Below are 57,671 nucleotides of genomic sequence, written 5' to 3'. Positions count from 1 at the left end.
ATCATTTGCAATGCGTGCTCTAAACTTTTTGCCGTTGTCAAATTGTATTTAGGAAGATACGCTCTCATCTTTTTTCTCCTCTATACTTTTTTTTACCGCATCAATTATTTTTGTGTATCCCGTGCAACGGCAGAAATTGCCAGCCAATCCTTCGCGAATTTCATTGTCACTCGCTTGAGGATGAGAACGCAAGATATTTATGGTGGCCATGATCATTCCTGGCGTGCAAATACCACATTGAGCCCCACCGGTTTCGATAAAAGCTTGTTGTACTGTATGGAGCTCGTTGTCTTGCGCAATGTTTTCGATAGTTTCGACTTTGCAATCTTGCACCTGGGAAGTGGGGACCAGGCAACTGTTTACCAAAATACCGTCTATAAAAACACTACAAGCACCGCATTCACCTTCTCCGCAACCCTCTTTTGTACCTGTTAACTCCAATTCGTTACGTAAAACATCGAGCAAACGTGAAAAAGGATGAACCTCGACATTAACAGATTTACCGTTTACTTCAAATGAGATTTTCTGCATTTTAGGTCTCTTTTCTATACAGCATCATCAGATCTTCAGGACGTAGTGGAACATGACAAACATGTTTCCCTGTTGCATTTTCTACAGCGGAAATCACTGCAGGGGCTGTACCATCCATTGGTAGTTCTCCTATACCTTTGCGCACCCCTCCCGGTTGAAAAGGTTCCGAAAAGAACACTCGTATGTCGGGGGCATCGAGAGATGTGGGAATAATGTAGTTGGTCATTTGATTGTTTGCCATCTGTCCGTTGCGCCAAACAACATCTTCATATAGGGCATACCCTATACCTTGGGCAACGCCACCTTCTATCTGTCCTTGTGCTAGAATAGGATGTACAACCTCACCGACTTCTTGCACTGCAACAAAGTCATCGACCTGCATTTCATATGTGTATTTGTCTACACTTACTTCGGCAACATACACAGCCCAAGCATAAGCGCTGTATGCAGAACCGCGATAGTTTTTTTCATCCCAATGTATTCCCGCAGGAGGTTTGTATTTCACGAAAATTTTGAGCTCGCCGAAGTCTTCTAGGTATTTTTTACTTGCGGTGATAAATTGTTGCGAGGTGTATTCGGAGGTAAGTAAATTACTTTTCAATAGTGTGTCGCGGATTCCACAAACAGCAGATTCTACGAGTTTACCTACGATCATACAGGTTCGCGACGCGACTGTAGGGCCACTGTTGGGAACCTTGGATGTGTCTGGGGTTTCAATTTCTACCATGTCATAGTCAATTCCCAGTGCATCGGCGGCTATTTGTGAGAAGATGGTATTTGTTCCTTGACCAATTTCCGTACTGGCGGCAAGAACCTTCACTTTACCGTCCGCAGTTAGACGTGCTCCGACGATAGAGGCAAGATATACTTCTCCTGAACCGGTAAATCCTGCTCCATGATAAAAACTAGCTAGGCCAACGCCTTTGTATGTTTTGACGTTTTTTTGCGAATTGTGAACAGCGAATTGCTTTTTCTTCGCAAAGTATTGCGACTTTTCAAGCGCCAAATCTAGGACTTTATCGAGGCGAACCTCTTCTTCGATTTTTTGCCCTGTGGCGTTGAGAGAACCTTGTTGTAAAAAGTTTTGTTTACGGAACTCTACTGGGCACATGTTGAGCTGTTTGGCGACTAAATCAAGGTGTCTTTCGAAAGCAAAAATGCTTTGTGGGGCACCAAAACCACGAAAGGCGCCTTGTGGAGGGGTGTTGGTTGCTACAGCCCGTGCGCGTATGCGTATGTTCTCGCAAGCATACGGACCTGCGGCATGAATGGCGCCGCGTGAGAGTACAACCGCAGAGAGAGTTGTGTATGCGCCTCCATCTAGAACAAAATCAATGTCGATGGCCAAAAGTTTTCCGTTTTCATCTACCGCAATTTTTTGTCGCGTGTGCGATGGGTGGCGTTTTGTCGTGGCGACCATGTCTTCGGCGCGGTCGTACATTAGCTTTACGGGTTTTTGCGCTTTGCGTGCTAGAAGTGCGGCATGACCGGCTATTATAGACGGATATTCTTCTTTGCCACCAAAGCCTCCACCTGTTGCGGTTTGGATAATGCGAATTTTTTCTGCTGGTAGATCGAAAAGAGGCATAAGAGCTTTATGAATGTAGTAAGGGCACTGCATGGAGCCCCATACCGTTACTTCTTCGTCATTGGCAATGGCGATCATGCCATTATTTTCTATATATAGTTGTTCTTGGGCACCTGTATGGTATTCTTCACTAACAATTTTGTAAGCGCTGTCCCAAACATCATCGGTGTTTCCTTTGGTAATAAGATACTCTTTGATGATATTATCGTCGCTGTAAATAATTTGCTTTTTGTTTAAAGACTCTTCAATATTGAATATCGCAGGCAACTCGTCAACTTCTATGCGAATGCTACGCCGTGCTTCTTCTAGCAAACTTTTATCTGGATGAGCGAGTAAAAGAATTGGCTCTTGTTGGTGACGAATTTCTTTGTCGGCCAAAAAAGGTTGGTCGCTCTCTATCAAAGTAACCACATTTTCGCCGGGGATATCTTCTATGGTAACGATGGTGAACTCATCCCAGTTAATGTTGTCCGCAAAATGAATTTTACGTATTGTACCACGGGGAACGTCACTACGTACTGTTATACCATATATCATATCCGGGAAAGTGAGGTCGTCAATGTATTTGCTTTTTCCAGTTACTTTTTCTATACCCTCTTTTCGCGGTACGTTTGTCCCCACCCATTTTTTGTTCATGTTTTTTCCTGTCTTACTAGTAAGATTCATCTATTATTCTCTGAGTATTGGATCTCACGAGACTATCTATTAAAACGCTTTTTTGTTCAGCGGTCATATTACGTGATATACTAGTTAGTAGTTGCTTCGCTGTGCGCAACGCCTCATCGTTTCCCAAAGATATTTCTATAATTTCTCCCTCGTTACGAAACTTAAGTAACACTTCGGCTTTGGTCTCTTCTATTGACATCAAATCCATTGTTTATTCCTTGTCTAAAATGAAAACCACATGCTTGTGAATAAAACGATTTGCCCAAAATACCTTATGTATATTTAGTTGGTAACTTTTGAACAGTACCTCCCACTCAGCTACCGTTTTAAAATGTAGTTGTTCTTTTCCCATTTTACCATAGCTACGTACAAAATTTGCTGAACGGTCAAAAAACTGCAATAATTTCAAATCAAACGTGTTTTCAAATGTCGATTCCAAAATAATAATGCGTTTTCTTGTTACACGGACTACTTCACTCAATACTTGTTGTGGGTCTTCACAATGGTGTAGCATAAGAGCACAAATGGTTGTATCGATCGAACTATCCGCGAGTGGTATTTTTTTCCCGTCGTATATTGTATAAGGTAAATAGCTTTTATTCAACGGTAACACATCTAAATTGTGAACTTTTATGTGAAGTTTTTCGTGTATGTACTCTCCTAAATAACCTTCGGCGCTGCCATTATCTAGAACTTTATTTCCTACAATAAATTCTTTACAAATATTATATTTACGGTGTGCTAAAGCACGCATTGTATTTTCTAACATCCAAAATACGACGCTGAATACCACAAGTGGATATTCAAAAAATACATAGATATTACGCCACAAAAGATTTTCAGAAAGATAAAATAAGTAGGTGGGGATAATGAGAATGGACCATGTCATAAGAACACGTGGGGTTTTTTCGCATAGAATGGCCATGACGAGTAAAGGTGTGATGTACCATGGATGTACAATGGGACTACACAATGAGTACAACAATAAGATAAGGAAAACAATGTTCGCGAATGTCCTTTGATGAAAATGAACATTTTTCCAGCGAACATATATCACAAAAATACATGCATACAACGCGAGGAAAGTGCCCCAGCATGCCTTTAGCGCCCATGTGTAGTTGTCATCTACACCTAAAAAGTAAAAGCTCTTCTCCCAGAAAACTAAGGATAAAGAATTAAAAGAAAATTTTTGCGTGTAAAGTTGTAGAGATTCTCTGATATTCAGGAACATCCCCTCGCTGTAAAACCACAAACACAATAATACACATGTTAAAGGTGGAATCCATAGATATTTGAGGTATTTTTTACGCAGAATAACAAAAGGAAATAATAGAACGGGATACAGTTTGGTTAGGGCGGCAAATGATAAGCACAACATTGACAAACCACGGTGCGATTCTAAAAAGTATAGGCAAGCAATTAATGCGGTTACCATAAATATTTCGGTGTGTCCTTGCCCAACAAGTTCTACGAGTAAAGCAGGGTTGCAGCCTATAAACAACAAGTTACAGAGATGTTTATCCGGTGGTAGCATTTGTTTAAGTAAAAAAATTGTTGTCGCAAAACAAATAAAGCACAGTATTTTGTAAAGATAAAAGCGCAGATGTACAGTGGGCATTGTCGCAGAAATTTGAAACAATAATTGCGAAAATGGTGGGTACACAGAATAGTATTGTTGTGAATTTAGATGTGGATAAATTTGTGGGTTTATAACATGGTCTTGCGGTTTTTGCTGGTAAGGAGATGCACCACTCATGGAAACTTCGCCATCCCACATGTAACGGTAAATGTCGTCTGATAAGGTAGGCGGCATGAAAATATACAAGAAACAACATATGCCACACAATAGTCGCGCTTGGTATATTGTTATTCCACGAGCGTAACATTTATACAGTCCGAAAAAGACAATAGTGCTACTAGCCACATGCCACCATAAGTTGGATGCATGTGTTTGTGTGACAAATAAACCATCTGTAGTACATAACAATGCGTTGAGCACAATGGCAATATGCCCAAAAACGATAATCGTAATAAATGGCAAAGTAAAGTACCTATCTTAAGGACTGGAGATATTCATAGCAAGTTTTGGGAAGAAAGAAAGTGGCATAGTAGTAAGCACCAATAACAATTGATGCGCCATCATCAACTGTTTGTGACTCATTTTCTTCCAAAAAATCTCCGTTGATGAAGGTTCCATTTTCTGAACCCATGTCAACGAGATTCCATAATTCTTTGTTGCGTTGCAAAAAGAAACCGGTAAAGGTACTTTTATTTTTGAAGTAAGCATGCGCTTTGGACACGGAATCGTCGCGTAGTGTAATGTCATTGTTGTTCGTACGTCCAATGGTTATGGTCTTCTTGTTGTCAAAACAATACACAAGTGCTTTGTATTGCGGAGGTGATCCTAAACGAAAACCTTGAAAACGCAAGAGCGAACCTGCCGTAGAAATAGTTTGGGTACGCATTAAATTTACATTTTTTTCATGTTGTATTTTTGGTCGTTTTTCAATAATCAAAATGGGTTTGGGAAATTTTTTGACAAACTGACTCAGAGATAAAGAACGAACATGTTGACGAAAATTTTCAAAATCATACATGACTATTTTTAACCTTTAAACAGAATCTTTGGAGAAGATGCAGGAGAAGGAATTCTCCCACATCTCGTATTTACTATTTATATTTTTGTTGGTATTTGCGCCACAAACGCTTGTGACGATCATCTAGGTCTACTTTGCGCCCTTGAATAAAGGCGTGTTCAATGTGACTGTTGCGTATATCTAGAACATCGCCACGAGAAATAATAATGGTCGCGTCTTTGCCAATTTCAATCGAGCCTACGCGCTCATCAATACCGAGAATTTCCGCTGCTGAGAGTGTAATGGCTCGCAAAGCAGTATTTTTATTTAGTCCGTAGCCGATTGCGGTACCTGCCTGAAAAGGCAAGTTACGTATATTCCAATAATTGTCACCGTCGGTACCTCCTGAGAGACAGAATTTTACATTGGCTTTTTCGAGTATTTGCGGTAGACGAAACGCTAAATCATAGTCTTCCTCGCCGCGGCGCGGTAACGAATTTATGGCTTGTAGTATAACCGGAATGTCATTTTCACTTAACAAGTGCGTTAATTTCCACGAATCAGCACCACCAACGATGACGATACGCACATCGTGTGATTTCGCAAAGGCCACTGCCGCTTCTATTTGCTTGTACTCCGAAGCATTGATAAACAATGGAACTTTTTTTTGCAACATGGGTAACAGAGCTTCCCACCTAATGTCTCTTTTTATATGAGGATTTGCTTCTAAGGCTTTTTGATATTTCCGCGCATCTTGCATAATATCGTTTATTTTTTGAATATTCTTTTGGATATTCTTACGTTGTTCGCTTGCCGAAGTTTTGATCCACCAATTTTCATAGACCGTCATGGATGGCCACGATAAATAAATCCCTGCACTTCTTTTTAGTGAAGCATCTTCGACGGTCCAACCATCTAGCATCATAATCGATGATGTTCCGCAAAATAGTCTTCCTTGGGGTAGAATGTGAGCAATCAGGATACCGTTCGAACGTACGGTGGGAATAATCTCGGAATCCATATTATAAGCAGTGTACGCGTGGGCGTTGGGGTTTATAGGCCCTACTTCTCTTGTATCTTTTGAAGCGCGAACAGCGCCAATTTCAACAAGTCCAAGTGTCGAGTAGGGAACAATAAGACCAGGATAAACATGTTTGCCTTTGGCATCAATGACTTCACTGGTTTTGGGAATTTGAATTTGTTCGCCAATAGCGGTAATGACACCTTTATCAAAAAGAACAGTTCCATTGGTGATGACGTCACCACTCACTGTGTGTATTGTTGCGTTGGTGATGGCGATTGGTTTTTCTTGCGGAGCACCAGGTACTATGTCTGAAGCGTACAACAAACCCAAAGTTAGCATAAATAAAATGAATTTCACTTTAGTCTCTCCCTCTAACAGCATCTTCGATATCGTCACAGTGGTAATGTCTTTTCTTTTTGACCGCAGAGGTTTCCTCTACTTTTTCGCCTTTGGCTTTTTTATTTAGTGCCAATTGTATAAGGGCGGCTTTTTGGCGGCGAATTTCACTACGCATTTTACGATCTTCTTCTACATCAAAATATTTGCGGCCGTCAATCCACGTTTGTAGAACGCGCGAATAACAGGACAGTGGATGATGATTCCATACGACAAAATCGGCATCTTTACCCGTCTCAAGGCTACCCACTTTTTTATCTATGTATAGCTGCTTGGCAGCATTTATGGTGACCAGCTTGAGCGCATCTTCTTCGCTAAGACCACCGTATTTGATTGCTTTCGCGGCTTCTTGATTTAAGCGGCGCGCCATTTCGGCATCATCGGAGTTGATGGAGACGACAACGCCCTGGCGATGCATAACCGCAGCATTGTAGGGGATGGCATCGTAAACTTCAAATTTATATGCCCACCAATCGGAAAAGCACGAGGCCATGGCCCCAGTTTCTTTTAGTTCGCGCGCTACTTTATAGCCTTCTAATACGTGAGTGAATGTCCCTACGGAAAAGCCAAATTTATTGGCGAGACGTGCTAGTGATAGTATTTCGCTTTGTACATACGAGTGGCAGTGAATGAACATTTTTTTGTGCAGAATATCGTTGATCGCTTCTAGTTCTAAATCTCTGCGCGGAGGAATTACTTTGCGTTTTTCTGTCTCGCTAAGTTGTCGATAGTTTTGCCACTCTTTTTCATATTCTCGTGCTGTTTGGAATACATCGTAAAAAATTTCGCGGACACCCATTCTTGTCTGTGGGTAGCGTGTTGTGTAGTTGTCTCCCCAGTTACTTTGTTTGACATTTTCCCCAAGGGCGAATTTGATGCCTTTGTGGATGTCTTGGTACTTCATTTCCTCCGGTAGGTTTCCCCAGCGTAATTTGATTACCTGTGCTTGACCACCAATCGGATTTGCCGAACCATGCAACAATTGAGAGCTGGTAACTCCTCCGGCCAATTGACGATAGATATTTATGTCGTCGCTGTTCACAACGTCACCTATGCGCACTTCGGCCGTGACTGCCTGGGTTGCTTCATTAACTCCACGAGTTATGGCAATGTGAGAATGCTCATCGATGAGGCCTGGAGTGATATGTATGCCTTCTCCTTCAATGACAATTGCCTCAGGAGGAGGTGATAAATCTTTTCCTATTTGGATGATTTTTCCTTCGCGAACAATCATATCTGCTATTTCGATCTTACCTTGTTGTGCGCAAGTCCAAATCGTGGCATTGCTGACAAACACCGTGTAGGCTTGCTGAGGAATCGTTTTTCGGCCAAAGGCTTTGTTGGGATATACGATTTCAAATAGCATTTTATCCGCTTGTTGTTGTGTGTTCTCTTGTTCGTCTTGTTTTTGTTGTTTGGTTTCGTCGTTCAATTTGCGCTGTGCTTGCCAAGTACTGCGTTCATTTTGCGGTGAAAGAACAATACCCGAAAGTTTTTCTTGCCACATACGACCTGAAAAACGTGAGACTCCTTGTGTGGCTACGACTTGGAAGTGAAGTTGGTTATTGTTCGTAGCGAAGTCCTCGATGTGTGCACCTTCTAGATTGTGGATGGTCGCTTTACTGTTGTTTTCGATGTGAATTTCAAATGTATGTTTGTTGTCGGATACTTGCCATTTTCCATTAAAATTGAATTTTTGACGTTCCTTCAACACAAACTTTTCTCCACGAACCCAAACGGAATATATTTGAGATTTCTTGGCAAAAATATCGTCATCGCTTATGACAAAGTTTGCTTGCTTACCTCTCTCGATTGTTCCGGCGATTTGCGAAATGCCACAAATTCTTGCAGGTACAGTTGTTAAAGCCTCTAATGCTTTTTGTGTGGATAGTCCTCTGGCAACGGCTTCGCGTACATTTGTCAAAAATTGTGTACTGTTCTTTAGACCGTTTGTGGTAAACGCAAAAGCGATTTCTGCTCTTTCGAGTAGGGCCGGATTTTCCTTTGCGGCATTCCAGTGTTTTAGCTTGCCTAAAGAAACATCAAATTGACGCTCAGGGGTTGTGATGTCGGGGACATGAGGGAAATTGACCGGGACGATGAGGATAGACTGTAGTTTGGCAATCGCTTCTAAGCGGCGGTATTCGTAACCACTACCTTTATAAATAAACGTAAGACCAAATTCTTGAGCAATTTTTGCGGCACGTAACAACGATAGTTCATTGCTTGTACTAAATACAATGGATTGTTGACCAGATAAAACGTTTTGTAGGGCTTCTAAACTGTAATTTAGCTCTGGCTTTTTTTGACTTGTATCGCGTGCGTATGCTGTATAAGCTTTTTGATACCAACTACTATCCATAAGAACTTGACGGATGAGAGCAATACTTCCCATTAAGGAACCTGGGTAACTGCTTTTCGAACTTCCTTTGCGGAAGGAAGCAAATTGTGCGTGATTATGCTTTAGTACAGCGTTATTTGTCGGGTCACTACCTAGAGAAACAACTGCACTTTGTCCACGGAAAATACCGTCGAGTGACGAGGTTTGCGCAATGGTAAACCCTTGTGAACGAAGTTCTTTTGCTTTATTGTTGTTGGCCGAAAATGCTTTGGCTGCTCTTTTTTCTGCATGAACGGCATCGTTCCAGTGCCTACCACCTGCCGGAGTTCCTTTTTTGTTTGTAGAAGGAAGCCAACTGTTGTTTGCATTGTTGCCTGAATTTTGAGGTAAACCATAGTCGCTAAACGTTTCGATAAAACCTGGGTAAACGGTGGACGAATGTACATCCCAGATTTGCGCTTCTGGAGGAATGGTAATGTTTTGCCCAACGCTTTCGATGAAACCGTTACGTATAACAATGGTTGCATTTTCTATTTTTTGTGATGGATTAATAAAAACATTGGCGTTGGTAATGGCAATGATTTGCGGTGTTTTATTGCGAAGACCTTGTGTGGGTTCTGTTTGTGACCAACACAGGGTAATTGTGGCAATGAACACACACAATAAACGTATCTTAAACATATCTGACCTTCTATAAAGAACTTTGTTGCAAGTGAGGCATTTACCCTCACAAGTTAATTTGCTTTTCCCGTGTCCTATGTGGTTATTTTTTACGAGATAGTAGTTAAGGTATATATCATGCATCTTGGTGTTTGTAACAGCATACCAAAAAAAATACAAAAACCGAACATTTTTATCGCGAATTTAGCTCAGGGACTTGTTTATAACAAACCGTGTCCTTGCCGGAGTTTTTCTTTGACATTATTCGTAAATAAACTTACAATAAAACACATGCACTTCGCTCCAAAGTATTTGTAAAATTTGCGTAGGAGTGCATTCTCAACCTACCACGTTATATATCTAAATTTAATTTCCCTATCCTACCAAACAATTATGTCCGAAAAATTATTGAAAAATTTCTATAAAAAAGTCCTGCAAGTACTAAGAGAAGATAATCAGGATAAAGAAGCTGCGTATCGGCTAAGACAATTACTATCATCGCAAACCCCCAACAAGGACTTTGCCAAAGTTTTAGCGAAGCTAGGATTGCGTGATGTGAAATTGCTTGTTGACATTTTGCGCAAAGACCGCTCTTACGAGAGTCCGTCTATCGATTGTTCGCAGGTTTTATCAAGCTATATGGAAGAATGCTTGCCCGTTTTCCAAAATTATGTCGCTCATGTGAAGAACTCCGGAAATGCGTCGCAAAACAATCTAGAGACCATACACAATCAATTGGAAATCATGCAGATTATTCACTCAGGAGTCGCTAATGATGATATTTTACGCATCATTTACGGTTTAGTAAAGAGTTACCAAATACAACCACAAGCATTTAAAAATGTGACGATTGCCATGTTAAATGAAATTGGGAATCCGGTAATTTTAGCTCTGGTTTTTTTGTTGGAGAACGATGAAGATTTACCCGATTTGTTTGCGCATCTGGGAAGCATTGCTATGCCAGCACTCTTTATCGCGTTGTACTATCCCGATGCGGAAGTGCGCTATAATGCTGTTGAAGTGATAAAAAAAATAAACTCTTCCGAAGGTTTACGCGCTCTTGCCGGGGCGAGAAACGATCCGTGCTCGCGCGTGCGACAAAAGGTAATCGAGGCTTTAGGAGACATGCAGGATCATCGAAGTACTCAGATTTTAATCGAAGCACTTCGTGATGAAGATGCCGGGGTACGCTTGACAAGCGTGAAGGCCTTGGGAAAAATACGTAGTCTCAAAGCTTTGAATGCACTACTTAGCATGTTAGAAGATAAGGATTGGGAAGTTCGCCGTGAAGCTGTAGAGTCTATGGCCTTGTATGGTGAAAAAGCATCTGGATATCTTGCCAAAGCTTTAGAGAACGATAGTTTGGTGGTCAAAAAAATAGCATCGCGCATTCTCTCCCATGTAGGTAACCAGGAGGCAGTGCCGGCTTTGATGAAGGCGATATACGATACGGATATTAGCGTTCGCGAAAGAGCGGTGATTGCTCTCGGACGTATACAGGGAGAAAATTCTATTGTTACTTTGATGTTTGCTTTTGAAGATGAAGCACCATTGGTACGTTTTGCGGCCATTCAGGTTTTGATTGAAATCGGATCACGTTCAACAAACCATTTACTCAATAAAGCACTAAAAGATCCTGAACCTTTGATTCGCGAGAGAGCGAATATCGCTATCCAAGAGATATTAAGTCGCGAGGAAGTCTAGGGAAGTAGAATCATATTTTAAAAGATAACTCCTAATAGTGAAAGTTTGATAGATAGGATAATTGTCTATGCTTTCGTGAGTTACAACACAAGACAGGCAGTTTGTGAATTAGACTGTAAAAAAAGTTTCTATAGGAATCAGCATGGGTACAGATAAAAATAAGCAAAAAAAGTACGTTTCCGTGCGCAAAGCACTACGAGAATTGCGAGTGGACGAAGGTGAATTGAAAAAAATTATCGAAAAAGGCGCTATCAAAGCCTATCCCGATAAGGACAATGTGAAATTTGATGCCGATGAAATTGAAAAGTATCGTACTTCTCGCATACAAAACAACGAAGAAAACCCTAAAATAGCGGACGAGAGTTTGTATGAGTCTGCCGATGTTTCTTTTGATAGTCTTTTTGTGAGCCAGGCTCAGGGACGTTCTGCAGCATCATTGACCGAAGAAATTCCACAAGAACCAGATATATTGTTTGGGCCATCAACTCCCAAACAAAACATCAAAGATTTTTTAAATAAGAAAAAACCTGACCCTGTTTCTCCTGTAAAAGCTATTCAAAGTGTACGCAGTCGAGATAAAGGCACAACTGGTATTGTTTCTTTTAGTTTATTCATTGTCATCATCATGCTTATCTCGATAAACAGCTTTTTGTTATTGCAAATAGGTGGTGCGCCTACACTACCCAAAATTAACGAGTCAAAAGCAATTAACGATGAGTTAGTGCCGCAGATTTCGATTGTAGGGAAAGTTGTGCCTGCACAAACGCATGTCATTGTAGCTCCTGCTTCTGGTAAGATAAAACAACTGGTTACTACAAAACTTAACAAAGATAAAGTGATTGCTGTTATTGACAATGCGAACAGCTTGCAGCGCGAACAGCTACGAATGGAGTTGCAACAAGCACTTCTCACCTGGGAATTACAAAAGAATAAAGTGAGTGGACTTTCGGCAAAAGCGCAAAAAGAAATTGCGCAAATTTCGGAAATGTACCGTAAGAAAGGTACCGTCAATAGTTCTAACCTTTCCTCCTGGAAAAAAGGTGTACAGAGCTTTGCGAAAAGTATTAAACCAAGTGCTCTCGATGTATGGCTACAATTGCAAAAGGCACGACAGAATTATGAACTTGCCGAGAAAAAATGGCTACAAAACGCACAGAACAACACAATTAAAGCGTCATTTGCTGGTCAATTACTCAGTTCGTATTCTAAAGTAGGCAATAACGTACAAGCGGGGGATATTCTTGGAGAGTATCATTCTTCTACCCATCAACTACAAGTTGTTATGAGCAAAAGTGAGTTTCGTTTGCTGGAAATGCAAAACCAAGTGACGGTGACCTTACCGAACGATGAACAACAAAAAGGTAAAATACACAGTGCTGTGGCTGAAGACCATTTGGTAAAGGTGAATATTAGTATTAAGATGCCTGTTAACTTGGGAATGCAACTCAAAGTGACATTTTCGCTTAAAAAAATACCTGAGTGTGTTTTAGTTGATCGCCGTGCAGTATTTTTCCAGAAAGATATACGTGGAGAGAGTCAGGCCATGGTATGTAAAGTATTGCGCAAGAAAGGAAAGCGTTATGCTTACCCTGTTTCCGTTGTTGTCGGTCTCTACGATGAAGATTATATTCAAATACTTTCGGGGGTTGACCCAGGAGATGTGATTGCAATGGCGACTTCAACACCACTTGCAAATTTTACATCAGGACAACAATTACAAGACTAACAACCTAGGAATTTACACTTATGAGTAAAAAAATTCATGATATGTTTGCACAAATTGCGGGGACATACGACAGAACAAACAGCGTTTTGTCTTTAGGGATTCACCATCTATGGCGCAATAGACTCATCAAAATGAGTGAAACAAAGCCTGGTGATGCCATTTTAGATTGTGCAACGGGTACCGGTGATGTTGCGATTACGTTTTACAAAAAAAATAAAGGCCAAGGGCGTATTGTCGGAACCGATTTTTGCGCGCCGATGTTGGAATTGGCAGAAAAAAAGTCTAAGTCGAATTATCCGGAAATCGAATGGAAAATAGAAGATGCACAAGATCTTTCTTTCCCCGACAATACTTTTGATATTGCCACAATTTCTTTTGGAATACGCAATGTAGATAATACCGAAGACTGCTTAAAAAGTATGGCGCGTGTGGTGAAACCCGGAGGGAAAGTTTTAATCTTAGAATTTGGTCAGCCACATTGGCCAATAAAACCGTTCTTCAATTTATACAGCGGTTATATACTTCCGTTTGTTGGCGGAATTATAAGCGGAGATCGAAAAGCGTACAAGTATTTAAATACATCGTCAGCGCAATTTCCTACGGGAAAAAAATTTATTGAGCTTATGGAAAAAACGCAAGCGTTTTCCGAGGTTTATTTTAAATCGCTGACCTCAGGCGTTTGCTATATCTATGTAGGAAAAGTTGCCGGATAATTTTTTTGGGATCGAAGCACATGGACGATTTAGTAAAAAAATTTGCAGAAATGCCGCACGACACACAGATGTTTGAAAAGCTTGTGCACAAGTACACAAGAGAAGAAGACTGGAATGCACTCATTCATTTGCACATAGATCATGCTCAGGCAATTAAAGACGAGACTAAGGGAGAAGCGTATCGTTATTTTTTACAAGCGGCGCGTTTGCAAAAAATACATCGTGCGTTTTCTTCCGAAACGATCGATTTGCTACAAACATGTATGAATTTGCTTCCTGAGCGCGATGATGCATTTCTCGAAATGGAAATACACTATCAAAATGAAAAAAAATGGGAAGAACTCATTGGCATTTACAAGCAGAAAATCGAACATTCGTCCGTTGTGGCCCAAGAAGAATTAGCGACAAACATTGCAAATATTTATTTTTTTGAGTTGAAAGATTTGACCAATGCCGCTTGTTTTTACGAAAAAGCGGCAACCGTAAATCCGCAAAGTAAGACCATTCAATTTCACCTGCTAGACATATACGAAAAACAACAGCAATATGAAAAATATTACCATGTTTTAGAGATACTTATCAATCTCAGTGACACAGTCGAAGAAAAAGAACGCTATTACTTCCAATTGGCAGAGTTACAGTTTGAGCAAAATAAATGGGAAAAAGCCGCACAAAGTTATCAAAAAATCACTGGGACACCTTATCGTGAAAGAATCATATCGCGTTTAGAGGAAATATACAAAGACGATCCCGATCATCTGATTACTGTACTCAATCAAAAGTTAGATTTTTTAAAAGCGAAAGAAGAAAAAGCCAAGACTTATTTGCAGCTTGCCCGTTTAAAAGATGAGCATTTTTCCGAGTTGGATAACGCAATTGTTTTTTACGAAAAAGCTTTACTATTAAAGTCAGACATCAACATTATTGAAAGTATTTGCGATGTTTTGTGGCGCAAAGAAAATATCCACGAATGGTATTTGTACAAAAAACAAAAGGTGGCGATGCTGGCGAGCAAACAAGAAAAGGCATATACGCTTCATAGTTGTGCGGTAGATTTAAAGGCCAGTAAACAAAATGAAGAGAATATTGATCGCCTTGTGGAAATATACGAAAACATCTTGCAATTATCTCCGGGAGATGAGATTGCAATAGAGTATTTAACTCAAACATACCAAGCATTGCACCGCTATGAGCAACTTGTTAAAGTTTTGGTACACAAATCGAAATATAGTTCTTTAGCCGAGAGAGTTTCTATTTATTACAATATCGCAAAATTACTACCGGAGTCTTTAAGCCAACAGCAAGGTAGTTATTACCAGAAAGTTATTGCGATCCAAGGTGACCATAACGAAGCATTGTTGCAGTTACGCAATAAGTACACCGAAAGTAAAAACTATCGCGAACTTATCAAAGTAATTGAAGACGAAATTCGTTTAACAGCGATAGATCCTGAGATTCGTTACCACGAGATCGGGACAATATATGATGAACATCTTGAAGATGAAGATAATGCCATTGCGTATTTCGAAAAAGCGTTGGCGTCTAACTCTCTATTTCTCCCGTCTTATGTCTCCTTGCGAAGGCTACATAAAAAACGTGGAGAGATTGAGAAGTATATTGAGGTTGGTGAAAAAGAACTCACCGTAAACGAAAACAAGCAAGAAAGTATAGACCTACATTTTTCTTTGGCCGAAATGTATGTCGATCGTGATCGGGAAAAGCAAGAGAGGCATCTACGTAAAATCTTGCACTATGAACCGGATGAAACCAAAGCAAATGACATTTTGCTGAGAAACTATGAAGAGAAAGGCGATTGGCAAAAATATGTGGGCATATTATTGAATAAGGCCGCTTTTCAACCGTATTCAGAAGATGTTGCCGCATTGTATCAACAAATCGCGACGGTGTATGAGGAACAATTGAAAGATATTCCCACCGCCAAACTATACTACGTTAAAGCGCACTATTTGCAGCCTACACAACTTGATATCATGTGTAAGTTAAGTAAAATTTGTGCCGATTTGCAACAAGTAACGGAACAAATTGTCTACTTGAAAAAAGAGATGGCTTTGACCAAAGATTGCAAAGAAGTCGCGGCGATACAACGAAAAATAGCCGATATTTACGTGCAAGAAAATGACATAGACGCGGCGCTTACATACTACAAGAAAGCCACTGCAAATGTTCCTGATGATTTAGAGATTCTCAAAACTTTGGAAAAGCTTTACAGCGACCACAATCGTACATCACTGCTTATTGCGAATTTAAATGAACAGACTTTTCTGGTTGATGATGCCTCTAAAATAGACCTATACAAACGACTGGCCGATTTAAGCGACAACACAGATGACAAAATTTTGTATTTGCAAAAATTGCAACAACTAGATTTCTCAAGTGCATACGTATCTTTGGAAGAGTGCTATCGCATTAAAGAAATGTGGACAGAATTGAGTGCGTTGTATGCTAAAAAGTTAGAAGAAAAAGAGCAATTAGAAATTTTGCAAAAGGCGGCAAATGTTTACGAAGAACATATTGAGGATAACTACAAACTTCAACGTCTTTATATAAAAATACTCGCCAAGACCTCTGACGATACTATTTTCGAAAAACTTGAGAGAATAAGTTACAAAATAGAAGATTGGGAAAAAGTAGTGGAAATTTGCCAGGCCAAATTGAAGAAAACGAACGATTCAGAGCAAATTTTCCTACAAATGGGAGAAATATACACCAAGCATATTCCCGATGTAGACGCTGCTATTAGCCATTACTACAAAGCTTTAGACCTGAATTTACAAACCACGACACTACAAAAATTAAAATCACTACACTTGGTAAAATTAGAGTACCACAAAGCAATTGAAATTATAGATAAATTGATCGATGTCACCGGAGGAGAACACGATCTATATATCGAACTGGGGAATATTTTTTACCAACATCTACGCGAAGAAGACAAAGCAATCATCCATTATCAAAAAGCTTTAGAAGTTGACGATGAATCGTTACACGCAATAGAGTGCTTAGAGAAAGTGTGTTTGTGTAACAAAAATTACCAATTGTTGATAGAAATACTTGATAAAAAGCAACAACTGAAAGATGACCCAGAAATTGGTTTGCAGATAGCAAATATTTGGCAGAATTTTTTAAATGAAATAAACAAGGCGGTTGTGATTCTCGAAGAACTGTCTCAAAAATACCCCGAAAATATCCGAATAAAAGAAAAGTTGAGTTCCATATATCGGGAGCAAGAGGATTGGCAAAAATTGATTGCAGTTTATGATGAACGCAGGAAATTAGCAAAGAGCGATGCTGTACAAGCGCAATTTTTGTTCTTGCAGGGAAAAATTTACGAAGAAGAGCTTCACGATCAAAAAACCGCCGCAGAAATTTATGTTAAGATACTGACGATTATACCTGGTCACCTACCGACGATAAAATCGCTACAACGTGTATATCAAAAAGAGAGAAATATTGCGGCCTTAACTGAATCGTATCTCGCAGAGCTAGCTATTGCCGATATTTCGCGTAAGAGAAAAGAGGCACTGCATATATTCTGCGCAGAGCTTTTTGAAAAAAATCTCAATGAAAAAGATTGGGCAATTACACACTATTTACAGGTTTTGAAAATAGATGCAAATAATTTGGTGGCGATACGTGGTTTACAAAATTTATACCGCGAAAGAAAGCAATACGAAAAATTAGTGCATGTTCTCATTGCAGAACTCTCCATCGAAAAAAATGCGCGCCGTTTATTTCTTGTCGAAAAGGAACTGGGCGAAATTTCGTTGTTGCAATTTGAAAACTACAACGATGCTATTGTGTATTACATGAAAGCCCACGAAACACTTCCAGAAAAACATGAGGTGCTGGCGCGATTACAAAAGTTGTTGCGCAACGAAGAACGTTGGGAGGAGTATACGCGATATGTGGAAGAAGAGTTACAATACCTTTCTCCTAAAGAGAAAAAGAAAACAACTCTAGAATTAGTCGATGTATATGATAAAGAGCTTTCGAACAAAGAAAAAGCCATTGTGCATCTCGAAAGTATGCTCGATGAATTTGGAGCAGATACAGTTATCTTACAGCATTTACAACAATTGTACGGTGATAATTATGAGGTTGACAAACTCATTGATGTACTAGAGAAAAAACTGTCTTTTACATCGGATAACGACGCGCAAGTGAACCTACATTTTAAAATAGGTAGTTTGCTACTTAAGAAATTAAAAGAAGTTGACAAAGCAGCCGTGCATTTTCAAAAAGCATTAGAACTGAACCCCGAAAGTAAAAAAATATTTAACGTCTTAGCGAAATTATATACAAAAGAACGTAATTGGCTAAAACTAATTGAGTTGTATTCTTTGCGTGTGCGCTATGTAAAAGGAGTTGAAAAAGAACGTGAGTTTTTTTACAAGATGGGTACCATATTCGAAAAGAAACTACAGCGTATTGACGAAGCAATTAAATACTACGAACTGGCATTGACGGTCCAATCACAAGATGGTGGTTTTGCACCTGCTTTACGGAGTATTCGTAAACTTTGTGAAGCGAAAAAAGATTGGACAAGAGTCATTGAGTATTTACTTGCGGAAGTGCAGCATGTGAAAACGGCAAAAGAGCGTGCCGCGTTGTATTTTAAAATAGCGCGTATATGGGAGCAAAAATTGGGGCATCCTCACCAAGGAGTGAAGTACTACTTAAAAGTGATTGATAATCACTATCACGAGCCTACGGCAAAACACGCCATAGGCCTTTTAAAGGGCATTAAAAACTACACAGCTCTTTGTGCATTGCTAGAGCAAATGATCGAGCGCTGTGCCAATGAACAAAAGATTTATTTGTTAGGGGAATTGGGAAATATTCTCTTTGCTGAAGAGCATAAAATTACCGAGGCGATTGCTATTTATCGTGAAATACTATTGTTGGACAGTAACAATTTACAAGCGTTAAATGCATTAGAAACCATATATGAAAAACAACGTGATTGGCTGGAAGTTACAGAAATAAAGAGAAAAAAATTAGAATTTACTAAGCAAAAAAATGCGATTTGCCATTTACACATAGACTTAGGTCGTATTTACGAACACTATCTTTTTGAAGAAAAACAGGCGATTCATCACTACGAACAAGCTCTTAAAATTCAATCTCAAGATGTAAATTTGTTGCATACACTGCAAAACTTATATAAAAACTGGGGATACTTTCAAGAGTATCTAGATCTATGTCATAAAGAGATTTTTATTATCAATGATAATCCACGAAAAATATATCTATGGAGTGAAATGGCGATTATATGGGAGAATCGTTTATTTGAGAATAACGCAGCCATCATTTGCTACAAGGAAATTCTCAAGATTGATTCTGGAAACAACAACGCCATTGTGGCACTAATTCGCCTTTACAATTACATTGAAGATTATGAAAACTTAGTCGACATATACAAGCTACAAATTTCATTGGCACTAAAGGCAAATATTACTGGTGAAATTTTGCCTTTGCAATTGACCACTGCGAACATCCTTTACCATCGCTTACATCGACTCGACGAGGCCGAAGAGATGTATAACAAGGTTTTGGAAATATCTCCGGAAAATGAAAAGGCCCTTGAGGCATTGCGCGACTTATATAAGCGAAAAGATGACATTGAAGGACAGGGACAAATACTTGAGAAAGCGATACTCCTTGAAAAAAATCGTACAAAATTAGCGGAGTTATATCAGCAATTAGGTAAAGTTTATGAAGGGGACAATCGTTTTGAGGTTAAAGCGGCAGAGGCCTACGAAAAAGCTTTTGAAATAGAGAACGATGCTGCGATCTTAAGGATTTTGCAAAAACTTTACCGCGATTTGCACAACGATGAATTGTTAATAGGAACAAATCGTAGACTTTTACAAACAGAACTTAGCAACAAAGAACAAGCTGATTTGCATTTTGAAATGGGTTGCATACTACACAAAAAATCGCTGGAGAAAGCGGTGGAGGAGTTTCAAAAAGTTGTGGAAATTCTTCCTTCTCATAAAAAAAATCTCGAAACTCTTTGCCAGTGTTGGCGCGAAACGCAAAATTGGTCTGAATTTATTGCTGTTATGGAACAACGCATTTCACAGGAAAGCAACCGTGGCGTTATCAGCCTTTTATATTTTGAAATAGGGCAAGTTTATGCGCAACAATTGGAAAATGTTGATGAAGCCAAAAATTGTTACGAAAAATCCATTGATTACGATCGGCAGAATGTTCAGGCCATCTACCATCTAGCCGATATTTTTTACGAATTTCAGCACTGGGTTGCTGCGCAAAGTTTGTACCAAAGGTTAACTCACTATCCGCAAAAAGAGGTCGCGCTAGAAGACATTTATTACATCTTGGGTAAGATCTCCGAAAAACTAAGCGATACGGATACGGCGATTTTACGCTATCAAAAATCGGTAGAGTACAAGGCCGATTTTGCTTTGTCTCTCGATCACTTGGCAAATTTGTATTATGACAATGCACAGTGGGATGAAGCACTGTTGTATTACATGAAATTGGAAAATACTCCGTCGCGTCATGCCGAAATTGATATGATGAATATTTCTTTACGTTTGGCTATTATTAAAGATAAAATGGGAATGACCGAAGGGGCTATTGATGGTTATCTCCAGCATTTAAAGGAAAATAGAGATCAAAAACAAGTTCTGGAGGGTTTGGCGAGACTTCATATGGAAAAGGGCGAATGGGATACATCCATCGAATACTATGAAAAACTTTTGCAAATAGAAGATAGTCACCAAACATTACTAAAGATAGCCGAGGTACATGAAAAAAATGAAAATTGGCGTGAATGTCAGCTGATATACGATAAATTATGTACGGAATTCCCCAACAATAACGATTTCTTTGAAAAATATATCACTTTGAGTTGCAAGATGCAAGATTGGGAAAATGCACAGTCTTATGTCGAAAAGCAGATGGAGTTGTGCGAAAATAATTTTCAAAAAGTTTCGTGTATAATGTCCTTGGCGAAGATACATTGGGAAGGTAGCCAAGATGCCGAGAAGGCGATCCTTTCTTATGAAAAGACGCTCGAAATTATACCGCAAAATTTTAGAGCGATGCAAAAAATTATCGATATTTACACTTGTGAAAAAAAATACGATCAGGTTATCGTTGTTTGCGAAGAATATTTGCAAAAATTTGTAGAAGACGACGAAGAGTACAAAGCAATACTGAGCTCACAGGCGTTTTGTTATCTAAACCACTTAGATGCGGCGGAAAAAGCGGCCGACATTTATCAACGACTGTGCGAAATAGATCCGAACCATACCGAAGCTCATGCTGCGCTCGCCGACATATGGGCGACAGACAAAAAACAAGTAGAGAATGCGATTACCGAGCACTTTTATTTGATTCTACAGAATCCTTTTCGTCGCGACTCATACAATAAATTGTTTAACCTATACCAAAAAGAAAATTTGTATGATAGAATGTACTTGTGTTGCCAAGGGGCTTTAATGTTGGGAAAACTATTACCCAAAGAAAAAATTTTCCTAGAGCGTATTACGCCGCGTGTCCCTTCTGGTTGGTTAGACACAACTACTCAAGAGAAGTTTATCCCCGAAAATATGCGTGGAACTTTGCATGAGGTGATGGCTTCTGTGGATGCATACACCGATAAAGCATATCCACCACTGTGGGAAAATTATCCTTCGTTAGAAAAGCAGGAAAGTTTTCACGAAAACAGCGAAATGCAGGATTGCATTTATCGGATACTGAAATTTTTATCCATAGATCAAGTAACCGTTTACACGTACGATGGCGATGGAATTTACTTGGAAAATACCAATCCTGTCAGTATTGTAATTGGATGGAAACTATGGCAAAAGTTGACAAAGAACGCCCAAAAATTTGTCGTAACAAGAACTCTATTTTATGCGGCGCGCAAGCAGGTTATGGCATATAAGCTAAACAACGAAGAATATGTTGACTGTGTGTCTGTTCTTGTCGAGTCTTTTGCTGAGACGGGTAAACCAATATCTGAAAAACGCGAAGCAATTATTCGCAAATTACGTAATTCCCTACCACGAAAAATAAAGAAGCAATTAGAAGAGCGTATGGACGTACTAACGGAAGTATTCCAGGCCGATACCAATGCCTATCGTCTTCATCTGGAAAAAGCAGCAAATAACTGTGCGCTACTGATGTCCGATTCTTTGAAGGCTTCCATTGAGGGATATTGTGCGGTGAAAAATATTGACTTTGCAAATTTTAGAGATACAAAATACGAAGAAATGATCAAGGCTTTGTTTTGTTTTAATATATCCGAAGAACATAGCGTACTTCGCCGGGAACTAGGGCTCGAAATTAAGTGGCTAAAGTAGGAGAATCATAATGAGTGAATTAGAAATACTCCCCGTTGTACTAAAACAGATTCACGAAACTTCGCAATCTGGGACATTGATGGTCGAAACTGATGAAGAAGAGATATTTATTTACTTAAAAGACGGTATGATCCGTTCGTTGGCTTTTGCTCATGGGAAATCTATTTTAGCGGAAAGTTTGCGCAATTTTGACAAAATAAACAAAGAAACGCTGCGTTCTATTTTCTTCAAACAACGCGAAATGATTACTTCGCTATTAGATGCATTGCGCAACTGTGAAAGTGTTCCCGACGAGTTTAAAGATGTGGGATTTCTCGCAGATATATGTCGTAAACAAATTGAAGAAGAGTTATATGAAGTTCTCAACTGGGAGAACATCAAGTGTGAATTTATGCAGAATGAACTCAGCGAAGAAATTTTTGATTTAGATTTGGTAAATTTACCCATCAATATTAAATTTGAAGCCATTCTGATGGAAGCAGCGCGTCGCGCCGATGAATGGGAATTGATTCAAGAAATCATACCTTCAACCAAAGATATTCCTGCAAAAATTACCGATTCAATTGATAATGACGACGGCGATAGCAAAAGAATTTTTGAAAAAGTGGATGGTAAGCAAAACATCGATGAAATTTTAATATCGGTGCGTCTGACAAACTTTCAAGGCATGAAAATTATGTCAGACTTGATTAAGAATGAGCAAATTCGACTCAAAACCGTAGAAGAAATTGCACAGATGACGCGATTAGACTCTATTCGCAACGATGGAGAGAAGTGCATTTCTATTTATGAATTGTTGGAAAGTAAAGGATATAAAAATTACGAAACCATTAGTTGGCTTGCCCGTGCATATGACAAAAAAGGTTTAACGGCTAAGGCGGCTGTAAAATACAATGAACAAGGCCAAATTGCGTTTGATAAAGATAGATATGAAGAGGCGATAAAAGCATATAACAAAGTTGTGAACTTTTCTCCTGACAATCTTGAGGCTTATGAAAAGTTGATTCATTGTTATTATAAATCGAGTTTGTTAGAAAAAGCCGCTGAGATTTCTGCGGTGTACGCGAGAAAAATATCCGTAAAAGATAAACGCAAAGCGATTATGGTTCTCGACGAAGCAAACAAAAACTATCCGTCTAGTTCCAGTAACCTAGAATTAATGGCTTCGCTTTACATCGAAATGGGTGACAAGGAAAACGCTATCTCGGTGTATTACATTCTCGCGATGTTGATGAACAAACAGAAAAAACCTGAATTAGCACTGAGTGCATATCGCAAAATTTTGGCGATAAACCCCAATGATTTTCATGCTCAAATAGAGCTGGGTGACGGGCTTATTAAATTAGGAAAACACAATGAAGCCGTAGACCAATACAAAAACTTGGGAAAATCCATTTACAGTGAAATGAAAAACGAATCGAGTAACGACCGTGGTTCGGAAGATGCGCTTATTGAAGTTTGCAAATGGATTATAAAGTATGAGCCAGAATCTATCATTGCACGTGATTGGTTGTGTGAAGCATACATACACAAGAAAAAAATAGATGAAGCAATTAAAGCGCTCAAAGAAAACATTGATCTTCTGAAAAAGTTAGATGATAAAGATTCTTTGGTGGCACATTTACGCAAACTCATAAAGCTAGACCCCGATGATTTTAACAATCGCAAACTTCTTTCTAGTATATTGTTCCAAATGGAAAGGCGTTCGGAATCCATTTCGGAACTCATTGATCTAGGAACACATTTTTATGACAAGAGTGACTTGCGCAAGGCACGTGAGGCGTTTGAATCCCTGTTGTCAATAGATCCATTTAATTTACACGCGCGACATTGTCACGCTAATATTTTGCGACAATTGCATCGTCATGCGCGTGCGGTAGAGGAGTATCGTCTCGTGGGTTATTTGGCAAAATCTTTGGGAATGCACAAAGAGGCTATCGAAGCTTTTTCCAAAGTAATAGAGTTAGCTCCAGGAACGGAACGTGCACAATATATGGAAATAGCGCACCTTTACGAATGCCTTGGTGAGTATGAAGAAGCGGTAAACTATTATTACACGTATGCAAAAAAAAGCCTTACGCATGGTAACTATGGAGAGGTTCGCCATATTTGTTCGCGGATACAGGAATTAAAACCGCAACATGAAGGTGCTAGAGCATTAAGAGAACAAGCTGAGGCAAAGTTAGAGCTAATGCCGCGACTAATTTAGAGGTTTACGATGCAAAATTTAACAGAGAAAATTGCGCAAAATTTTGCTATTGATGTGCATGGAGAGGTCCATAGCGGAGATTATGTACAAATACGACCTCTTCATGTGATGACGCATGACAATACCGGGGCGGTTATTCCTAAATTTACAAATATGAAGTTCCCTAAGGTTGCGTCACCACAACAAGTGGTGTGTGCCCTTGACCACAACATTCAAGACCAAAGTATACAGAACCAACAAAAATACCAAAAAATAGAAAGTTTTTGCCGTAAACATAATATTGATTTTTATCGTGCTGGTAAAGGTATTGGTCACCAGATCATGTGCGAAGAAGGCTATGCTTGGCCAAATACTTTTGTGGTTGCCTCCGATAGTCATACCAATATGTATGGTGGACTCGGGTGTTTGGGAACACCTGTTGTACGCACAGATGCAGCAGTAATTTGGGGCACAACGCAGACATGGTGGCAAATACCACCCGTGGCGAAAGTGGAACTTATTGGAGAAATGCCTCCTGGAGTCAGCGGCAAAGATATTATCATTGCATTGTGTGGGCACTTTCATCAGGATGAAGTTCTCAATCACGCGGTGGAATTTTGCGGGGAAGGAATTGCACAACTCGCCATCCACGATCGTTTGACCATTGCAAATATGACAACGGAGTGGGGAGCGCTTTCGGGATTATTTCCCGTAGACAAGTATACAATCGCATGGTTAAGAGAAAGAGCCGAGCGAGTAAAACACAAAAAGCATCCACGTATTTCTCATCAGCGTATAGACGAGTTGCAAGAGAATATTATGCTCGCCGACCGCGGTGCTACCTACCACAAACACCTACAACTAGACCTAGCTTCGATAAGCCCTCACGTTAGTGGACCCAACTCCGTAAAAGTGATGACTTCTATTTCTGAAATAGAAAAAAGAAATATTAAGATAGATAAAGCCTATTTGGTCTCTTGTGTAAACAGTCGTGTGGAAGATCTTGCTCAAGCGGCCGCTATTTTAAAGAATCAAAAAGTGCATAGCGACATTAAGTTTTATGTTTCCGCTGCTTCAGCAGAAGTACAACAGGAAAGTTCGCAGCGTGGAGATTGGCAAATTCTAACAGATGCGGGCGCGATAGTTCTTCCTCCAGGTTGCGGACCGTGTATTGGTTTGGGGCAAGGCATTCTCGAAGAAAATGAAACGGCTATTTCTGCGACCAATCGCAATTTTAAAGGTCGCATGGGTGCGAGATCAGCAGATGTGTACTTGTCATCGCCGGCTGTCGTTGCGGCTTCTGCCATTGCGGGTAAAATTGTTTCTCCACAACAAATGAAATTTGCAAAAGACATCCGTGCGACAATCGAAACTACCTCTACGCAGCAACCACGACGTGGAGAGTGGAACGAGGCGTTCATGAAAAAATGGCATGCCAACGTTGTTCTGTGTTTGGAAGACAATATTAACACGGATGGAATATATCCTGGAAAATACACATACAATGACGGTCTTTCCCCGCAGGAACAAGCCGCTGTTGTGATGGAAAACTACGACACACGGTTTACACAAATAGCACAGAGCGGGGATATCTTGATTGCCGGATTTAATTTTGGTACAGGAAGCTCTAGAGAGCAAGCGGCAACAGCTCTTAAATATTTCGGTATACGTATGGTAATCGCGGGCTCTTTTAGCCAAACTTTCAAGCGCAATGCTATTAACAACGGATTCTTAATTATCGAAACACCACAGTTGGTTCGCGACTTACAACAAGACTATCACACGCTTCCAACAGTTCGCCTCGACAAAAAAATTGAGGTGGATTTTGCAAATTCAGTTGTGACATTAAATGACGAAAAATACCCACTAGAATATTTTCAAAAAATAATTCAAGAATTAATTGTGGCCGATGGCATCCAAAACTGGGTGGTAAATCGGGGATAACAATTTTTATCAATTCGCTTCACGCCGAAGGAAGGATTTTTCATGAAAAAATGGGCCATAGTTTTGATGGCTTTCGCCGTTAATTTTGTTTTAGCAGATACCATAGATGCAAAATTGGCCGACCAATTGCATAATGAAGTTATCAAAATGAAGAACGCTCTAGATAAAGGAAACTACAAGCATGTTGCTGACGTAACGCATCCCAAAATAGTCAAACTATTCAAGGGCAAAGAAAATTTAATTTTGACAACAGAGAAGGCTATGGAACAAAAAGCCAAATCCGGCTTTACTCTTTCTTACACTTTTCAAAAACCTACAAAAATATACACCCATAAACAGGAATACATTGTTTTTGTACCATTAAAAATGGTAACAGAAAACAGCGATATGGAGATTATCTTAGATGGTTTTATGATCGCATCATCCAAGGATAAAAAGAAGTGGTTTTTGTGCAATAGTGGTTCAAGTGAAAAAGAGGCAAAACAACTTTTAAGTTTTTTGTTTCCAGGTTTTTTAGAAACAAAGACGAAAGACGGGAAGGCGGCTGTTAAACTGCCAAAAGTGCAACAAATGGCGAAGTTTAAAGACGTTGTAAAGTAGTATTCGTTATCTCTGAGATATCGAGATTTGCTAGTATTTGGTGCCCTCACAATCGGCTTCGCCGATTGTGAGGGCATAATCGTAAGCTCGATTACACCAAAAAGTTACGCAGGCATTCCCTAAATGCAACGGGGTTGTCTGCGTGGACCCAGTGCTCCGCATTTTCTATTTCGACAAAGTCCACATCACGCAACGATCTCATCTGCTGGGCTTGTTCCGCTGTTAAGTGTGTACTGTCTGCACCACGAACCAAGCAAATAGGAACATTTATTTTAAGCCAATAAGGCTCCAAATCCATTGTCGTTAAACTTGTGACCACTCCATGTAAACCTTGTAAATCCAAACGCCACTGGTATCCCTTTTCTCCTTTGACTAGGTTTGTGAGTAAAAAATTTCTCAAGCGCTGGTCTTGTGTTAAATCGTCAAAGTAGGAACGTGCTTCACGTCTTTCCTGGACAGGAGTTTTTAAACCGTTTAACCATTCAAGAATGGTGAATACTTCACGACCAATAGGAGGCAGTGCTGTATCAACAACCATAATTTTTTCGGTAAGTTGTGGATATTTCGCTGCGAGTACAATCGCGATTTTTGCTCCAAGGGAATGTCCTATTACAATTGGTTTTTTCGATAAATTGAGTTCGCTTAAAAAATCATAAATATCTTCGACGAGACTTTCTATCGTTCCAGGACAAGAAAAATGTTGGCTATCTCCTTGACCTCTTAAGTCAGGGGCACAACAAGATAAAGAAAATTGTTCATTTACATAGCGTAGGTAACTATGCCAATTCCGCCCACAGCCAAACAAACCATGAATAAAGACGACATGAGGATCTGATTCACCTTGGACGTAGTATTGTAAGCCTTTTTGAGACATATTTTTACGAGAAAGCACTATTTTGCTCCATGAATTTTATGAAAACAGATTTTACCGTATAGAAATATATGATATAATAAAAAGCGTGATGGATGTACAGAAAAATAATTCAGGTATTGTAGTTTCGTCCTAATTATTTGTGCAATCTGCATAACATCTTGCCCTACAGAAATGGGAATGAAAGAATCTTTTAGGAGTTTAAAATGCGTCGAACTCCTACAAATCGTGTATATCAATTCTGCAAGAGAAAAAGTATGAAAAAAACGTTCTTTCGTTGTGCTGCTTATCTAGCTATTATTTGCAGTATAATATGTTGCCAAAGTACACAAAAAAATTATGTGAAAGAAAATCCAGAAATGGACGCTAAGAAAAAGCTTGCCATCAAAACAGGGCAAGTGATTAACGGAATGACGGAAAAAGAAGTAGAAATTATTTTGGGAAAACCGACGTTTGTAGAAAAACGTGAGGGAGAGCAGCAACGATGGATTTATCGTTTAGTGGAAAAAGGTAAAAATCTTGCAGAGGTATATACTCCCGAAAGTTCTTTTCCGCAAGGTATTGCGTACATAATACCATTTTACTACCGCCCTCTGGAAATCAGGGTGGATATCTGCGATAAAGTGGTGTGTCGTGTAGAAGAAATTTTGAGTTTCTAAGAGAGGATTTACCATTGGCAAACTTAGTAGAACAAATAGCAGCTGCAAAAAGTGGAGTCGAAAGTGATTTCATTTCTCCCAGAGATTTAAAAATATGCTTAGATGCTTTTTACAAAGAGATTGAAAATACGGGCACTTCACAGGGCATACTGTCTATTTTAGAGAAAAGAAAATGTATTACTTCGGAGCAACGTAGTTTTCTGATTCAAGGTATCGATGAGGACGAGATTGCTGGCCTAGAGATTAAAAATCGTCCAGCAATTGAAAATTTTCTTGGACTGCGACGCGGAGGAAGTGTTACTTCGAGAAGCGCAACAGGTATCCAGATTAAATGTACTCATTGCGGTGCTATGTTCAAAATTAAACAACTGCCGAAAAAAGTATCCAAATTCAAATGCGGTAAATGTCAGAAGTATTTCATTGTAACAGAAAAAGCTCTCTTGAGAGGTTCTAAGACAGGTCTCACAGCAAAGACAGAAGGAAAAATTATTGCGCAAAAAGGTGGGACGATTAGTCTTGATGGGGCGCAGTCAAAACAGTTGGCTAATAAGGCGCGTGAAGCGAAAAATAAACAACAGGCCAATGCTTCTCAAAACAATCAAGTCGCAGAAAAGCCGAAGGTAGACGAAGCTCCTCCAGGTAAAAAAGTCCTCAAGGTCAATATTGAAGAGATGTTTAATGAAGGTGCTATGTTTGTTGGTACAAAATTTGATACACCTATGCCAGCGGTTCCGCAAGATTACGACGATGGATATGAAACTACTGAGGTGCCAAGCAAAGCCGCAGCAAAACCAAAACCGAAAAAAGATTCTGTTAGCTCGTTGGCCGACGAAGCGGCCATGAACTTTGGGGCGAATTTCAATAAACCGAAAACACCGGAAAAGCCGAAACCGAAAAAAGATTCCATTGGTTCATTAGCCGACGAAGCGGCCATGAACTTTGGAGCGAACTTCAATAAACCAAAAACACCAGAAAAACCGAAGCCGAAAAAAGATTCCATTGGTTCATTAGCCGACGAAGCGGCCATGAACTTTGGAGCGAACTTCAATAAACCAAAAACACCAGAAAAACCGAAGCCGAAAAAAGATTCCATTGGTTCATTAGCCGACGAAGCGGCCATGAACTTTGGAGCGAACTTTAATAAACCAAAAACACCTGAGAGTCATGGTGGAACGGCCATTCCAGGAAACAATTCGGGAATGGGTGGCGGAATGACGATCTCTGGCGATTCGGGAATGGGCGGCGGAATGACCATACCAAGTAACGACTCAGGGATGGGTGGTGGAATGACGATTTCTGGCAACGATTCGGGAATGGGTGGCGGAATGACAATTTCTGGCGATTCAGGAATGGGTGGCGGAATGACGATTTCTGGCAACGATTCAGGAATGGGCGGCGGAATGACCATACCAAGTAACGACTCAGGAATGGGTGGCGGAATGACAATTTCTGGCGATTCAGGAATGGGTGGCGGAATGACAATTTCTGGCAACGATTCAGGAATGGGTGGCGGAATGACAATTTCTGGCAACGACTCAGGAATGGGCGGCGGAATGACAATTTCTGGCAACGACTCAGGAATGGGTGGCGGAATGACAATTTCTGGCAACGACTCAGGAATGGGTGGCGGAATGACGATTTCTGGTAACGACTCAGGAATGGGCGGCGGAATGACGATTTCTGGTAATGACTCAGGAATGGGCGGCGGAATGACAATTTCTGGTAACGACTCAGGAATGGGCGGCGGAATGACAATTTCTGGAAATGACTCAGGAATGGGCGGCGGAATGACAATTTCTGGCGACTCGGGAATGGGTGGTGGAATGACGATTTCCGGCGACTCGGGAATGGGTGGTGGAATGACGATTTCCGGCGACTCGGGAATGGGTGGTGGAATGACTATTCCTGGGAATGACTCAGGAATGGGTGGCGGAATGACAATTTCTGGCAACTCGGGAATGGGTGGTGGAATGACTATTCCGGGAAACAATCCAGGAATGGGTGGTGGAATGACGATTTCCGGCGACTCGGGAATGGGTGGTGGAATGACCATTCCAGGAAACAACCCCGTAACAGGTGGTGGAATGACCATTCCAGGAAATGACTCGGGAACGGGTGGAATGTCTATACCGGGGCACTTAGGGAGTATGCCCAATAGTGGTGAAGACGGCCAGGACTTTAGTGTTGATGGTTTAAAAATGCCCACTAGTTTTGAGATACCCTCTAACCCCAATGACATGCTAAATTTAGGTTTTTCTACCACTGATCCAGATGAAAATGATGGCGATTCAATGGGAACGATGGAGTTAGACCCTCAAGCGTTGAAGCTCGCTATGGAAGAGAAAAAAAGAAGAGAAGAAGAAGAGCGTAAACAAAAAGCTGCCGCACAACAAGCACAACCTCTTTCTCCTCAAATGCAGGAGGCTGTAAACGCTTCGCGTTCACTTTCTCTTAAAGAATCGGCATTTTTGGTCAGACATGCCATGAATTTTGCTTATATTGATATGGAAGATATGAAAGATATTGTGCAAGAGCAACAAAACTGTGGAGAAAACTTTGCCGGTGTCTTACTACAAAAGCGTTACGTGACTGTTTTTCAGTACAAAAATTTGGAAGACAATTTAAATAAAGACAAAGTTGCAGGTAGATTAAATAAAGTTAAATTGGACACCAATGATGAAATTCAACGCTTTTTTGGCTTAAAAGAAAGCAAAACTCTGATCCGTTTTTCTTGCCCTCATTGTGGAACAAAGTATAAGGTGAGAATTAACGTAAAAGGTGGGAAATTTAAGTGTGGTACATGTAAAGAATATTTCTTTTTGAAAAAGTAAAGTGACAGATTTTAACCTTAACCTTGGGGCGCAATGCGCCCTTGCAATAAAATATCTCGAATAAATTTTATCGATAAAATAGGTAAAGCCAAAAAAAAAACCATTCTTAAATAAGAATGGTTTTTTCTTTGGCTATTGGATTTTAGTCTGGTTGTATAACAAATCCACCCTCTTTGCCTTGGGTAGTATCATCATCATCACCCGAAACCACAAATCCTTGTAGTCCCATATCGTTGGAACCTGCTTCTGCAGCTTCTGCAGCTTCTTGTTTTTTGTCTTCGTTGATTTCTTCTTGTTGTTCTTGCTCGAATTTTTTAGCTGCTTCGCCTAAAAATTTTGTTAAAGTAACCTGATTACCTTTTCTATTATACTCTACCTTATGAACACATTTCAGCATAAGCATAATACCCAGACCACCATATCCACCCTGTTGATATCGTTTTCTGGCTTCATCTACTGCATTTCCCTCTTTTTTACGACGCAGCTCTGCGCGATAGTCAAAACCTTCACCTTGATCTGTTACTCGCATGATAAGTCTATCATCCTTGCGAATGTAGCGGAATTCAATAGGAAGACTTGCTTCGTATTTGTGCCCGTGTCTTTGGGCATTTCCTATTCCTTCGTTTAGCGCAGCGTCTAAATTTATTTTTTCTAAATCACTAAGCTCATCAACTAACTCAAATTTTTGCCTAGCAATTTCGTATATTTGATTTATGGCTTCATCGTGTGAAGGAAACTTAAATTGAATATCAGGCGCACTTATTAACTCGTTCATATCAAAAATGGATATGTCGTTGGTCATGAGATCTATGACTTTAGGAGGACTATCCCATATTTCCGTGGAGAAATATATTTTGGTCTTCCCAATTTTCATAACATCTTTGTCTTGCAGCGCTCGTAAAAAAACTCGATCCCCGTTTACAAATATGCCATTTGCTGAGTTAAGGTCTTCTATTAATACATCTGCTCCGTCGAAATATACTCTTGCATGATGTCTGGAAACTATTCCATCCAAGAGTATTATGTCATTCTCTTTTCCTCGTCCCATAGTTAGAGGACCTGTAACTTCGACTACTTCTGTCAGGTTTCTTGTAATTTCGATTTTTAAACTGGCCATACTCTCACTCAAAAAATGGTTTGATGAAAGAGCTAAAACATCCAACAAAAAATTTTTTTAGTGAGATTTTTTCGTTGGGATGTATACGACTTTCAAAAAAATAATCATGTAAATTATTTTTGTATATAAAGCAAGTTATAAATATAATTTATATAAACCACTTAACTCAAATAATTTATTTTTTTATCATTTAATTCATATAAAGAATTTAATTATGATTGTTTTTGAATATTTTATTAAATATTTTATAGAATATCAAGAGAATACTCTAGGGAAAATTCAATAAAAAAAAATAATTGCAAAATAGGATGCGTCCTATATCCTGTAGACGTATAGAAAAATGATTTGTAATTTTTCTGTATGTCCCTTAAAAAAATGGCTACGTGTTTTGTTGTCAAGAAAAATTAGCCTGGAAGGAAAATTATGTTTTACCACACAAAGATGATGGGTAATTTTATCTTGTTTGCATGTGTAATATGCGTTTTTCTATACGTTACCCAATTATTTTTGCCCAATATGACTTGGAACGATCCATTATACTTTTTGTTATTCATTTTACTACCTATTTTTATTTTAAAGTGGAGTTTTCCACGTAAATCAACAGCGATAAAATTTTCTAGTATTCGCAATTTAAAAAATATCCGCCCTAGTTGGCGCGTTCGCGTATATTTTTTGCTCCCGTTTCTCAAAGCACTCGGGTTTTGTTTGCTCATCATGGCTCTTGCTAGACCCCAGGTCGGCAATGACAATACAAAAATTACCAGCGAAGGTATTGCAATTATGATGGTGGTAGACGTATCGAGTAGTATGCGCGCTTTGGATTTTGCAACACGCGAAAAACGCCAAAATCGGTTGGATGTGGTGAAAGAAGTTTTTCATCGCTTTGTACTCGGCAGTGACAATATGAGAGGACGCAATAATGATTTAATTGGCATTGTTGCCTTCGGCGGTTATCCTGAATCAAAATGTCCTCTTACTCTAGACCACAATGCCGTAGTTAGCATACTACAAACGCAGGTGAAAATACCTGAGCCTATTTTTGATAGCAACCAACAACTGCTAAATGCTGAAGAGTTTCAAACAGCGATTGGCGATGCGATGATCATTGGAACGGAACGTTTAAAAAACAGCTCTGCAAAGAGCAAGGTCATGTTGTTACTCACGGATGGCGAGAACACCGCCGGGGTGAGTGATCCGTTGGAAAGTGCAAAAATAGCTCGTGATTTTGGTGTTAAAGTATACACGATAGGTGTTGGAACAAATGAAAGAGTACCTTATCCTGTGGAAAATGCATTTGGCGAAGAAGTGTTGCGTTCAGCACACTTTCCGATGAACGAAGAAGTGTTACAAAAAATTGCGAAAACTACTAAAGGTAAGTACTTTAACGCTAGGAATAAAAGCGCACTGTATGATATCTATTCGGAAATAGACACTTTGGAAAAACAAGAAATTAAAGTAACCTATTTACAATACGATGAATTATATTTGTGGTTTTTGATTCCAGGAGTTTTATTTATTTTGTTGGAAAAGCTTTTGGCAAATACCGTTCTCCGAAAAATGCCCTAGAAAGGTTTTCTCATGGATTTTGTCAATAAAATATTTCTTGCATTTTTGTGTGCAATACCCATTATATTTTTTTTGTTGTTTTTAAGCTATCGTTCGCGAGATAAAGCGATGCAAAAATTTGCCAGTGACGAAATGCTCAAGAAAATTGTCCCAGGTAGCGATTGGGGAATACGCATTTGGAAGATGCTGCTTTTTTCGTGTGGCATTGCACTAATTATTTTGGCAATTGCTCGTCCGAAGTGGGGGTTGTATTTTCAGAATGTGCAAAACTATGGTCGCGATGTTGTGGTACTTTTGGATCTTTCAAAAAGTATGTTGGCGGAAGATGTGCAACCCACACGTCTTGAGCGCGCTAAAAAAGACATCGAAGATTTGGTCAATGCTCTTAAAGGAGATCGCATTGCCCTTGTCGCATTTGCTGGACGCGTAGAAACACGGTGTCCCCTAACGTTAGATTACAATTTTTTCAAATGGGCATTGGATGAATGCCACCCCGGAGTTGTTGCCTTGGGGGGAACTGCGATTGGTGATGCTATTCGTGAGGGAGTAAATTTATTTGATAAAGAGGATGTGCAACAGGAAAATTCCCGAAGAACAAAAGCGATTTTATTAATTACGGACGGCGAAGACCACGAAACCGCACCCCTAGAAGCCGCTAAATTGGCACGAAAAAACAATGTCACTATTTTTACTGTGGGCTTTGGAGACGATAAACAAGGGGCGAGGATTCCGGTAACGACAAATGACGGACGTAAGGAATATCTGCGTGATAATGAAGGTCGTATTGTATGGTCGCGGTTAAACGACCAACTTTTGCGACAAATTTCATTGGCGACAAAAGGTGGGGTTTATTTTCCGGTGAAAACGCGGAATATTAACATGGTGAATGTTTACAGCGATTACATTGCACAAATGGATGCAAAAATTCATCAATCAGCAAAGAAACCTCAAAAAAGAGATCGATTTCAAATATTTGTTTTATTGGGGCTTATCGTGTTGTTATTAGAAAGTCTTGTCATGGAAGGTAGTCTACGAACGAAAGTCGCTATTGTGATGATGTGTGTTGTTTTGTGTGGTTGTTCTGGAGAAAATGACGAAGCATACTCACTCAATCAAGAAGCGCATAAGTTATACCACAGTGGGGAATACACCAAAGCGAAGGAAAAGTTTCAGGAGGCCGAGGTCGCAAGTCCTGAAAATAGCACTGTGCTATACAATATAGCCAATACAATGTACAAACAAAAGAAGTGGAAAGAGGCAAAGGATTATTACCAACAATCGGCATATAACACCAATAACAATGACAAACAACTCTTTCGTATTGCATTCAACGAAGGATGTACATATTTTCGTGAAGCACAAGAACTTATGGCGAAAAATAGTGCTAAAATGCAAGACGTTGTAAGCCTATTACAGCAAAGTCTACGACATTTTCGCAAAGCCTTACAATACAAAAACGATGATACCGGAACTTTGCATAATTTGCGTTTCGTTAAACTCGTTCTGAAAAGTTATTTGGACAAATTGCACAAAAAACAACAAGAGGAACAAAAAAAGCAAGAAACGATGCAGACTCTTCTGGCTCTTTTACGTCGTAATCAAATCATGATGAATTATCAAAGCAAAGTTTTCGTTCGCGAAAAGCATTCTTTAAAAGATCTTGCGCCACAACAAAAAAAGCAAATGGAAGTATTTGATAAGCTGGAAAAAAAATTGCAAGAAAAAATGAAAGCGGTAAAAGATGAAAACCAAGCAAATATGTTTAAAATGCAAATGCAAATGTTACGCGCTTCATTAAGTCAACTTGCGGAAAAAATGCAGGATAATGATGCAACTGTTGTTCAAGATCAAGAAACCTTTTTGCGTTCTCTCGATCCTTTTTGGGAACTTTTGGCATCGGCGGATTTAGTGATCACCGAAGATATTCTTTTACAAACACTTGTTGTAAATGATTTACAAAGCGAAGCACAAAAATTTCCCAAGTTAGTGAAGACTGCGGATGACCACCAAGCACTCGCGATACTTTCCACCACTCTTTTCGAGAAAAAATTTGCTGAGCTGATGAAATCTATTGCGGAGCAAAAAAAACAGTTACAACAAAAACAGAATAGTCAGCAAAAAAATCCGCAAGGACATAGTGATCCTAAGTTACCAAAAATTGACGAGAAAGAAATCAAAAGACTTACCAAGCAAGCGATGACGGAGCAAGCACAAGCAAAAAAATCTTTAGAGAACAATGAACAGTCGCCTGCCCAGGAACAGGCGCGAAAGGCTTTGGAAACTTTGCAAAAAATAGCAGAAAAGCTGGGTGCCCAAAAACAACAAAATCCACAGCAACAAAAGAAAAAGCAGCAACAAAAGAAAAAGCAGCAACAAAAGAAAAAGCAGGAGCAAAAACAGCAGCAAAAAAAGAAGCAACAGAAAATGTCGAAAAAACAAGCGGAAAAAATGTTGCAAAAAATCAAAAAACGCATGAAGGACAACAAAGAAAGAAAACGACAGTCTGGCAATAATTCTATAGGAGTAGAAAATGATTGGTAAGAAGCTCGTGGTCTGTATGGCTTTGATTTGCCTTGTACTTATCTTTGGAGAAAGAGAAGTTTCTGCAAAAATACAGTTGGCCAAGGAAGACATTTTTTTTGGCGAACGGACCGAGCTCTATGTTTTGGTCTCTGGTGGCGGGCGAGATTCGATAATTGACACACAAAGTTTGTCTGAAGATTTTTCGATATACAGAGTTACCGATCAAAGCCGTAATTCCGAAAGTGTGAGTATTATTAACGGCCAAGTAACGCGCACGGTGTTTCGCGGACACGTATTCGTGTATTCTCTACAGCCCAAGCGAGCTGGAACTTTTACTGTGGGACCTATTTCTGTTACCGTAGACGGGACCACTATTCGAAGTAATCGCGTAGTATTAAGTGTATCAGGGACAGAAACAGGTAATAATATCTTTGTGAAAACGTCCTCTCCACTGTTGCAATACGTGGTGGGCGAAGTGTTTTCTATCTCGGCGGACGTATATATAAAAGGATCTGCGCAAAACAATAATGAACCGGTGTTTGTAAGTAAGCCACCACATGTCAGTATTCCTTGGCTTTCGAATGATTACAAAGGTTTAGAAACGGACAATTGGCAAAAAGTTTTTAGTGCACGTATTGTTAAGCCAGAACGAATAGGTTTTTATATCAACAATATTCAACTGCAAGATTCGGTTTTTTCAATGTTTGAATCGGAAAATGCCAAGTTTTCGTTTGATAAGGAGTTTGTGACAACCACGGCGCCCACGGGTGAAAAAGCAGCGTACGTCAAGTATTCGATCGCGCGGCAATTTGAAGCGAAAAAAACAGGTAAATATACTTTTGGTGGTATCAATCTTCAAGGAACAATAGGGCTTCCCGGAGGAGCGCGGAAGCGAGTGCGTGTTGCGGGAGATTCTGTCACGATTGAAGTTGTGGAACTGCCTATGGAAGAACGCCCTGAGTACTTTGACGGTGCGATCGGTGACTACAATATAGAAGCGAAACTTTTATCGACGAAAGCAAATGTCGGTGATCTTCTCGATTTAGTGGTTACGGTTCGCGGTTCGGGAAAACTGGACAATGTATTGGCTCCCAAATTGGGTATGCAGCCACAGATAAACGAGAATTACAAGGTATACGAAGACAATGTAAATGTGGAGTCTTCATCCACAAGTAAAAAGTTTCAATACTCGGTGCGTGCACGTAGAGCAACAAAGGTCTTTCCGCCTATCTTTTTTTCGTTTTTTGATAGTAAAACGCGAAAATATAAAACAATTAGCAGTACGGAAATACCTCTGGAGATTAAAGAAGTTCAAGCTCTTTCTCCTAATGAAATCGTAAAGTCAGTTGAAGCAAAAAAACAAAAGACAGTGGCAGGTCAAGATGAAGGTATTTTTGCAAATTATGAAGGCCTTGACGCTTTGAAAAACCAGAGCTTAGGTATGCAGATGTGGCAAACGATTACCATGTTGGCGATGCCCGTTATTTATGTTTTTCTTTGCATCGTTATGCTATATCATAAAAAATGGGGTAGTGATGTCGCATTTCAAAGAAAACGTAAAGCACTTGCGCGAGCCAAACAACGTTTACAGGCTGCGAAAGATTTGAAAGACGAACAGCTTTACGCCGCGAAACTCGATGCCATTCGCGGGTATGTGGCGGATCGCTTTAATTTAAATGAACAGGCTTTGGTTTCGGGAGAATTACTGGGGATGTTGAAAAAAGAACTCTCTGCGGAATCATATGGTAGACTGCAAAGTTTTTTAGAACTTTGTGAATCTGTGCGTTATGGAGTTGTTGAATCGAGTACGGATATTGCCAAAATCACTTCGGAGTTATTGAACGCGTTGCATGTAGAACTTAGCTAGAAAAATTTTACGCACAAGCACATACAGAAATTCATGTCATTCCCGCGCTCATGGGGGAATGACACACTTTTTAATATTCACCGTTGGCTGGTTCCATTGTCCACTCTTGCATTTTATAACAAAGAAAATCAAGACCTACAAAGCCAATCGCTGCTGTTTCCACTAATATTAATATATCAATCGTCGTTTGTTCCATGGAGAAATAGTGCATAATTTCTGAAGAAAAGAAGTAAAATATAAGTAAAACCAATACACAACTGCGTACGGCATACTTTATATAGAATTGATTTACTTTAAAAATAGTATGCGATAATGTTTTTGTAAGTTTTGGCAAAAGCGCCAAAGCATGGAGATTTCGTAACAAAGCATAGATACATGCGCAAATCCCCAAGTACCAACCTTCTTCCCCACCATAAAGTAACATGAATCCACAACATATATTTACGATAGCAAAAATAAAAGTAGAAAATAAAGGCACCACAGGACGGCTTGTAATTTTCGACCCAATAAAATACAAAGATAAAAATGACATGGTAATTTGCAATTTTACGTTATCGCCAAGATATTCTAAATAGCCATTGATTTTGTCCATTTCATCTTTTGATAGTGGCTTCTTGTTGGTAACAGGTTCACCTTTTTCATACTTTTCGTTCATTTTTTGCGAAAGTTTTTGCGCGATAAGGTTGATTTTTTCCACGCTAAATTGCAAAGTTCTATACGAATATGCTGCCACAATAATCAATGAAATACCTCCAATGATTTGTAGACAACAAAGTATTGAAATTACCAGTGGCATATTTTCCCCCTATGAAAAATTACTCATAGTTTTATCCGCGATAAAACCTTTGGTGTTCTTTGTTACGGTAACGGTTGCTATTTGTGGGTCATGTTCAAAATATAACAACCAATTGTTGTCACAAGCCAATTGTAAATACTTTTTCTTTTCCTCTATGGTTTTTACTGGAGATAGATCGTAGGCCATCACATAGGGAATTGGTATATGTGATGAGGTGGGAATTAAGTCGGCACAATACAATAGCGTATCACTGTTATCTGAAATTTTAACCATTTGCTGTCCTATTGTATGTCCATCTACGGGAAGTACATGGATATTTGGTAGTAACTCTTTTTCTCCATCCGTAACTTCGACAAGGTTATTCTCAACTAGTGGCATAAATGTTTCAGGCAAATAGCTAGCACGATCTTTTTCCAAGGGATTTTTCGCATGTTGTAAGTTACTTTTTTGTATGTGGTATTTGGCATTGCTAAATAGTGGGACGTGTTGTTGGCCCTCAAGACGCACTGCACCACCAACGTGATCGAAATGTAGGTGAGTTACAATAACATCTGTGACATCATTAGGCGTGTAACCTAGTTTTTCTAAAGATTGAACCAGTGAGGAGTGATCGTGGTCTATGGCATAAATATTGCAAAATTTTTGTGGCCAGTAATCGCCGACTCCTGTGTCAATTAGAATAACACGTCCTTCTCCGACAAGAAGTAGAGTGCGCATAGCCAAAGAGATGCGATTTTTTTCATCGGCAGGGTTTGTTCGATTCCACAATACTTTGGGAACCACTCCAAACATTGCTCCACCATCAAGACCAAAACGCCCTGTTTCCACGATATGTAGTTGATAATTGGCTATTTGCATATCTTACCTTTCTGTGTTATTATTCTGTGTATTATCTTCGTTTTCAAGTATATAGTAAAACGCAATTTTGTAATCGCGCAAATAGTTTTGTGGAATAAAGTAAGGAAAACCTAAAGTGCTCAAAGTGATCAAGTATTTATTTTTGGTACTTCTCATGCCTTTGGCTGGATGTACCACCACCCGTTATAACTACGACCCAACAAATACGATCCGTACCCAATCAGTTCCTCGTGAGTTATTGCAGTCTATTACGATAGAAAAAGAAACTCTTCGATTCGAAGAAAAAAAAATAGCTTCAGAGTGTGATTATGATTTGTACGACGTGTCTATTTTCAAAGACAATACTGTTATAACTAGTCTACGTTGGTATCGGTCAAAAAGAGCAAAAAAAAATCCGCGCCCTGTAGATTTTATTTGGCCTATCCTCGCAGGTAAAAAAATGATTGTTGCAAATTTATATGCCGCAAATATTTTTGCCCCCATTGGCGTAGATTCTATCATCATCCGTCAAAATGGAAAACTTTTCAAGACAAATCCGCCGCGTATGCCAAAAGACTTTATTGACTTTAACCAGGAAACGGTACGTTCTCTATTGAGAGCTAGACGTTGGGCGGAACAAAAAAGCTTTTTTGACAAAAAACGCTTCGGTATTACAGGCACAAGTTACGGAGGAATTCTCGCCACCGTTTGCATTCCGTTTACCCGTGACTTTGCATCGCATAAAATAATCATGGCGGGAGGTGGTATACCTGAGATTCTGAACAGTAGTGTCGAGGTGCGTGTGGTGCGGTGGAGGAAAGCGCTTCTACAGCAAATTGCACAAAAAATTCGCGATGAGCGTACTCCTCAGTTACAAGCGGATTACTACAACAACCTAGATGCGTATGAAAAGAAAATAACCGAGGATGCTTTCGTTGAGATGCAGGAACGATTTCAAAAAATTGAAAAATGGGACCCTTTTCATTTTGCACAATATGCAGAACCTGAAACAACGGCAATGATTGTTACACTCTGTGATAATCATGTTCCGTCGGCAAACCAAAAGAGACTGTGGAAAAAACTCGGACGTCCAGAAACGTTGTTTGTAAACTCGGGACACTTTACTTTAGCACTCGCCTATTTTCAAGTGAAATCTTTCTTGAAGGAAATGGCTACTAAGCACTATGGATTAGATAGGAGTTGATCTGTGCAGGATATTATTATTAAAAGAATTTGCGACCACTTAACCATACCGTCTAAAAAAGTAGAGGGAACCATTGCGTTATTAGATGAAGGCAATACAATACCTTTCATTACTCGCTATCGCAAAGAAGCTACAGGTGGACTCGACGAACAACAAATACAGGATATTAGCGATCAATTAGAACGAGAACGTAGTTTAGAAAAACGAAAACAAGAAGTTACGGAAAAAATAAAAGAACAAGGCAAATTGACCACCGAACTAGAGCATAAGATATCTGAGGCTTCACAGCTAAAAACCTTGGAAGATATTTATCTTCCTTTTCGCCCGAAAAGACGCACTCGGGCTCTTATTGCTAAAGAGAAAGGCTTGGAACCTTTCGCAATGCAAATATTGCATTATGACACCGACAATCCTCAGCAGCAAGCACGAGAATATATAAATCCACAGCAAGAACTAGATGATATCGAACAAGTGTTGGGGGGAGCAATGGATATTATCGCCGAAGTTGTTGCTGAAAATAGCGATGTACGTGAAATCGTACGAAATTATACTGGGAACACCGGTACGATAAGTGTTGCAAAAACATCTAAAGGTGAAGATCCCGATCAGATTTATAAAGATTATTATGAGTACGAAGAAAAAGTAACTACCATTCCCGCACACCGGATACTTGCTATTGATCGCGGAGAAAATGCTAAAGTGTTGCGTATCAAGGTCGAAGTGGACGATGAACTAATTTGCCAGAGAATTGCACGGCGTTATACAAAAAAACAGCACGCGGCGTGTACGCAGTACATCGAAGAGGCTGTCACGGACGGCTACAAACGCCTAATTGCTCCGGCTATCTCTCGAGAAATACGCAGTGAATTGACAGACAAAGCCCATCAACACGCCATTGATATTTTTGCGCAAAATTTACGCAACTTGTTGATGCAAGCTCCACTACAGGATATGTGTTTGCTTGCCATAGATCCCGGTTATGTAAGCGGATGTAAGTTGGCGGTTATTTCCGCAACAGGCGAACTACTTGACTATGCTGCGGTTTTTCCACACCAACCGCAACGTCAAATGGATAAGGCGCAAAAAACAATTCTGTCTATGTGCGAAAAACACGATGTTAATGCGATTGTAATTGGCAATGGGACCGCATGTCGCGAAACGGAAGAACTCGTTGCGGAAATTATTGCCGCATCACCACTAAAGTTGGTCTACACCATCGTTAGCGAAGCGGGTGCTTCTGTGTATTCGGCATCTAAGGAAGCACGTGAAGAATTTCCTGACTTAGATGCGAGTTATCGCGGAACAATATCGATCGGGCGTCGCGTTTTAGATCCGCTTGCAGAACTGGTGAAGATAGATCCGAAAAGCCTTGGGGTAGGTTTATACCAACACGATGTCAATGGGAAGAAATTAGACCAGGCTTTGGAGCGCATTGTTGCTTCGTGTGTAAACTACGTTGGGGTTGATCTAAATCGTGCATCTTCAGAACTTCTCAGCCATGTGGCGGGAATTAACAGTCGTATCGCAAAGAATATTGTGCAAAAACGCAAGGAACTTGGACGATTTACCTCGCGCAAAGATTTGAAAAATGTATCGGGCATTGGCAGTGGTACATTTACACAATGCGCAGGGTTTTTGCGGATTCAAAACAGCCGAGAGCCACTCGACGAAACGGCTATTCACCCTGAAAGTTATAAAGTTTGTGAAAAGTTGTTTGATGTAATGGGATGCGAGAAAAAGCAGTTACACCATAAAGAAGTAAATCAAAAGTTACAAGATTTAGACGTGACAAAAATAGCTTCGCAATTGGATGTCGGAGTCCCTACCATGAAAGATATTTTCGAAAATCTAATGCGCCCGGGACGCGATCCACGCGAAGAGCTACCAAAACCTATATTTCGCAGTGGAGTTTTGAGTTTAGAAGACTTAGAACCGGGAATGGAGCTCAAAGGAACGGTACGCAATGTCATCGATTTTGGCGCTTTTGTTGATATTGGGGTAAAAGTCGATGGGCTAGTACATATATCGCAAATGTCGCGCAGTTATGTAAAAAACCCTATGGACATCTGCAAAATAGGTGATAATATTGATGTCAAAATTTTGTCAGTAGATACAGGTCGCAAACGGATATCACTGAGTATGGTTCTGGGAGATTGATTTTAAACTATGGGAATCGCGGTGGAATGTAGGTGCGGACCTAGCGTCCGCCTGTTCCTCCAAATACAGGTGGATGCACACCTCTAAATATGATTCTCCTCAAATACACGCGAATACGTTTTAGAACAACGCACTCTGAAACAGTTCTAAAATATCAGTAGATGATTTATCGCAATAGCGATGAAAAATGAATTACGAAAAAATTGGAGGACAGTAAATTCTCAACATGTTCTTGTAAAAAACAAATCATTTCTATTTCGCAGCTCAATATGTACTATGAGAACAATGTTCAAGCACTTCAAGACATTGACTTTTGCGTCACACAAGGAGAGTTTGTGTCAATCGTTGGTCCCTCAGGTTGTGGTAAGTCTACTCTGATACGTATTATCGCAGGACTTATCGACAACTATGTCGGAGATGTTCGAGTTGCTGAAATGACAAAAACCGATGAACAGCCTTTAGCCCTTGTTTTCCAAGAGGCAAATTTACTTCCATGGCGAAAAACTCTGGACAATGTACGTCTGCCATTAGAACTTGCCGAAGTTTGTGAAAATGTGCAGAAGGAAAAAAGTCTTGCAGCTTTGGATATTGTTCGTTTGAAGGACTTTGCCCATGCGTACCCTCGCGAACTTTCTGGGGGAATGAAAATGCGCGTTTCGCTGGCGCGCGCTCTGGTGACAAAACCTCAACTTATGTTGCTGGATGAACCATTTTCTGCGTTAGATGAAATTACACGACAACAACTTAATGAAGATCTACTGCGATTGTGGCAACAAGATCAGTGGACGGCTCTTTTTGTGACTCATAACATTAGTGAAGCCGTATTTTTAAGTAGTCGTATTATTGTCATGAGTGATCGCCCAGGTCGTATTATTGCCGATGTTGCGATCCCTTTTTCCTACCCACGTACTCCGCAATTGCGCTCTAGCGTGGAGTTTGCCCAACATGTTGGAAAGATAAGTTCTCTTTTGCGCGAGGGGACCTATGAATAACAATAACAATTACATCACTGTTTTAGCACCGCTCGTTGTCTTTGTACTGTTCGTGATTATATGGCATACTTGTGTTGTGATATTTTCTCTTCCTCCTTATTTAGTTCCAAGCCCCTATCGTGTCTTTGGGGTGTTTCGAGAAAATTACGCAGTGTTGTTGTCTGCTACATTTCTTACGGCAATGGCTGCCATAGGAGGTTTGCTCCTCAGTGTCGTATTGGGGACTAGTATAGCACTTCTTTTTTCGCAATCGAAAATCATACGCCAGAGTTTGTATCCGTATGCTATTTTTTTGCAAACGGTACCAATTGTAGCGATTGCACCTCTTATTGTCGTATGGTTTGGAAATGGTTTCACAAGTGTTATTGTCGTGGCATTTATTATAAGTCTTTTTCCTATTATTACAAACGGAACAATGGGGCTTATGGCTGTCAAGCCGCAGTGGATTGATTTGTTTGTTATTAATAACGCTTCTTCATGGCAAATACTTTTTAAACTGCGTTTCCCCAATGCTGTTCCGTATTTGTTGACAGGAGCGAAAATATCAAGTGGTCTATCAGTCATTGGTGCTATTGTTGGGGAGTTTTTTGCTGGTTATGGCGCACGATACCATGGTTTGGGCTACCTGATTACTTTTACATCTGGACAAATGAAAACAGACTATTTATTTTCCGCTGTTTTTATGTCGACAATTTTGGGGTTAGTATTCTTCGGAACACTTTCATTAATTTCTAACTATATTTTGAGGAAATGGGAATGATATATCGGTTGCTTATTTTTTTAGGGTTATTCATGATGAGTTGTGCAGATCAAACTCCTGTAGAAGAGAACAAAGATCGCAAAAAATGGGATAAAAAATATTCCGGAGACACATTTCTTTATGGTAAAGACCCCTCCCCATATCTAAAGGACAGTCTGGAGAAATTAACAAAAGGCAAGGCTTTGGATATTGCTGCAGGAGAAGGGCGCAACGCTGTTTTCTTAGCAGAGAATGGGTGGGATGTTGATGCGGTAGATATTTCTGCCATAGGTCTAGAGAAGGCCAAAAAACTTGCGGCGGAAAAAAAATGTAAAATTCATGCAGTTGTGGCCGACTTGACCACATATAAGATTCAAGAAAATACATATGATGTCATCGTGAATTTTTACTACTTGCAACGCGACTTATTTCCACAAATAATTGCAGGTTTAAAAGAGGGCGGTGTTGTTGTTTTTGAAACATTTACCACGGATCATTTACAAATAAACAGTAAAATGAAGCGCGAGTATTGTTTAGAAAAAAATGAACTAAAGAATACTTTCGCTGGCTTTGAAATTATAGAATATGAAGAAGTTGCCACATCGAATAAGGCGGTAGCAAGATTAATTGCACGCAAGAAAAGGAAGAAATAATGACAGAAGCAGTATACCCTCATTTACTTTCCCCCCTGGATCTTGGTTTTACGACAATAAAAAATCGTGTTCTTATGGGGTCAATGCACACGGGGCTAGAAGAAACGAAAAACGGTTTTGAGCGCATGGCTCAATATTTTGCAGAACGCGCCAAGGGCGAAGTCGGACTTATGGTCACTGGGGGAGTTTCACCTAATTTCGTTGGTCGTGCCGCTCCTTTTTCTTGCCAAATGAGTAGCAAACGCCATGCGCGCAAACATCAGGTTGTCACGAAAGCTGTACATGAAGCGAACGGCAAAATCGTTATGCAGATTTTGCATACGGGGCGCTATGGTTTTCATCCATTTATTGTCGCGCCATCTAAAGTAAAATCTCCGATTACTCCTTTCAAACCGCGGGCTCTTAGCAAGAGAGGTATTGAAAAAAATATTCGTGCTTTTGTGCGCTGCGCTAGTTTGGCAAAATTTGCTGGTTACGATGGCGTTGAAATTATGGGGTCGGAGGGCTATTTTATCAATCAGTTTATTGCTGAGCGGACAAACAAGCGTAGTGATGAATGGGGGGGGAGTTATGAAAATCGCATGCGTCTTCCCGTGGAAATCGTAAAACGTGTACGTGAAGAAGTCGGAGAAGATTTCATCATTATTTTCCGCCTATCGATGTTAGATTTAGTTGATGGTGGGAGTTCGAAGCAAGAAGTCATTACCTTGGGGAAGCGCATAGAGGACGCGGGGGCTAATATAATAAATACTGGTATTGGTTGGCATGAAGCGCGTATCCCTACGATCGCGACTATGGTACCGCGTGGTGCTTTTACATGGGTAACGCGCACCATCAAAGAGCATTTGTCGGTACCCGTGATCACAACAAATCGTATCAACACACCACAAGTCGCGGAAGAAATTTTAGCGAATGGAGATGCGGATATGATTTCGATGGCGCGACCTTTTCTTGCGGACCCATATTTTGTGAAAAAGGCAATGGAAAACAAATCCGATGAAATAAACACCTGTATTGCGTGCAATCAAGCATGCCTTGATCATATTTTTAAAGCAAAAATCGCATCATGCCTTGTAAATCCACGCGCATGTCATGAAACAGAGTTTGTGGAAAAAAAAGCAACACAGCCAAAAAAAGTTGCTGTAGTGGGAGCTGGTCCTGCTGGTTTGTCGTGCGCCATAGAAGCAAGTAATTGTGGTCACCAAGTTACCCTGTATGAAGCGAGTGGTGAAATAGGTGGGCAGTTCAACATGGCAAAAAAAATACCCGGAAAAGAAGAATTTCACGAAACCATTCGTTACTTTAATAAGCAGTTGCAACTTAGCAATGTGGATTTGCAATTAGAAACGCGCGTAACAGCACAACAGCTCATCAGCGCAAAATATGATGTTGTGGTATTGGCCACCGGGGTTATACCGCGTACACCGAATATATCTGGTATTGACCATGAAAAGGTGTTGTCTTACATCGATGTTTTACAAGCGCAAAAAGAGGTGGGGAAAACGGTGGCGATCATTGGGGCAGGTGGAATCGGTTTTGATGTCGCCGAATATCTGAGTCACTCTCCACAAGAAAAAGCGCCGAGTACAGATGTCAAAACGTATTTGTTGCGTTGGGGAATTGATTTTGAATATACAAAGCGTTCGGGCATTGAAGGCGTGGAAAAACAACTAGAAAGCTCACCCCGTGAAATATACTTATTGCAACGCAAGCAAAAGAAAATGGGAGCAACTCTTGGAAAAACTACTGGTTGGGCACATCGCATCAATTTAAAAGAAAAGAAAGTCAAAATGCTCATCGGGGTAAATTACGAAAAAATAGACGACAACGGATTACATATTGAGGTAGAGGGGAAAAAACAAATACTTGCTGTGGACAATGTTATTATTTGTGCAGGACAGGAGCCGTTTGCTGATTTACAACAAGAACTCTTAAATGCAAAAGTGGCGACACATTTGATTGGCGGAGCCCACGAAGCAAAAGAACTCGATGCGAAACGCGCCATTTCTCAAGGTACAAAGCTAGCCTTAAGTTTTTAATAGGAGCAAAAAATTGCTATTGACTATTTCAACAACACGTCCTTGCGCGACGGATATTGGATATTTGTTTCATAAACATCCTGACAAGTTTCAAACATTCGATTTCCCCTATGGAAAAATACATGTTTTTTATCCCGAAGCGCGAGAGGACAAATGTACACTGGCAGTGCTTTTGGATATCAATCCCATTGATTTAATTCGCGGCAAGAAGTCTTTCGCACAATTTGCGTTAAAACAATATGTGAACGACCGTCCATATGTGGCATCGTCATTTATGAGTGCTGCCATTTCTAAGGTGTTGTCTTCGGCAATGAATGGTCGATGTGAAGCACGACCGGAATTGGTAGAAGAAAAAATACCCCTTAGTGTAACGATACCTGTTTTGCCTGCGCGTGGTGCGGGAGATCTGATTCGAAAAATTTTTGCGCCCCTTGATTACGAAATTGAAGTGCAAGGCCATCTTTTAGATGAAAAATTTCCCCAATGGGGAGATAGCGATTATTTTACAACAACGTTAAAAAAGGTAACGACATTGCGCGAATTTTTGACACACTTGTACGTGCTGATACCGGTACTTGACAACGAAAAGCACTATTGGGTGGGGAAGTCTGAAATTGATAAGCTTCTTACTAAAGGTGGAAAGTGGCTCGAAGAGCACCCCGAACGCGACTTGATTCTAAACCGTTATCTAAAATACCAAAAAAATTTATATTTCGAAGCTTTGGAAAATTTTACGGAAGAAGATATTGTCGAAGCGGAAAAGGGACCAGATGACCTTCATACAATTCGTTTACAAGAGGTCCTTAAAGAAGCCAAGAAAACATCCGCGCGTAGTGTTGTTGATCTTGGTTGTGGAGAAGGACGTATGTTGGAATTGTTGTTACAAGAAAAGCAATTTAACAACATCTTGGGCATGGATGCTGCCGCTCGTGTTCTACAAATAGCGGAAAAACGTTTGTATTTTGAAGATATGGCACCTAAGCAACGCGAGAGAATTTCTTTAATTCAAGGAGCTTTAACGTACAACGATACGCGTATATATGGATATGATCTTGCACTGCTTGTTGAAGTGATTGAGCATCTCGATGAAAGTCGTTTGCAAACATTTGAACGGGTACTATTTGAATTTGCGCAGCCAAAGATCGTAATTGTGACGACACCGAACAGCGAATACAATAAACTTTACGCCAAGTTAAAAGATGGTTTTCGCCATAATGATCACCGTTTTGAATGGACACGTAAAGAATTTCAGCAATGGGGCGAAAAAATAGCAAATAATTACCAGTATGCTGTTCGTTTTAAGGGAATAGGGGAAGAACATGCTGAGTTGGGTTCCCCGGGTCAGATGGGAGTATTTACATTCAAATGGAAATAAAAATACCAGAACTGTCTCTTGTGATTCTTATGGGAGCGGCTGGCTCCGGTAAGAGTACTTTTGCCAAAAGACTTTTTTTAAACACCGAAGTTGTGTCTTCTGATTTTTGTCGTGCCCTAGTGAGCGATGACGAAGATTGTCAAGAGGCGAACGAAGACGCATTTGCTGTTGTACACGAAATTGTCCGGCGACGACTAAAGCGCGGTAAGTTCACGGTGGTAGATGCCACAAATTTGCATACACAAGCGCGTGATCCGTTGCGGGCTTTGGCGAAAAAATACCATTTTTTTCCGGTAGTGGTCGCTTTAGATGTGAGCGAGAAAACATGCAAAACGCAAAATGAACAACGCGAACGTCAGGTGGCAGGAAGTGTGATTCATCGCCAAGTACGGGATTTTAAGCTAGCGCTCAAGTCTCTAAAAAATGAAGGTTTTCGCCTTATTTTTAAAGTAAAAGAAAACGAAATGTCCGCGGTAAAGTTTACACGGCAACCGCTGTGGAACAATAAGAGTCATGAAAATGGGCCTTTCGACATTATTGGTGATGTACACGGCTGTATTGACGAGCTAAAAACACTACTGGGCAACTTGGGCTACACAATCGAAAAAAATGACAACAAATATTCGGTCAAAGCTCCGAACACGCGTAAGGCAGTTTTTGTCGGTGATTTAGTCGATCGTGGACCGGATTCTTGTGAAGTACTTCGTTTGGTAATGGACATGGTCGCTGCGAATGTTGCCATTTGTGTGCCAGGAAACCACGACGCGAAGTTGATGCGCAAACTCAAGGGACGCAATGTGCAGTTGAAGCACGGGTTGGCAGAAACTATTGCACAATTGGAAAAAGAGACTCCACAGTTTCGCGAACGCGTCAAAGAGTTTATCTTTAGTCTCGTGAGCCATTATATTCTAGACAATGGCAATTTAGTCGTTGCTCACGCGGGATTGAAAGAAAATATGCAGGGGCGCGGTTCTAAGGCGGTACGCGATTTTTGTTTGTATGGTGAAACCACCGGCGAAACAGATGAATTTGGACTTCCCATCCGCTATAACTGGGCGTCCGAGTATAAGGGAAAGGCAATGGTTGTTTACGGTCATACGCCCATACCTGAAGCGGAGTGGTTTAACAATACACTCAATATTGATACCGGCTGTGTTTTTGGTGGGAAGTTGACCGCACTGCGCTATCCAGAAAAAGAGATTGTCTGTGTGGAAGCGGCACGCGAATATAGCAAACCCATACGACCGATTGGAACTGGGATGGTCACTAAAGAATTGACAACACAACAGCAATATGATGATCTACTAAATGTGGAAGATTATTTGCATAAACAATTCATCGAAACCTCTCTACGCAATGTGACGATTCGCGAAGGAAACGCTGCTGCCGCGTTAGAGGTGATGACACGCTATGCTCTTCATCCCAAATGGCTTATCTATTTGCCTGCAACAATGTCCCCATGTGAAACCAGTAAAGATCCACAGTATTTAGAACATCCACTAGAGGCTTTTGACTACTATCGTCAAAACAACATTGAGCGTGTTATTTGTGAAGAAAAACACATGGGGTCGCGCGCGGTTATTGTTATTTGTAAAGATAAGGAAACCGTTGTCAAGCGTTTTGGAATACAAGAAGATAGATTAGGCGTTTGCTACACGCGTAGTGGACGTAATTTTTTTGAAGATGAAGTGCTCGAAAAACAATTCTTTTCTCGTTTACACGCAGCTCTTTGCGCAAGCAATTTTTGGGAAAAATTTAGCAGCAATTGGGTGTGCCTAGATTGTGAGTTGATGCCGTGGTCGGTAAAGGCGCAACTACTATTAGAAGACCAGTATGCTGCGGTGGCCACCGCATCGCGAACAGCGACCCCGCACGTACTCTCTGCGTTGCAGCTTGCTCAACAGCGTGGCATTGATACCAAAAATAATATTGAAAAATACCAAGAACGCGAAAAACTTCTCGAAGCGTATGCCGAAGTTTATCGCGGTTACTGTTGGCCGGTAAAGTCGGTGGAGGATTTGCGTCTAGCGCCCTTTCACATTTTAGCCACCGAAGGATGTGTGCATAGTGATAAAGATCATTTGTGGCATATGCAAAATATTGCCGAAGTATGCGAACACGATCAAATGCTGATGGCCACAAAGTGGAAAACAATTGCGGTAAACAATGAAGAGGATGTTGCCGAAGGTTTGAAGTGGTGGTTAGATTTAACGGCCTCAGGTAAAGAAGGCATGGTGGTTAAGCCTATTGATTTTGTTGTGCACCACGGCAAAAAATTACTGCAACCAGCTGTCAAATGTCGTGGGCGTGAGTACCTCCGCATTACCTATGGGCCAGAATATACACTAAGTGAAAATATCGTCAAACTGAAAAATCGTGCTTTAGCACGCAAACGCAATTTAGCGCTGCAAGAATTTTCTTTGGGGTTGGAAAGTTTACAACGTTTTGTTGATGGCAAACCTTTACGTGAAGTTCATCAGTGTGTTTTTGGAATACTTGCTCTCGAAAGTGAAGCGGTTGATCCACGTTTATAGTGTTTAATTCCAAAGAAAGTAAAACATGAATTATTTAGAGCAAATAGAAAACAAGAGTATTCATATCATTCGCGAAGCCTATAGTAATTTTAAACACTTGGCAATGTTATGGTCAATAGGAAAGGATAGCACTGTTTTATTATGGCTGGCGCGCAAAGCCTTTTTTGGACATGTGCCCTTTCCTCTGGTACACATAGATACCAATTATAAAATTCCACAAATGATTGAGTATCGTGACCAATTGGCAATGGAATGGAAACTAAATTTAGTTTATGGACAAAATGAAAAAGCCTTGGCAGAAAAACAAACGTTTCCCGATGGGAATATCACGCGCATTGAATGTTGTTCATTGCTAAAAACGAAGGCACTGCGCGACACGCTGAGTGGTACGGGCAAAAGATATAAAATAAACCATAGTACGGGACAATACGATGTATGGGACAATAATGAACCCTTTACAGGAGTCATTGTTGGAGTAAGAGCTGATGAAGAAGGTAGCCGTTCCAAAGAACGATACTTTTCACCACGAAACGTAGAAAATAATTGGGAGATTAGTGCCCAACCACCCGAGTTTTGGAACCAATATAAAACAGAGTTCGCTCCTGGTACTCACGTGCGTATTCATCCTCTCCTTGATTGGACGGAACTGAATATATGGGAATATATTCAGAGAGAAAATATTCCCACGGTATCACTGTATTATGACCAAGGAGAAGGAAAACGCTACCGGTCTTTGGGATGTGAACCTTGTACCTTAGCAGTAAATTCTTGTGCAAAAAACGTAGATGATATCGTGGAAGAATTAAAAACAGGAAAATTTTCCAATATCGCCGAACGTTCAGGACGTGCCCAGGACAAAGATGACGGTGGAGGACTAGAGTCGTTGCGAAAGGATGGGTACATGTAATGGAGCGCATGAATATTGTTGTTGTGGGGCATGTTGATCATGGCAAAAGTACCGTAGTTGGTCGTTTACTTGTGGATACCAACTCGTTGCCCGAAGGAAAGTTAGAACAGGTAAAGTCGACATGCGAACGCAATGCAAAACCATTTGAGTATGCTTTTTTGCTCGATGCTCTTAAAGATGAACAATCTCAAGGAATTACCATCGATGCTGCGCGTATTTTTTTTAAAACAGATAAGCGTTATTATGTGATTATTGATGCTCCTGGGCACATAGAGTTTTTGAAAAATATGATTACAGGTGCTTCGCAGGCGGAAGCGGCGCTACTTGTTATTGATGCTGATGAAGGTGTACAGGAGAACACGCGGCGGCATGGCTATATGCTCTCGATGTTGGGGATCGAACAAGTTGTGGTACTCATTAACAAAATGGACCTTATCGACTACAATGAGGAAAAATACAACGCCATCGTCAATGAGTACCAAGAATTCCTTACAAAGTTTGGGTTGAAAGTCGATATTTTTATCCCGGTAAGTGGTCGCGAGGGAGACAATATTGTTTCGTCATCGGTAAAGACACCATGGTATGAAGGACACAGTGTGTTAGAGGTGATGGATCTGTTGCAAAAAAAACCGCACCCTGTCGATTTCCCTATGCGTATGATGGTGCAAGATGTGTACAAGTTTGCTGCTGAGGGAGATAACCGTCGCATTGTTTCAGGAACAATTGATCTGGGAGTTTTGCACGAAGGAGATGACGTTGTCTTTTTTCCTCAAGGTAAAAGAGGACGCGTAAAATCGATTGAGACTTTTCCTAAAAAGGAATGTCGTGAGGCTACCGCTGGGCAAGCCGTTGGGTTTACTTTGGAAGAACAGCTTTATGTTCGCCGCGGAGATTTAGTGGCACGTGTGGCCGACCCTGAACCTTCATGCTCATCTCTTATTCTTGTGAGCCTTTTTTGGCTAGGGCGAAAACCTCTAGAAATGCAAAAAGTGTATACTTTAAAGTATGGTACAGCGAAAACGCAGTTTCATATTGAAAAAATAAATAAGGTGATGAATGCCTCCAATCTCCAACAGTTTGAAAATCAACGTGAAGTTACGCACAATAGCGTTGCGGAGTGTGTACTCAAATTACGGCAGAGTTTGGCATTTGATACCGCGAGTTTTTCGGTAAAAACTAGCCGTTTTGTGATTGTCGACGACTATGAAATTTGTGGCGGAGGCATCATACGCGAGACAGTAAAAGATCAATATTCGACTATTCGTAAACAGGCACTTTTGCGTAACTACAAATGGGAAAAGAGTATGATCTCTTCCCTAAGACGCGCTGAAAAATACAATCAAAAGTCTACGTTGATACTCATTACCGGGCCGAAGGCAGTGGGAAAGAAAACTTTTGCGAAGGCTTTAGAAGCCAAGTTGTTTAACGATGGTAAATTTGTATACTTTTTAGGTATCGGTAACGTTTTATATGGTGTGGATGCGGATATTAAGCAAAAAACAGATGTTCAGCAAGAGCACTTTCGACGTCTAGGAGAAATTGCGAATATTATGCTGGATGCCGGAGCTATTTTACTGGTTACTGCGATTGAGGTTTGGCAAAAAGAACTCGAAATTCTCAAGTTGCTCATCGGTTCGGATAAAATAATCACGGTGTGGGTAGGGGACAAAATCACTACCGACATTAACTTTGATATCGAGATTGAAGTTTCCGCGATAGACCAATCTATTTCTAAAGTAAAAGACTACTTACAAGAGCGACATATTATTTTTCGCGTATAGTTTTTTATGAAGAACGATCCCAACGGGGATCGTTCTAACCTTTACATCTCATCTAACAATTTTTGTAAATCATCTTCGCTAAAAAAGTAATGCTGGCCACAATAATCGCAGGTAATGTCTATTTCTCCGTCTTCTTCCTTAATTGTTTGCAGTTGTTCTTTTCCCAGTGAAATAATTGCTTTTTCTGAACGTGAGCGTTGGCAAAAACACTTAAACATCGGCACTTTCGCTTCGAGCCGTTTAAGATCAAAACCAGGTAAGTATGCCTGGACAATTCCATCCGCGTCTGCTCCATTTAAAACGAGATCCGTAATCGAAGGAGATTTTGCAAATATCGTTTCTAGCTTTGCGAGAAATTCTTCTTTTTGTGGAGGCAAGGCCTGTACAAGAATGCCTCCCGCCGCCGCGACTCTACCATCTTTTCCATAGTAAACGCCTAGGCTAATCGCAGTAGGAATTTGTTCCGATGACAAAAAATAGTAGGCAATATCTTCGCCTATTTCACCTGTATATAGATTTACAATGCCTGTGTACGGGTCCGTTTCATGATCTATACGCTTTACCACTTTTAGTTGCCCATTGCCTATGTATGGCGATATTTTGCTATTTTGTACATTTTCAACATCGAAGTGTGGGTTTTGACAGTAGCCACGAGCGTGTCCATCGTAGGTGGCATCAACCGTAATAAATCCAAGCGGACCATCACCTTGTACTTTCAAGCTAACCATAGCCCCCTCTTTCATTGTCGATGCTGTTAAAATACCCGAAATTAACAAGCGTCCTAAAGCAATTGCGGGAATAGGAAAAAGGCGATGGCGAATACGTGCATCATCAACGGTAATAGAAGCATCAATTGCTATTATGCGTAAGTTATTTGAGTCGCTTATGTACTTGACTAGTGTATCATCTTTCATTGCTTTTTATCCTTAGAGTAAGGGAAACGATTGTAATAATTTTTGTTGTATCGTATTTATATGTTGTCGTGAATAGTTTTGTGGAATACATTCGATTTCTTTTAGCGTTGTTTGTGCGTTGAAGGGGAATGGCTGCGCTGTCTCTATACCAAAAGCACTATAGTAATCGTAAAATTTGAACCCATTACCGCGAACAAGAGACGATAAACATACCCAGGCGTTGGGAATAGAAAATGTATCGGCAACGATAAGTCCATGAAGGCTAGAAGATAAAATAATCTCACATTCCTGAACGCGCTGAATAAAATTGTGTGGATCTGATAGTATATCAATCACCACAACGTGTTTGTTGTTTTTGGCAAAGTTGTGTACGAGTTTATTTTCTTGATCTTTGTAGTGTGGTACAATACCAAGTGCATATTTTTTGTGTGGAGAGGGGGTTGATAAAAGGTAACATAGTAGCCCCGGGTCTCCTAGTATTTCAATGTCTTTGTTGCGAATAATTTGCGCGCTGTATTTACCGCGGACTGCATGAAAATTGTGCTGGCTGCAAAAAGGTGACTTTTGTTCTAAAAAGCCACTTCCCCAAATGTTTTTTACAGGTCGCCACCAACGATTTTTGGTAAATTTTTGCAAAATGCTTCCGACAGCTGCGAGGTCACATTTTTGAGGTGGTGCCCATACAACTCTGCGGCGTGTTATGATTTCGCATATCGTTGGGGATAACCAATCTCCAAAGTTTTTTTTTCCGTTTTTTAAGCTGGCAGACCAATAAATTTTTAACGGTTTTGTCATGTGTTTACTCTTCAGAGTTTACGGCTAAATTTTATTATCCATTAGGGCTGTTTCTTTTTGCGTAAATTTTTGTTATACTAAATAAAATATATGTAAATTTCCATTAAATTTTGAAATAGGGGACATAAGGTGACAAGAGTTTTATTGATAACTCTGTTTGCAATAGCTACTGTTTGTGCTGATTTTGCTAATGTTGAAACAGCCGCTTCTTCTGAAGAGAAGTATGGTGCACATATAGATGCTGCAAATTGGGTACACTTTGTTGTGTACTCTCCTAATGCACAACAAGTCGATTTGTTATTGTTCTCCGCAGAGAAAGATCAAAAACCCTCGCAAGAAATTCCCATGGAAAAGCATGGGGATAATTGGAAAATAAAAGTTAGAGGTCAAAGAGTTGGCGAGGGACTATTGTATATGTACAGGGCTAAAGGAGCATATAATGTTCGTCCAGGAGCCCCCTTTGGTCTGAGTTTTAACGACACATATTATTTAAATGACCCATATAGCTATCTAAATCAAAATGTAAGTTTTTCTCGGGTTTTTCTTTCCATTCCTTATGGGGATAGTGACGAATCAGTGTATGCCGGTGGTGGTAAAAGTATTGTCTACGATCACCGCAAAGATACCCATCCTGGATATGTAAAAATACCTCATCGCGACCTAATCGTGTATGAGCTTCATGTTCAGGATTACACCGCGCGTATTCAAAGTTTGGATCGTCAAAAGCGTGGAACGTATCTTGGTTTAGCTACGCCTGGTTTGAGAACACCTGGAGGACTTAGTGCCGGATTAGACCACCTTGTCGAGCTAGGGGTGAATGCTGTTGAGTTGATGCCAGTGATGGAGTACGATGAAGAAACAGGTAATTTACCGGATCGCTACAACCACTGGGGCTACATGACAACAAACTTTTTTACTCCAGAAGCTCGTTATGCGAGTCGCAAAGGACAACAAGTTGTTGAACTGAAGAAATTAATTCGCGAGTTACACAAGAGAAAAATCGCTGTCTTTATGGATGTCGTCTACAACCACACAGCAGAGCAAAGCCCATGGGAGCACAAAAACCGTTTGGCGGTAAAGTACTACAATTTTATGGGGTTATGCAATACTGAAATCTATCGCTCCACAGCGAACGGTAAATATTATTTCAATAACACCGGAACGGGAAACGATGTGACATTCTTTGGTGGAAATCGTTTCACAAAAAGATGGACAAATGATTCCTTAGCGATGTGGTATAAGGTGTATGGTGTAGATGGATTTCGTTTTGATTTAGCGCGCATACTCGCCGATGGTTCGGGAAATGCTGCCGACTGGGTGGACAACGATCCGCGATTTCAAGGTGCACATCTTCATGCAGAACCTTGGGATTTGGGTGGACAGTGGTGGAACTTCATGGACAGCGGTGGATGGAACTATTCAAACAACCGTTGGACAAAGTGGCTGGGAAGATATCGCGACCACATGCGTCGTTTTTCCGCTTCGGGTATGAAGGACCGC

At 40.2% G+C, this 57,671-nt stretch carries 37 protein-coding genes (2 of these 37 cut by a window edge); 23 read left to right on the top strand and 14 right to left on the bottom strand.

The genetic code is table 11. The features are described 5' to 3' along the window. The 8 genes from UABAM_RS09815 to UABAM_RS09780 form a co-directional block, all read right to left on the bottom strand. Positions 1–68 carry the 5' end (the start) of an FAD binding domain-containing protein gene (locus UABAM_RS09815; protein WP_151967826.1) on the bottom strand. It extends 799 nt beyond the left edge of the window, so 68 of the gene's 867 nt are visible here — the first part of the coding sequence; the start codon lies at positions 66–68; the stop codon falls past the left edge of the window. Further along, positions 49–531 carry a (2Fe-2S)-binding protein gene (locus tag UABAM_RS09810; RefSeq protein ID WP_151967825.1) on the bottom strand — a complete coding sequence of 161 codons (483 nt, stop codon included), beginning with the start codon at positions 529–531 and terminating at the stop codon, positions 49–51. Before UABAM_RS09810 ends, UABAM_RS09815 begins: the two co-directional genes overlap by 20 nt. Before the next feature lies 1 nt (position 532). Further along, positions 533–2,755: a xanthine dehydrogenase family protein molybdopterin-binding subunit gene (locus UABAM_RS09805; protein ID WP_173013232.1), complete on the bottom strand. Its 2,223-nt coding sequence runs from the start codon at positions 2,753–2,755 to the stop codon at positions 533–535. A 16-nt stretch (positions 2,756–2,771) separates the two neighbouring features. Further along, a complete protein-coding gene (locus UABAM_RS09800) occupies positions 2,772–2,993 on the bottom strand; it encodes a hypothetical protein (protein WP_151967823.1) in 222 nt (73 codons plus the stop codon). Positions 2,994–2,996: 3 nt separating this feature from the next. After that, positions 2,997–4,826, bottom strand: a complete 1,830-nt coding sequence (locus tag UABAM_RS09795; RefSeq protein WP_151967822.1) for a methyltransferase domain-containing protein — start codon at positions 4,824–4,826, stop codon at positions 2,997–2,999. A 10-nt stretch (positions 4,827–4,836) separates the two neighbouring features. Beyond that, positions 4,837–5,382, bottom strand: a complete 546-nt coding sequence (locus UABAM_RS09790; protein ID WP_151967821.1) for an FHA domain-containing protein — start codon at positions 5,380–5,382, stop codon at positions 4,837–4,839. A 73-nt stretch (positions 5,383–5,455) separates the two neighbouring features. Beyond that, positions 5,456–6,742 carry an amidohydrolase family protein gene (locus UABAM_RS09785; RefSeq protein ID WP_173013231.1) on the bottom strand — a complete coding sequence of 429 codons (1,287 nt, stop codon included), beginning with the start codon at positions 6,740–6,742 and terminating at the stop codon, positions 5,456–5,458. 1 nt (position 6,743) lies between these two features. Further along, complete coding sequence (locus UABAM_RS09780; RefSeq protein WP_173013230.1) at positions 6,744–9,803, bottom strand: amidohydrolase family protein; 3,060 nt, start codon at positions 9,801–9,803, stop codon at positions 6,744–6,746. A gap of 372 nt (positions 9,804–10,175) precedes the next feature. On the opposite strand from UABAM_RS09780, the gene UABAM_RS09775 reads away from it, so the two are divergent. The 7 genes from UABAM_RS09775 (at position 10,176) to UABAM_RS09745 (ending at position 27,014) form a co-directional block, all read left to right on the top strand. Further along, positions 10,176–11,486 carry a HEAT repeat domain-containing protein gene (locus UABAM_RS09775; protein WP_151967818.1) on the top strand — a complete coding sequence of 437 codons (1,311 nt, stop codon included), beginning with the start codon at positions 10,176–10,178 and terminating at the stop codon, positions 11,484–11,486. A 142-nt stretch (positions 11,487–11,628) separates the two neighbouring features. Then, positions 11,629–13,212: an efflux RND transporter periplasmic adaptor subunit gene (locus tag UABAM_RS09770; protein ID WP_151967817.1), complete on the top strand. Its 1,584-nt coding sequence runs from the start codon at positions 11,629–11,631 to the stop codon at positions 13,210–13,212. Between the two features lie 20 nt (positions 13,213–13,232). Further along, entirely contained in the window at positions 13,233–13,925 is a 693-nt protein-coding gene (gene ubiE, locus UABAM_RS09765; protein WP_151967816.1) for a bifunctional demethylmenaquinone methyltransferase/2-methoxy-6-polyprenyl-1,4-benzoquinol methylase UbiE, read from the top strand. Between the two features lie 20 nt (positions 13,926–13,945). Further along, on the top strand, positions 13,946–22,282 hold the full coding sequence (locus UABAM_RS09760) for a tetratricopeptide repeat protein (RefSeq protein WP_151967815.1): 8,337 nt from the start codon (positions 13,946–13,948) through the stop codon (positions 22,280–22,282). 10 nt (positions 22,283–22,292) lie between these two features. Then, entirely contained in the window at positions 22,293–24,491 is a 2,199-nt protein-coding gene (locus tag UABAM_RS09755) for a tetratricopeptide repeat protein (RefSeq protein WP_151967814.1), read from the top strand. A 9-nt stretch (positions 24,492–24,500) separates the two neighbouring features. Further along, entirely contained in the window at positions 24,501–26,414 is a 1,914-nt protein-coding gene (lysF, locus tag UABAM_RS09750; RefSeq protein ID WP_151967813.1) for a homoaconitase, read from the top strand. A gap of 42 nt (positions 26,415–26,456) precedes the next feature. Continuing rightward, positions 26,457–27,014 carry a hypothetical protein gene (locus tag UABAM_RS09745; RefSeq protein ID WP_151967812.1) on the top strand — a complete coding sequence of 186 codons (558 nt, stop codon included), beginning with the start codon at positions 26,457–26,459 and terminating at the stop codon, positions 27,012–27,014. Between the two features lie 91 nt (positions 27,015–27,105). Here the strand turns inward: UABAM_RS09745 and UABAM_RS09740 are convergent, their stop codons facing one another. After that, on the bottom strand, positions 27,106–27,906 hold the full coding sequence (locus UABAM_RS09740) for an alpha/beta fold hydrolase (protein WP_151967811.1): 801 nt from the start codon (positions 27,904–27,906) through the stop codon (positions 27,106–27,108). A 236-nt stretch (positions 27,907–28,142) separates the two neighbouring features. Here UABAM_RS09740 and UABAM_RS09735 point away from each other — a divergent pair, with 236 nt between their 5' ends. Further along, positions 28,143–28,544, top strand: coding sequence for a hypothetical protein (locus tag UABAM_RS09735; protein ID WP_151967810.1), 402 nt, complete (start codon positions 28,143–28,145; stop codon positions 28,542–28,544). A gap of 14 nt (positions 28,545–28,558) precedes the next feature. Beyond that, positions 28,559–31,375, top strand: a complete 2,817-nt coding sequence (locus UABAM_RS33925) for an MJ0042-type zinc finger domain-containing protein (RefSeq protein ID WP_151967809.1) — start codon at positions 28,559–28,561, stop codon at positions 31,373–31,375. Between the two features lie 142 nt (positions 31,376–31,517). On the opposite strand, the gene UABAM_RS09725 is transcribed toward UABAM_RS33925, so the two are convergent. Then, positions 31,518–32,492, bottom strand: coding sequence for an ATP-binding protein (locus UABAM_RS09725; RefSeq protein WP_151967808.1), 975 nt, complete (start codon positions 32,490–32,492; stop codon positions 31,518–31,520). A 423-nt stretch (positions 32,493–32,915) separates the two neighbouring features. Here UABAM_RS09725 and UABAM_RS09720 point away from each other — a divergent pair, with 423 nt between their 5' ends. Genes UABAM_RS09720 through UABAM_RS09710 form a run of 3 tightly spaced genes read left to right on the top strand, consistent with a single transcriptional unit; the run spans position 32,916 to position 38,448 of the window. Then, complete coding sequence (locus tag UABAM_RS09720; RefSeq protein ID WP_151967807.1) at positions 32,916–34,058, top strand: vWA domain-containing protein; 1,143 nt, start codon at positions 32,916–32,918, stop codon at positions 34,056–34,058. A 12-nt stretch (positions 34,059–34,070) separates the two neighbouring features. Beyond that, positions 34,071–36,599 (top strand): VWA domain-containing protein, encoded by a 2,529-nt coding sequence (locus tag UABAM_RS09715; RefSeq protein WP_151967806.1) that lies wholly within the window; start codon positions 34,071–34,073, stop codon positions 36,597–36,599. Continuing rightward, a complete protein-coding gene (locus tag UABAM_RS09710; protein WP_151967805.1) occupies positions 36,589–38,448 on the top strand; it encodes a BatD family protein in 1,860 nt (619 codons plus the stop codon). Before UABAM_RS09715 ends, UABAM_RS09710 begins: the two co-directional genes overlap by 11 nt. 70 nt (positions 38,449–38,518) lie before the next feature. On the opposite strand, the gene UABAM_RS09705 is transcribed toward UABAM_RS09710, so the two are convergent. Next, the gene (locus UABAM_RS09705) at positions 38,519–39,244 is read right to left on the bottom strand and encodes a hypothetical protein (protein WP_151967804.1); all 726 of its coding nucleotides are present in this window, start codon (positions 39,242–39,244) and stop codon (positions 38,519–38,521) included. 9 nt (positions 39,245–39,253) lie between these two features. Continuing rightward, positions 39,254–40,102, bottom strand: coding sequence for an MBL fold metallo-hydrolase (locus tag UABAM_RS09700; protein WP_151967803.1), 849 nt, complete (start codon positions 40,100–40,102; stop codon positions 39,254–39,256). 115 nt (positions 40,103–40,217) lie between these two features. On the opposite strand from UABAM_RS09700, the gene UABAM_RS09695 reads away from it, so the two are divergent. From UABAM_RS09695 to UABAM_RS09650, 10 genes are all read left to right on the top strand, one after another. Beyond that, positions 40,218–41,285, top strand: coding sequence for an alpha/beta hydrolase family protein (locus tag UABAM_RS09695; protein WP_151967802.1), 1,068 nt, complete (start codon positions 40,218–40,220; stop codon positions 41,283–41,285). 3 nt (positions 41,286–41,288) lie between these two features. Beyond that, positions 41,289–43,442 (top strand): Tex family protein, encoded by a 2,154-nt coding sequence (locus tag UABAM_RS09690; protein WP_151967801.1) that lies wholly within the window; start codon positions 41,289–41,291, stop codon positions 43,440–43,442. Positions 43,443–43,711: 269 nt separating this feature from the next. After that, positions 43,712–44,434, top strand: coding sequence for an ABC transporter ATP-binding protein (locus UABAM_RS09685; RefSeq protein WP_151967800.1), 723 nt, complete (start codon positions 43,712–43,714; stop codon positions 44,432–44,434). Next, positions 44,427–45,194 (top strand): ABC transporter permease, encoded by a 768-nt coding sequence (locus tag UABAM_RS09680; protein ID WP_151967799.1) that lies wholly within the window; start codon positions 44,427–44,429, stop codon positions 45,192–45,194. The genes UABAM_RS09685 and UABAM_RS09680 overlap by 8 nt, the downstream gene beginning before the upstream one ends. Next, complete coding sequence (locus tag UABAM_RS09675) at positions 45,191–45,826, top strand: class I SAM-dependent methyltransferase (protein WP_229759378.1); 636 nt, start codon at positions 45,191–45,193, stop codon at positions 45,824–45,826. Before UABAM_RS09680 ends, UABAM_RS09675 begins: the two co-directional genes overlap by 4 nt. Beyond that, the gene (locus UABAM_RS09670; protein WP_151967798.1) at positions 45,826–47,865 is read left to right on the top strand and encodes an NADPH-dependent 2,4-dienoyl-CoA reductase; all 2,040 of its coding nucleotides are present in this window, start codon (positions 45,826–45,828) and stop codon (positions 47,863–47,865) included. The genes UABAM_RS09675 and UABAM_RS09670 overlap by 1 nt, the downstream gene beginning before the upstream one ends. Before the next feature lie 13 nt (positions 47,866–47,878). After that, the gene (locus UABAM_RS09665; RefSeq protein WP_151967797.1) at positions 47,879–49,240 is read left to right on the top strand and encodes a 3' terminal RNA ribose 2'-O-methyltransferase Hen1; all 1,362 of its coding nucleotides are present in this window, start codon (positions 47,879–47,881) and stop codon (positions 49,238–49,240) included. Further along, the gene (locus tag UABAM_RS09660; RefSeq protein ID WP_151967796.1) at positions 49,231–51,774 is read left to right on the top strand and encodes a polynucleotide kinase-phosphatase; all 2,544 of its coding nucleotides are present in this window, start codon (positions 49,231–49,233) and stop codon (positions 51,772–51,774) included. The genes UABAM_RS09665 and UABAM_RS09660 overlap by 10 nt, the downstream gene beginning before the upstream one ends. Positions 51,775–51,799: 25 nt before the next feature. Next, the gene (cysD, locus tag UABAM_RS09655) at positions 51,800–52,681 is read left to right on the top strand and encodes a sulfate adenylyltransferase subunit CysD (protein ID WP_151967795.1); all 882 of its coding nucleotides are present in this window, start codon (positions 51,800–51,802) and stop codon (positions 52,679–52,681) included. Further along, entirely contained in the window at positions 52,681–54,462 is a 1,782-nt protein-coding gene (locus UABAM_RS09650; protein WP_151967794.1) for a GTP-binding protein, read from the top strand. The genes cysD and UABAM_RS09650 overlap by 1 nt, the downstream gene beginning before the upstream one ends. 41 nt (positions 54,463–54,503) lie before the next feature. Here UABAM_RS09650 and hslO read toward each other — a convergent pair whose 3' ends face one another. After that, positions 54,504–55,376 carry an Hsp33 family molecular chaperone HslO gene (gene hslO, locus UABAM_RS09645; protein ID WP_151967793.1) on the bottom strand — a complete coding sequence of 291 codons (873 nt, stop codon included), beginning with the start codon at positions 55,374–55,376 and terminating at the stop codon, positions 54,504–54,506. A gap of 12 nt (positions 55,377–55,388) precedes the next feature. Next, on the bottom strand, positions 55,389–56,171 hold the full coding sequence (locus UABAM_RS09640) for a polysaccharide pyruvyl transferase family protein (protein ID WP_151967792.1): 783 nt from the start codon (positions 56,169–56,171) through the stop codon (positions 55,389–55,391). A gap of 129 nt (positions 56,172–56,300) precedes the next feature. Between UABAM_RS09640 and UABAM_RS09635 the strand changes: the two genes are divergently transcribed. Beyond that, a protein-coding gene (locus UABAM_RS09635) for an alpha-amylase family glycosyl hydrolase (RefSeq protein ID WP_151967791.1) crosses the window boundary here: on the top strand, positions 56,301–57,671 show its 5' portion. The gene runs 849 nt beyond the window's last position; only the first 1,371 of its 2,220 coding nucleotides appear in the window; it begins with the start codon at positions 56,301–56,303; its stop codon lies beyond the right edge, outside the window.

The sequence above is a fragment of the Candidatus Uabimicrobium amorphum genome (genome assembly GCF_009002475.1).
Taxonomy (GTDB): domain Bacteria; phylum Planctomycetota; class Uabimicrobiia; order Uabimicrobiales; family Uabimicrobiaceae; genus Uabimicrobium; species Uabimicrobium amorphum.
This window is presented reverse-complemented; position numbering and strand designations above follow the sequence as displayed.

Coding starts and splice junctions, on each gene's coding strand:
- UABAM_RS09810 (WP_151967825.1), bottom strand. CDS start 531: ATGCAGAAAATCTCATTTGAAGTAAACGGTAAATCTGTTAATGTCGAG.
- UABAM_RS09805 (WP_173013232.1), bottom strand. CDS start 2,755: ATGAACAAAAAATGGGTGGGGACAAACGTACCGCGAAAAGAGGGTATA.
- UABAM_RS09800 (WP_151967823.1), bottom strand. CDS start 2,993: ATGGATTTGATGTCAATAGAAGAGACCAAAGCCGAAGTGTTACTTAAG.
- UABAM_RS09790 (WP_151967821.1), bottom strand. CDS start 5,382: ATGTATGATTTTGAAAATTTTCGTCAACATGTTCGTTCTTTATCTCTG.
- UABAM_RS09780 (WP_173013230.1), bottom strand. CDS start 9,803: ATGTTTAAGATACGTTTATTGTGTGTGTTCATTGCCACAATTACCCTG.
- UABAM_RS09775 (WP_151967818.1), top strand. CDS start 10,176: ATGTCCGAAAAATTATTGAAAAATTTCTATAAAAAAGTCCTGCAAGTA.
- UABAM_RS09770 (WP_151967817.1), top strand. CDS start 11,629: ATGGGTACAGATAAAAATAAGCAAAAAAAGTACGTTTCCGTGCGCAAA.
- ubiE (WP_151967816.1), top strand. CDS start 13,233: ATGAGTAAAAAAATTCATGATATGTTTGCACAAATTGCGGGGACATAC.
- UABAM_RS09760 (WP_151967815.1), top strand. CDS start 13,946: ATGGACGATTTAGTAAAAAAATTTGCAGAAATGCCGCACGACACACAG.
- UABAM_RS09755 (WP_151967814.1), top strand. CDS start 22,293: ATGAGTGAATTAGAAATACTCCCCGTTGTACTAAAACAGATTCACGAA.
- lysF (WP_151967813.1), top strand. CDS start 24,501: ATGCAAAATTTAACAGAGAAAATTGCGCAAAATTTTGCTATTGATGTG.
- UABAM_RS09745 (WP_151967812.1), top strand. CDS start 26,457: ATGAAAAAATGGGCCATAGTTTTGATGGCTTTCGCCGTTAATTTTGTT.
- UABAM_RS09735 (WP_151967810.1), top strand. CDS start 28,143: ATGAAAAAAACGTTCTTTCGTTGTGCTGCTTATCTAGCTATTATTTGC.
- UABAM_RS09725 (WP_151967808.1), bottom strand. CDS start 32,492: ATGGCCAGTTTAAAAATCGAAATTACAAGAAACCTGACAGAAGTAGTC.
- UABAM_RS09720 (WP_151967807.1), top strand. CDS start 32,916: ATGTTTTACCACACAAAGATGATGGGTAATTTTATCTTGTTTGCATGT.
- UABAM_RS09715 (WP_151967806.1), top strand. CDS start 34,071: ATGGATTTTGTCAATAAAATATTTCTTGCATTTTTGTGTGCAATACCC.
- UABAM_RS09710 (WP_151967805.1), top strand. CDS start 36,589: ATGATTGGTAAGAAGCTCGTGGTCTGTATGGCTTTGATTTGCCTTGTA.
- UABAM_RS09705 (WP_151967804.1), bottom strand. CDS start 39,244: ATGCCACTGGTAATTTCAATACTTTGTTGTCTACAAATCATTGGAGGT.
- UABAM_RS09700 (WP_151967803.1), bottom strand. CDS start 40,102: ATGCAAATAGCCAATTATCAACTACATATCGTGGAAACAGGGCGTTTT.
- UABAM_RS09685 (WP_151967800.1), top strand. CDS start 43,712: ATGTACTATGAGAACAATGTTCAAGCACTTCAAGACATTGACTTTTGC.
- UABAM_RS09680 (WP_151967799.1), top strand. CDS start 44,427: ATGAATAACAATAACAATTACATCACTGTTTTAGCACCGCTCGTTGTC.
- UABAM_RS09675 (WP_229759378.1), top strand. CDS start 45,191: ATGATATATCGGTTGCTTATTTTTTTAGGGTTATTCATGATGAGTTGT.
- UABAM_RS09670 (WP_151967798.1), top strand. CDS start 45,826: ATGACAGAAGCAGTATACCCTCATTTACTTTCCCCCCTGGATCTTGGT.
- UABAM_RS09660 (WP_151967796.1), top strand. CDS start 49,231: ATGGAAATAAAAATACCAGAACTGTCTCTTGTGATTCTTATGGGAGCG.
- cysD (WP_151967795.1), top strand. CDS start 51,800: ATGAATTATTTAGAGCAAATAGAAAACAAGAGTATTCATATCATTCGC.
- UABAM_RS09650 (WP_151967794.1), top strand. CDS start 52,681: ATGGAGCGCATGAATATTGTTGTTGTGGGGCATGTTGATCATGGCAAA.
- hslO (WP_151967793.1), bottom strand. CDS start 55,376: ATGAAAGATGATACACTAGTCAAGTACATAAGCGACTCAAATAACTTA.
- UABAM_RS09640 (WP_151967792.1), bottom strand. CDS start 56,171: ATGACAAAACCGTTAAAAATTTATTGGTCTGCCAGCTTAAAAAACGGA.